This is a genomic window from Pseudomonas sp. DP-17 (assembly GCF_022380625.1).
GTDB lineage: Bacteria > Pseudomonadota > Gammaproteobacteria > Pseudomonadales > Pseudomonadaceae > Pseudomonas > Pseudomonas nitroreducens_A.
Map to the genome: position 1 here is coordinate 281,354 of NZ_JAKSXG010000002.1, position 57,671 is coordinate 339,024.

Sequence of the window (57,671 nt, forward strand, 5' to 3'; positions counted from 1 at the left end):
CTCGCGGCGGCCCTCGAGCAATTCCACGGTGCATTCCAGACCGTGTTCGCGGGCGAATTCGCTGGCGCGGGCGAAGGCTGGCAGGGCCACTTCGACCAGCGCGCTCTGGTAGGCATTGGCAAAACTCTTCTGGGGGTCGTCGCTCATCCGCGGTCTCCTTTGCAGGTTGCACGAGGCCGGCTGACAGCAGCCGGGTTGAGTCATGGACCACGCAATACGCGGCTTGCGCGAAGTATCGGCGGACTTTCCGCCGAGTGGTTGGGCGGCGCGCCGACGAAATGAAGCAAACCAAATGGCCATGACGCCGGTCAGCATTCAGGTAAGGGCTGCGGAGCCGGACATGGACACCCTGGAACGCATCTGGGCGACGTTGATCGCCGAGTTTTCCGACCTCAGCGAAGTGGAGCAGATCACCCGCGCGTCGCTGCGCCTGGCGCTCGCCGTGCTGTTGGGCGGAGTGCTGGGCTATGAGCGCGAGAGCAAGGGCAAGGCTGCCGGCCTGCGCACGCACATGCTGGTGACGATGGGCGCGGCGTTGTTCGTCATGGCGATCCGCGAAGGTACGACGGAGGCCGATGCCGTCAGCCGGGTGATCCAGGGCATTGCCGCCGGCATCGGTTTTCTTTGCGCGGGTACCATCCTCAAGGGCAACCGTGCTTCGGACGTCAAGGGCCTGACCACTGCGGCGGGCCTATGGCTGAGCACCGCCATCGGCATCAGCGTGGGGCTTGGCCACTCCGCCACGGCGGTGCTCGGCACCCTGCTGGCATTGCTGGTGCTGCACTGCCTGCCGCATGGCCTGGAACGCGGCCGCGAGCAGGAATCCATTTCCCCTGGACAGCAGCGGGAGGACCGCGATGTTCCGTGAATTTCCCCAGGCCTGCGCCTGGACCGACGCCATGTGCGAGAACGGCCGCTGCAGCGGGCTGATCGAATACCAGGTGAGCCGCGAAGGGGCGCCGGTGGAGGTGCTCTGGGTCTATGCGCCCCTGAGCACCAATGCGGCGCAAGCCGAGGCCGTGGCGCAACGCATGCTCGAACGCGTGTGCGACATCGATGCAGAGGGCCGCGTGCACTTCGATGATGGCGTGATCCTGCAGGAGGACTGTCCATGGCCCGTGTGATCTGGAAAGGCGCCATCAGCTTCGGCCTGGTGCACATCCCGGTGGCGCTCAACAGCGGCGCGCGCTCCACCGGCACCAACTTCGACTGGCTGGACGAACGCAGCCTGGAGCCGGTGGGCTACAAGCGGGTGAACAAGGTGACGGGCAAGGAGGTGCCCAAGGAACACATCGTCAAGGGTGTGGAGCTGGAGAAGGGCCGCTACGTGGTGCTCAGCGAGGAGGAAATCCGCGCGGCGCGGCCGGAAGCCACCCAGACCATCGACATCCTGAGCTTCATCGAGGTGAGCGAGATTCCGGTGCCGTTCTACGACTCGCCCTATTACCTCACCCCCGAGAAGCGCGGCGAGAAGGTCTACGTGCTGCTGCGCGACACCCTGCGGAAGACCGACAAGGCCGCTGTCTGCCAACTGGTGATGCACAGCCGCCAGCACCTGGCGATGCTGCGCGCCGAGGGTGACGCCATCCTGCTGATGACCCTGCGCTGGCCGGAGGATGTGCGCGAGGTGGACGAGCTGGGACTGAACCTGTCGAAGGTCAAGCTCGACAAGCGCGAGGTGGAGATGGCCGAGCGCCTGGTCAAGGACATGAGCGGGCAATGGACGCCGGAGGACTACCAGGACACCTTCAGCGAGGAGATCCACCGCCTGGTGGAGCAGAAGGCCGCCAAGGGCCAGCTCGCCGAAGTCGCGCAGGTGGAGGAGCGTTCCAGCGAGGGCGCCGACATCATCGACCTCACCGAACTGCTCAAGCGCAGCCTGAAGGGCGACGGCAAGAAGCGCGGTGCCGCCAGCGCGCCGGCCAAGCGCAGCGGCGGGAGCAGCCGCAGCACCAGCAAGGGCGCCGCTGCCCGGACGAGTGCGCCGAGGCGCAAGAGCTCCTGAGCCCGCCGCCGGGAAAATAGCCTGAACTTGCGCCGCCCTCACGGTTCGGAAGCCTTGTACCGAACAGCGCAGCGAGGAGGGCGCCGCGAATGGAACTGGAGAATCCCGCAAGCCGGGCCGAAGCCGCCGCCAACCAGGCGCGCATCGTCATCGAGGACGTGGAGCCGCGCCTGGAGAGCGGGCGTTTCGCCGCGAAAGCCATCTGCAATCGCCGCACCCGGGTGCACGCCCGGCTGTTCTGCGATGGCCACGACAAGCTGGCCGCCGAAGTCGCCTGGCGCGAAGACAAGCACGCGCCCTGGCAGAAAGTGCCGATGCAGCCGCTGGGCAACGATCACTGGGACGCCCACATCACGCCAACGCAGGTCGGCCGCGCCGAATTCATCGTGCTGGCCTGGATCGACAGCTATGCGAGCTTCCGCTACGAGCTGGAGAAGAAGTACGCCGCCGGCCAGGCCGTTGACCTTGAATTGCGCGAGGGCCTCGACCTGCTGCAGGGCGTGCTGCAGACCGCTCCCGAAGATTGCGAGGCTGAACTGGGCGAGATCGTCCGTGAGCTGCAGGATAACGGCGAGCGCGAGGCCCGCTTCGCCCTGTTCATGGCGCCGCGCACCCTGGAAGTGATGCAGCGCGCAGAGCACCGTCCGCACCTGACCCGCAGCCTGACCTTTGAGCTGGACGTGGAGCGGCAGCTGGCCGAATTTGCCAGCTGGTACGAACTGTTCCCGCGCTCGGAAAGCCGCGTGCCCGGCCAGCACGGCACCTTCGCGGACGTCCACCGGCGCCTGCCGGAAATCGCCGCGATGGGCTTCGACGTCCTCTACTTCCCGCCCATCCATCCCATCGGCCGCACCCACCGCAAGGGCCGCAACAACAGCCTCCAGGCCGGCGAGAACGATCCCGGCAGCCCCTACGCCATCGGCAGCGAAGAGGGCGGTCACGAGGCCGTGCACCCGCAGCTGGGCACATTGGAAGATTTCCGCAAACTGGTCGACGCCGCCCGCGAGCACGGCCTGGAAGTCGCCCTGGACTTCGCCATCCAGTGCTCGCCGGACCATCCCTGGCTGCGCGAGCACCCCGGCTGGTTCAGCTGGCGCGCCGACGGTTCCATACGCCACGCCGAGAACCCGCCGAAGAAGTACGAAGACATCGTCAACGTCGACTTCTATGCCCCCGACGCAGTGCCCGACCTTTGGCTCGGGTTGCTGCAGGTGGTGCTGGGCTGGGTGGAGCAGGGCGTCACGCTGTTCCGGGTCGACAACCCGCACACCAAGCCGCTGCCGTTCTGGGAGTGGCTGATCGCCGAGGTGCGCCGCGAGCATCCGCAGGTGATCTTCCTCGCCGAGGCCTTTACCCGCCCGGCAATGATGGCGCGCCTGGGCAAGGTCGGCTTCAGCCAGAGCTACACCTACTTCACCTGGCGCAACACCAAGGCGGAGCTGGAGCAATACCTGACCGAGCTCAACCAGCCGCCGCTGCGCGATTGCTACCGGCCGAACTTCTTCGTCAACACCCCGGACATCAATCCCTACTTCCTGCAGCGTTCCGGGCGCGCCGGCTTTCTCATCCGCGCGGCGCTGGCAACCATGGGCTCGGGCCTGTGGGGTATGTACTCGGGCTTCGAGCTGTGCGAGGCCGACCCGGTGCCGGGCAAGGAGGAGTACTTCGATTCCGAGAAGTACCAGCTGCGCCAGCGCGACTACCACGGCCCCGGCAACATAGTCGGCGAGATCACCCGGCTCAACCGCATCCGCCGCGAAAACCCCGCGCTGCACAGCCACCTCGGGTTCCAGGCCTACAACGCCTACAACGACAACATCCTGCTGTTCGGCAAGCGCACCGAGGATCTCGGCAACTTCATCCTCATCGCCGTCAGCCTCGACCCGCACAACGCCCAGGAAGCGCACTTCGAGCTGCCGCTCTGGGAGTTCGGCCTTCCCGACGACGCCGCCATGGGCGGCGAGGACCTGATGAACGGCCATCGCTGGACCTGGCACGGCAAGCGCCAGTGGATGCGCATCGAGCCCTGGCACCTGCCGTTCGGCATCTGGCGCCTGCGCCCCGAGCAGTGACCCGAATTCGTAGAGGACCGCGACATGGCCAAGCGCAAGACCCGCCCGTTTCTCGATGACCCGCTCTGGTACAAGGACGCGGTCATCTACCAGTTGCACGTGAAGTCCTTCTTCGACGCCAACAACGACGGCATCGGTGACTTCCGCGGGCTGATCGAGAAGCTCGACTACATTGCCGAACTGGGCGTGAACACCCTCTGGCTGCTGCCGTTCTACCCCTCGCCACGGCGCGACGATGGCTATGACATCGCCATGTACAAGGGCGTCCACCCCGACTACGGGACCCTGGCCGACGCGCGCCGCTTCATCGACGCGGCGCACGAGCGCGGGTTGCGGGTGATCACCGAGCTCGTCATCAACCACACCTCCGACCAGCATCCCTGGTTCCAGCGCGCCCGCCGGGCGAAGAAGGGCTCCCAGGCGCGCAACTGGTACGTGTGGTCCGACGGCGACACCCGCTACGACCAGACGCGGATCATCTTCATCGACTCCGAGCAGTCCAACTGGACCTGGGACCCGGTGGCCGGGCAGTACTTCTGGCACCGCTTCTATTCGCACCAGCCGGACCTGAATTTCGACAACCCGCAGGTGCTGCGCGCGGTGCTCGGGGTGATGCGCTACTGGCTGGACCTGGGCGTCGACGGGCTGCGCCTGGATGCCATCCCGTACCTGATCGAGCGCGATGGCACCAACAACGAAAACCTCCCCGAAACCCACGTGGTGCTCAAACGCATCCGCGCCGAACTGGACGCGCACTACCCGGACCGCATGCTGCTGGCCGAGGCCAACCAGTGGCCCGAGGACACCCGCCCGTATTTTGGCGGGACGGAAGGCGGCCCCGGCGACGAATGCCACATGGCCTTCCACTTCCCGCTGATGCCGCGCATGTACATGGCCATCGCCCAGGAAGACCGCTTCCCGATCACCGACATCCTGCGCCAGACCCCGGCGATCCCGGACAACTGCCAGTGGGCGATCTTCCTGCGCAACCACGATGAGCTGACTCTGGAGATGGTCACCGACGACGAGCGCGACTACCTCTGGAACTACTATGCCGCCGACCGCCGCGCGCGCATCAACCTGGGCATTCGCCGCCGCCTCGCGCCGCTGGTGGAGCGCGACCGCCGGCGCATCGAGCTGCTGCACAGCCTGCTGCTGTCCATGCCGGGCACGCCGACCCTGTACTACGGCGACGAGATCGGCATGGGCGACAACATCTACCTGGGTGACCGCGACGGCGTACGTACCCCCATGCAATGGTCGGTGGACCGCAATGGCGGGTTCTCCCGCGCCGACCCGGCCAGCCTGGTGCTGCCGCCGATCCTCGATCCGCTCTATGGCTACCAGAGCGTCAACGTCGAAACCCAGTCGCGCGACCCGCATTCGCTGCTCAACTGGATGCGCCGCATGCTCGGCGTGCGCAAGCAGCAGAAGGCTTTCGGCCGCGGCAGCATCACCATGCTGTCGCCCCCCAACCGCCGCATCCTGGCCTACCTGCGCCAATACAGGCCCGAGGGCGACGGCGCCAGCGAGGACAGCATCCTCTGCGTCGCCAACCTCTCCGGCGCCGCCCAGGCGGTGGAGCTGGACCTGTCGGCCTTCGATGGCCGGGTGCCGGTGGAGATGCTCGGCGGCTCGTCCTTCCCGCCGATCGGCCGGATGACCTACCTGCTGACACTGCCGCCCTACGGCTTCTACTGGTTCTACCTGGCCGACAGCCAGCAGATGCCGGCCTGGCACGTGAAGCCGGTGGAGCGCATGCCCGAGCTGCCGACCCTGGTGCTGGCGCAGCGCCTTGAAGAGCTCACGCGAGGCGCGCCCCGCGATTTGCTGGAGGGCGATTCGCTGCCGCGCTACCTGCCCAAGCGCCGCTGGTTCTCCGCCGGCCGGGTGGATGCCGGCAGCGCCCATCTGCTCTACGCCATGCCGCTGGAAGAGGCCGACGCCGCGCCCATGCTGGCCGAGGTGGAAGTCACCGGTGCTGATGGCGCCGAGCATTACCAGCTGCCGCTGGCCGCGGTACCGGAGAAGGGCAGCGCCGGCAACGACCTGCCGCAGCAACTGGCGCTGGCGCGCCTGCGCCGTGGACGCAGGGTCGGCCTGCTGACCGATGCCTTCAGCCTGCCGCGTTTCAGCCGGCTGATTCTCAACCAGCTGCGCCAGGGCGCGACCCTGCAGGGCGCGGCTGGCGAATTGCAGTTCCTGCCGCAGCCGGGCCTGTCGCAGTACGCCGATATCGGTGAGGACGCCGACATCCGTGTGCTGGGCGTCGAGCAATCCAACAGCTCCGCGCTGATCGGTAACCGCCTGCTGCTCAAGCTGCTGCGCCGCGTGTTCCCCGGCGTGCATCCGGAGGCGGAAATGGGCGGCTACCTGAGCCGCCGCGGCTTCGCCAACATCGCTCCGCTGCTGGGCGAGGTGCGCCGTATCGACGCCAGTGGCCAGCCGCACACGCTGCTCCTGCTGCAGGGCTACCTGAGCAACCAGGGCGATGCCTGGAGCTGGACGCTCAACCAGCTCGAACGCGCCATGCGCGACGGATTGCTGCCGGGCGTGGAAACGGCGGAACCGGAGTTCGACGCGATGGAAGAGCTGCGCCTGTTCGCCGGCAAGTTCGGCCAGCGCCTGGGCGAAATGCACCAGTTGCTCGCCGAGGCCACCGATGAGCCGGACTTCGGCCTGCACCGCAGCGCTGCCGCCGACAGCGCCTTGTGGACCCGCAGCATCGGCGCGCAGATCGAACAGGCGCTGGAGGCGCTGGGGACATCCCGCGAGGCCCTCGATGAGCGCGGCCGGGCGATGGTCGACTGGCTGCTGGAAAAACGCTCCGAACTGCTGCAGGCCGTGGGCAATCTCGCGCGCCTGGCCGAGGGCGGGGTGATGATCCGCGTCCATGGCGACCTCCACCTGGGGCAGGTGCTGGTGGTGCAGGGCGACGCCTACCTGATCGACTTCGAGGGCGAGCCCAACCGGCCGCTGGCCGAGCGCCGCCAGCGCCATAGCCCGCTCAAGGACGTCACCGGCGTGCTGCGCTCCTTCGACTACGCCGCCGCCATGGCCCTGCGCAGCGCACAGGGTACCGAGGAGGCTGCTGCAGTGCAGTCGGCGCGCGCCGCCCTGGCCGTGCGCTACCGCCGCGAGGCCCGCGACGCCTTCCTTGAGGCTTACCGCGCAGCCGCCGTCGATCTGCCCCACGAATGGCATGGCCGCGAAGGCGAGGGCGCCGCGCTGGCCCTGTTCAGCCTGGAGAAAGCAGCCTACGAAGTGCTCTACGAAGCCGGCCACCGCCCCGACTGGCTGGAAGTACCCCTGCAAGGACTCTTTGAATTGGCGCGACACTTACTCGGAGGACGTACATGACCCTGCGCAGCGATCTGGACCATCTTCAGCGGGCCGACCATGCCGACCCCTTCGCCTTCCTCGGCCCGCACCGCGACGCCGAGGGCGGCGTGGTGCGCGTCTGGCTTCCCGGTGCGCTGGCGGTGGAGTTGCTGTCGCCGCAAGACGACTTCCTCGCCGCCATGCAGGCGGTCGACGCCAGCGGGCTGTTCGTCGCCCATCTGCAATCCCCCTTGGCCAGCGGCACGCCCTACCGCCTGCGCATCCACTGGCCCGAGCACGAACAGGTCACCGAGGACCCCTACGCTTTCGGCCCGTCCCTGAGCGAGCTGGACCTCTACCTGTTCGCCGAGGGCAACCACCGCCAGCTCGGCAAATGCCTGGGCGCCCAGGTGACGGAAATGGACGGCGTTCCCGGCGTGCGCTTCGCCGTCTGGGCGCCCAATGCCAGGCGGGTCTCGGTGGTCGGCGACTTCAACGGCTGGGATGGCCGCCGCCATGTGATGCGCCTGCGCTATCCGGCCGGCGTCTGGGAGCTGTTCATCCCGCGCCTGCAGCCCGGTGAGATCTACAAGTACGAGCTGCTGGGCAGCGACGGCGTCCTGCCGCTCAAGGCCGACCCCATGGCGCTGGCGACCGAGATGCCGCCGGCCACGGGCTCGCGGGTGCCCGACCCGACGCCGTTCAGCTGGCAGGACCACGACTGGATGAACCAGCGCGCCGAACGCCAGGGCGTCGACCGGCCGCTGTCCATCTACGAGCTGCACGCCGGCTCCTGGCAGTGGGTGGATAACCGCACACCGACCTGGGACGAACTGGCCGACCGGCTGATCCCCTATGTCGGCGACCTGGGTTTCACCCACATCGAGCTGATGCCGATCATGGAGCACCCCTTCGGCGGCTCCTGGGGCTACCAGCCGCTGTCGCTGTTCGCGCCCACCGCGCGCTACGGCAGCCCGGCGGACTTCGCCCGCTTCGTCGACCGCTGCCACCAGGCCGGCATCGGCGTGATCCTCGACTGGGTACCGGCGCATTTCCCCACCGACGCCCATGGCCTGGCGCATTTCGACGGCACTTCGCTGTACGAATACGCGCATCCCTTCGAAGGCTTCCACCAGGACTGGGATACCTACATCTACAACCTCGGGCGCAACGAGGTGCACGGCTTCATGCTGGCCTCGGCGCTGCACTGGCTGCGTGAGTATCACATCGATGCGTTGCGTGTGGATGCGGTGGCCTCGATGCTCTACCGCGACTATTCGCGCAAGGAAGGCGAGTGGATCCCCAACCGCCACGGCGGGCGGGAGAACCTTGAAGCCATCGAGTTCCTCAGCCATCTCAACAGCGTGGTGCACACCGAGGCGCCCGGCGCGCTGGTGATCGCCGAGGAATCCACCGCCTGGCCGGGGGTCAGCCGGCCCACCGAGCAGGGCGGCCTGGGCTTCGCCTACAAGTGGAACATGGGCTGGATGCACGACAGCCTGTCGTACATCCGCGAGGACCCGATCAACCGCGGCTATCACCACCACAAGCTGACCTTCGGCCTGCTCTACGCCTTCTCCGAGCATTTCATCCTGCCGATCTCCCACGACGAAGTGGTGCACGGCAAGGGTTCGCTGCTGGGCAAGATGCCGGGGGACCGCTGGCAGCAGTTCGCCAACCTGCGGCTGTACCTGTCGATGATGTGGACCCATCCGGGCAAGAAGCTGCTGTTCATGGGCTGCGAGTTCGGCCAGTGGCGCGAGTGGGACCACGACGGGCAACTGGACTGGTACCTGTTGCGCTATGCCGAGCACTTCGGCGTCCAGGCACTGGTGCGCGAGCTCAATCGCCTGTTGCGCGAGGAGCCGGCCATGCACGCCTTCGATGATCGCGCCGAAGGCTTCCACTGGCTGATCGGCGACGACCAGCTCAACAGCGTGTTCGCCTGGCTGCGCCTGGCCGGCGATGGGTCGCCGCTGCTGGTGGTGCACAACTTTACCCCGGTGCCGCGCCCTCATTATCGCGTGGGCGTTCCGTTGCCGGGTCACTGGCAGGTGCTGCTCAACAGCGACGCGGACAGTTTCGGCGGCTCCGGCGCCGGAAGCCGCGGGACGCTGGACAGCGACCCCCACGGGTCCCACGGGCAGGCGCAGTCCCTGGCGCTGGATCTGCCTCCGCTGGGCTGCCTGATCCTGCGCCCTGTAGGAGACGGGGTGGACCTGTAGCCGCGGGGCCGCGGCAAATCAGGAACCGTCAGGGCGGTTAACCCGGAACGGGTTATCCGCCGCTTGCCTCGCGGCGGATAACGCTGGCGCATGATGCGCTTTACGCTCTGCGGATGGCCCCGAGCGCTCGCACAGAAAATCGCGGATAAATCCGCTTCTGCGCGCCCGGTTACTCCGGCGTTGTAGGAGCGAGCCGTACCCGCGATCCGTCGGCAGGGCCGACGCTCAGGAAGCCCGCGCCGCCTCCTGCCGTTCCGCGCGGCGCTTGAGCTTCTTTGCGTGGCGCTCCAGCCACAGGTAGACGGCGCAGGCGAGCAGCAGCGGGATGAGGAAATACAGCACCCGATAGCCGATCAGCGCCGCCAGCAGTTCGCCACGGGAAAAATGATCGCGCAGCACGGTGATGAACACCGTCTCGATCACCCCCAAGCCCGCCGGTACGTGCAGCACCACACCCGCGATGCTGCTGATCAGCAGCGTCGCCAGCACCGTCGGGTAATCCGCCGAATCCGGCAACAGGGTGTAGATCAACAGCGCCATCATCGACCAGTTGCTCGCCCCGGCGAAGCCCTGCAGCGCCGCCAGGCGCCAGGTCGGCAGGTTCAGCCGATAGCGCTTCCACCCCCAGGCGCGGCGGCGGGCGAAGCGGCAGGCGAGCAGGTAGCCGGCGCCCAGCAGCAGAAGCACCACGCCGATGGCGCGCAGGCCGCTCTGGCCCAGTGACCAGGTGTCCGGCAGGTCGGGATAGCCACAGACGAACAACACCCCGGCCAGCAGCAGGTAGCCGTACCAGTTGGTGATCATGCTGAAGGTGAGGATCCGCGTGATATCCCCCGCGCTCATCCCCAGCCGCCCGTAGAGGCGGAAGCGCAGCGCGATGGCGCCGACCCAGGAGCTGAGGTTGAGGTTGAAGGCGTTGCACACGAAGGCCACGGTGAACACCCGCCGCACCGGCAGCGGGTGGCCGATGTAGAAGCGGCTGAGCACGTCGAAGCTGCTGAAGATGGCATAGCTGCCCAGGGCGATCAGCATGCCCAGCGCCAGGGTGCTGAACTTGTATTCGCGCAGCAGGCGGAACACCTCGTCCCAGTCGGTGGCGCGCAGCAACAGGAACAGCAGCACCGGCAGCGCCACCAGCAGGACGATATTGAAGACGCGGTTGGCGCGCTTCCAGAATTTCTTGTTCTTCATGGCTGCACCTGCGATTGGCGGGCGTTTTCCTCGAGGCTCGCGGGATGGAGGACCTGCCGGTGCGCCGGCAACTGGCCGGCAATGGCAGGGAAATGCCGCAGGAAGTGGAAGCTCAGGAACACCAGCGGCGCCCGCCACCAGTAGCCGCGCCGGGCATACTGGCGGGTGACGCGGCGGCAACTGCTGGCCGCCAGGTGTTCCAGATGGTCGTCCAGCTCGCTGGCGAACGCGGATTCCTCGATCAGCAGATTGCCCTCCAGGTTCAGCGACAGGCTCAGCGGGTCGAGGTTGCTCGAGCCGACCGTGGCCCAGTGGCGATCCATCACTGCAACCTTGCCGTGCAACGGACGGTCCCGGTATTCGAAGATCTCCACGCCGTCGCGCAGCAGGGTGTCGTAGAGCAGCTTGCTGCACAGGCGCACCAGCGGCATGTCCGGCAGGCCCTGCAGGATCAGGCGCACCTGCACCCCGCGCCGGGCGGCGTCGCGCAAGGCGCGCAGCAGGCGATAGCCCGGGAAGAAGTAGGCGTTGGCGATCACCAGGCGTTCCCGGGCGCGGCCGATGGCGCGCAGGTAGTGTTGTTCGATCTCGGTGCGGCGGTCGAGGTTGTCGCGGATCGCCAGGCAGGCCCGGCAGGGGCCTGCCGGGCCGCCGGGATGCACGGCATCGGCGGCGGGCATGTCGCCATACTGGGCGAGCAGGTCCAGGCAGGCGCGGCGGATGTCCTGCACGCTCGGCCCGCGCACCTTCACCGCATAGTCCTGCTTGGCCATGACGCCGAAATCGGCCAGGTGGTCGGCGCAGAAGTTGATGCCGCCGACGAAACCGACCTGGCCGTCCACCACCACATGCTTGCGATGCAGCCGGCGGAACAGGTTGGTGCGCATGCCCAGCAGCGGCCGCTGCGGATCGAACAGGTGCAGGCGCACGCCGGCATCCAGCAGGCCGCCCAGGAAGCTGGCATCCAGGTCCGGCGTGCCGTAGCCATCGGCGATCACGTCCACGCGCACGCCGCGCTGCGCCGCGTCGATCAGCACCTGGCGCAGCCCGCGCCCGACCTTGTCGTCACGCAGGATGAAGGTTTCCAGCAGGACTTCCTGCCGGGCCTCTTCGATGGCCTGGAACACGCTGGGGTAGAAGGCTTCGCCGTTGATCAACAGCTCGACCCGGTTGCCGTCGCGCCAGCACTCGTTCATAGCGATACCTCGGCCAGCAGGGGAAGATGGTCGGACAGGTGAGGCCAGGGCTTGCGGTTGAGCACCTCGCTCAGGGTGACCTTGAGGTTGCGCACGTAGATGCGGTCCAACCGCAGCAACGGCCAGCGCGCCGGAAAGCTGCGCGGCTCGCCGCCTTCCCGGGGAAAGGCCGGGCGCAGCCCGCAGCCGGCGAGCAGGCCGGAGGCGCGGCAGCGCCAGTCGTTGAAGTCGCCGGCGACCACCACCGGGTCGTTGGCCGGCAGCTCGCCGACCAGTTCGCAGAGCAGCTGCAGTTGCTGCTGCCGCTGGGTCTCGTGCAGGCCCAGGTGCACGCACACTGCGTGCAGGGATCGCTCGCCCGGCAGGTCGATCTGGGCGTAGAGCAGCCCGCGTTCCTCGGTGCCGGCCACCGAGACGTCGCGGTTGTCCCAGCGGCTGATCGGCAGGCGCGAGAGCAGGGCGTTGCCGTGATGACCCTCGGGGTACACGGCGTTGCGCCCGTAGGCGAATGCCGGCCACATGCTGTCGGCGAGGAACTCGTAATGCGGAGTGGCCGGCCAGTTGGGCTGGCGTTCGGCGTGCAACTGGTGTTCGCCGTGGACTTCCTGGAGAAACACCAGGTCCGCCGAGGTCGCACGAACGGCGTCGCGCAGTTCGTGAAGAATGAAGCGCCGGTTGAAGGCGGTGAAGCCCTTGTGGGTGTTCACCGTGAGCACCCGCAACAGGGTGCCGGCCTGCGCCTGGGCGGGGTGGGCCAGATCGTTCTCGGCGCGGGTCATTGCCAGTCTCCCGCCGGTTGGCCGGGTTCCTGGCGGCCCGCAAGCTGAAGGTCCAGCAGCGCCATCAATTGGCTGGCGTCGTAGGGCGCGCGGACCTTCATGTCATTGTCGAAGTAGCAATACACCTCGCGCTGGCGGCGATCGCCACGGGTGGCGGGATCGAACAGCTCGGCGTCTGCCCGTTGCAGGCCGCGCCGCCAACGGGCGATGCGTTCGCTCCAGCGCTTGAGGGCGGCCTCGCCATAGCCGCTGGCGTACAGTTCCTTTTCGCCGTGCAGGCGCAGGTAGACGAAGTCGGTGGCGGTGAGGTCTTCGCCGTAGGGCCACTTGCGCGGCGCATCGGCGAACACCAGCGCCACGTTGTGGCGGCGCAGCTGCCGGGCGAATTCCGCGCAGGCAAAACTGGCGTGGCGCACCTCCATGGCATGGCGCAGCGGGTGTCGGGCGACGGCGGTCGGCCACTCCGGCGGGCGCCGCGTGGCGGCGTCCCTGGCCAGCTTCAGGGCGGCGTCGGTGGTGCGTGGCAGCAGCGTCAGGAAGGCCTCGACCACGTCCGGGTCGTACTTCAGCGACGGCGGCACCTGCCACAGCATCGGACCGAGCTTGCCGCCCAGCTCCAGCGGGCCGGAGGCATAGAAGTTGGCGACGGCTTCCTCCACGTCCTTCAAACGCCGGGTGTGGGTGATGTAGCGCGGGCCCTTGACGCTGAAGACGAAGCCGTCGGGGGTGTCCTCTGCCCAGCGGCGATAGCGCTCGGGCTTCTGCAAGGCGTAGAACGAGCCGTTCAGCTCGATGCTGTTGAAGGCTCGCGAGGCGTAGCGCAGCTCGTCCTTCTGGCGCAGTCCTTGAGGGTAGAAATCACCGCGCCAGGGGGTGTAGCGCCAGCCGGAAATGCCAATGTGCAGTTCCTTCATAGGCCAATCATCCTGTGTCAGTGGCGGTGCGGCGGGCGCACTCTTTCTTCATCGCCCAGGCGTGCCTCCCGGCGCTGCGGTTGCAGTTCGACCTTGACCCAACCGGTCTCGCGCTGGTTGAAGGCCTCGAAGGCGTCGATCACGTCGTTCATCGGCTTGACCTGGGTGAGGATGGCCGCGGGATCGATGCGCCCGGCCAGCACCAGTTCGATGAGCCGGCGGATGTAGCGGCGGTGGTGGCAGTTGCCCATCTTCAGCGTGAGGTTCTTGTTCATCGCCTCGCCGATGGGGAAGCTGCGCTGATCCGGACCGTACACGCCGATGATGCCCAGGCTGCCGGCCTTGGCGAGGGCCGCCACGGCCCATTCCAGCGCCTGGCTCGGCGCGTTGCCCGGCACCCATGCGGATTTGTGCTCCTGCGCCGGCGCCTCGGTCTCGGCGCCGTGGCTGTGTTCGGCATCCACGCCCACGGCATCGATGGCACGGTCCACGCCTATGCCTTCGGTGAGCCAGAGCAGCGCCTGAACCGGGTCCTCGCGCTCGAAGTCGATCACTTCGGCACCCTGTTGGCGGGCCATATGCAGGCGGTCGGGGTGGCGGTCGATGGCGAACACCCGCGCCGCGCCCATCAGCAGTGCGCTGGCGATGGCGAACTGGCCGACCGGCCCGCAGCCGAACACCGCGACGGTGTCGCCGATGCCGACCTCGGCCAGCTCCGCGCCGAACCAGCCGGTGGGGAAGATATCCGAGAGCAGGATCGCCTGGTCGTCGCTGATCTGCGAGGGCAGGCGGATCAACCCGATGTTGGCGTAGGGGATGCGCGCCTTCTCCGCCTGCAGGCCGTGGAAGGCGCCGGTACTTTCCGGGCCGCCGAAGAAGGCGGTGCCGCCGCGCTTGCCGTTGGGGTTGGCCCTGTCGCACTGCGCGTAGTAGCCGGCGCGGCAGTACGAGCAGTTGCCGCAGGCGATGGTGGAGGGGATCACCACACGGTCGCCCACCTGCAGGTTGCGCACCTCGTCACCCAGCTCCTCGATGATGCCCACGCCTTCGTGGCCGAGGATGGTGCCGGGTTTCATGCCGCCCACCGAACCGCGCACGAAGTGCAGGTCGGTGCCGCAGATGGCCGAGGCCGTGAGGCGAACGATGGCATCGTTGGGGTGCTTGAGTGCGGGTGCGGGCACATCCTCCAGGCGGATGTCGCCGACGTCGTGGAATACGACTGCTTTCATCTTGTCCTCCTCGGCGCGCGCGGTGGTCGGCGATGCCGGCGCGTGCGCGGACTCTCGCGGAAAAAATCGGTGGGCCCCTTTGCGGGGCCCCTACAGATTCCGACTGAGGGCGTGGTGGGCCGTTCAGACCGATTCTCCCCGCTCGTCAGTCCTCGCCGCGGCGCAGGGTGAACAGCACCAGCGAACGCGCACCCAGGGGGTAGGCGGTGCCGAATTCCCAGTTGCGCTCGTGGTCCTGGCCCGGTTCTCGGGTGTCGAGGAGGAATTGCCACTCGCGACCCTGGGCGGTTTCCGGGAGCACGAAGTCGAGGTCTTCGTGGCCGGCGTTGACCAGCAGCAGCAAGGTCGCATCGCCGCCGCTGCGGCGGATGCCGGTGGGCTGCGCGCGGCCATCGAGCAACATGCCGAGGCTGCGGCGTTGCGGATCGTGCCAATGGTCCTCGGTCATCTCCACGCCCTCGGCGGCGAGCCAGGTGACATCGCGCACGCCCAGCTCCTCGTTGTACTCGCCGACCAGGAATCTTCCGCGCCGCAGGATCGGGTAGGCCTGGCGCAGGCGGATCAGGCGGCGGGTGAAGGCCAGCAGCTCGCGACCCTCGTCGTCGAGGTTCCAGTCCACCCAGCCCAGTTCGTTGTCCTGGCAGTAGACGTTGTTGTTGCCCTGCTGGGTGCGGCTGAACTCGTCGCCGGCCAGCAGCATGGGCGTGCCCTGGGAGAGCAGCAGCGTGGCCATCAGGTTGCGCATCTGCTGCAGGCGCAGGCGGCGGATTTCCGGGTCGTCCGTGGGGCCTTCGACGCCGTGGTTCCAGGAACGGTTGTCGTCGCTGCCGTCGCGGTTGTCCTCGCCGTTGGCCTCGTTGTGCTTGTGGTCGTAGCTGACCACGTCGCGCAGGGTGAAGCCGTCGTGGGCGGTGATGAAGTTCACCGAGGCGTAGGGCCGCCGGCCGCGCTGGTCGTAGAGATCGCCCGAGGCGGTGAGGCGTCGTGCCAGGTCCGGCAACTGGCCCTCGTCGCCGCGCCAGAAGCTGCGCACGGTGTCGCGGAAGCGGTCGTTCCACTCGACCCAGCCGGGTGGGAAACCGCCCACCTGGTAGCCGCCGGGACCGCAGTCCCACGGCTCGGCGATGAGCTTGCGGTGGCTGAGCACGGGGTCCTGGCGGCAGGCCACGAGGAAGCTGTGGCGTTCGTCGAAGCCGTCGGCGTAGCGGCCGAGGATGGAGGCGAGGTCGAAGCGGAAGCCGTCCACGCGCATCTCGGTGGCCCAGTAGCGCAGCGAATCGGTGACCATCTGCAGCACGCAGGGGTGGCTCAGGTCCAGCGTATTGCCGGTGCCCGAGTCGTTGACGTAGTAGCGCCGGTTGTCGGCCTGCAGGCGGTAGTAGGAGACGTTGTCGATGCCGCGCATGGAAAGCGTGGGGCCCAGCTCGTTGCCTTCGGCGGTGTGGTTGTAGACCACGTCGAGGATCAGTTCGATACCGGCGGCATGCAGGTGCGCGACCATCTCCTTGAACTCGTTGATATGGCCGCTGGCGAGGTAACGCGCCTGCGGCGCGAAGAAGGCGATGGTGTTGTAGCCCCAGTAGTTGGCCATGCCTTTTTCGAGCAGGTGCTTGTCGTCGAGGAAGCCATGCACCGGCAACAGTTCCAGGCTGGTGATGCCCAGCTGCCGCAGGTGTTGCAGCAACTCGCTGTTCATCAGCCCGGCGCAGGTGCCACGCAGGCGCTCGGGCACGTCCGGGTGGCGCATGCTCAGGCCGCGCAGGTGGGCCTCGTAGATCACCGTTTCGTTCCAGGGCACGCGCACCGGCTGCTGTTCGCTCCAGGTGAAGGCCGGGTCGATGACCTTGCACTTGGGCACGAAGGGTGAGCTGTCGCGCTCGTCGAAGCTCAGGTCGGCGTCGGGGGAGCCGATGGTGTAGCCGAACAGCGATTCGGACCATTTGAGCTCGCCGACCAACTGCCGGGCGTAAGGGTCGATCAGCAGCTTGTTAGGGTTGAAACGGTGCCCCGCGTCGGGTTCGTAGGGGCCGTACACCCGGTAGCCGTAGATCTGGCCGGGATGGGCGTCGGGCAGGTAGCCGTGCCAGATTTCGTCGCTGTATTCGGGAAGTTCGATGCGTTCGATCTCGCGCTTGCCCTGGGCGTCGAACAGGCACAGCTCGACCTTGGTGGCGTGGGCGGAGAACAGTGCGAAGTTGACGCCCAGCCCGTCCCAGGTCGCCCCCAGCGGAAAGGGGCGGCCTTCGGTTACGCGGGAATGTGCACGTCGGGTCATGTCCGGCTCCTGGGTCAGACGGGCTTGGATTCTTTGGGTTTACCCAGCCGGGCGGTGGGCGTGGGCGGCGGCGCGCTCTTGGTACGCTTGGGCTTGGCCGGCTGGGCGGGCACCGGCTCGTCGGTGGCCTTGGGTTTGCGCGCGGCGCGCTTGGGCGTGGGGGCCACGGTTTCGCCCACGGCTTGCGCGGGGATTTCGGGATCGGCCTTGGGCAGGCGCCCCTTGCGGCGCGGCGGCTCCTGCAGCAGGGCGGGCTTCTCCGGCTCCTGCTCGCCTTCGAAGCGCGGCTGCACCGGCTCCTCGGCCTCGCCGTTCTGGTTCGCCGCTTCGGCCTCGGCGAGGCTGCGCGCCATGCGCCAGTGGCGATCCTGCTGGCCTTCCGGGCGCCCCTCGGACTCCCAGATCTGGTAGGCCAGTTCGCTGACTCTGCGCTCGTTGACCTTCATCGTTCACCTCCTGATATGAGCATGTTCACCGGTACCGCGCGCAGCAGGTCGGCCAGGCGCGGTTCGCCGTCGTGCGGATCGACAGGGCCGGCCAGCCCGCTCCAGCGGACGGCGGCCAGGGAAGAAGGCAGGTGCAGGCGGGTATCGCCCCAGTCCTCGGGGCGCACCAGCGGTAGCGTTGCGTCGCCCAGCAGGCCGGCGACGCAGCGCGGCACCACCACCAGCAGGTGCTGGCCGGCGTGGCTGCGCACGAAGGCAAGGACTTGGTTGGCCTGCTCGCCGCGCACTTCCAGGGCGAGGTAGTCCCCTTGCAGGAAGAGCGCGGGCCAGCGCTTGCGCAGGCCGAGGGCATCGGCCAGCAGGGCCTGCTTGATTCGCCCGCTGCGCCAGTCGCGCAGCAGTTCGGGCCAGTCCGGCGCGTGCTCCAGTGCGGCCTCGTGGGCGGCGTAGTCCGGCACGCGGCGGTTGTCCGGGTCCACCAGGGTGAAGTCCCAGAACTCGTTGCCCTGGTACAGGTCGGGTACACCGGGCGTGGTATTGCGCAGCACGCATTGCGCCAGCGAATTGAGTGCGCCAGCGGGCATCAGGTACGCAGCCGCCTCGGCGATGGCCCGGCGCAGTGGCGCGCCGGCCCCTTCGAGCAGGATGCCGGCAAGGAATTCGGCGCAGGCTCTTTCATAGGCTTCGTTGGGGGCGCCCCAATCGCTGTCCAGCTTGGCCTCGCGGATGGCCTTGCGTTGCCATTGCTCGATGCGCTGGTGGTAGTCGCGCATGCCTTCGCCGTCGTCCGGGGAAAGCCCCAGGGGCCAACTGCCCAGCAGGCACTGGTAGAGGATCAGCTCGTCGCCGCCACTGGGCGCCGGGCCGCGTTCGATGTGCTGGCGCAGCGGAGCGGCGAGCTTCCACCAGGACCATACCCGTTCGGCGAACCATTCGGCACGCTCGCTGAGCACGGCCAGGCGTGCGCGGCAGTCTTCGCCGCGCTTGTGGTCATGGGTGGCGGTGGCCAGCATCGCCAGGGGAAAGTCGCGGGCGCGCTGTTCGCAGGCACGGTGGAAGGCGTCCACGTCGCTGCCGAGAAGCTCGGGGTCGAAGCCGACGTCGTTGCGCCCCAGCGCCGCGGCCGAGCGATAGCAGGCGGTGTCTTCCAGGGATTTGGCGGCAATCGGCGGGGTCAGCTGCTGGAAGCGGTCCAGCGCGAGCTTGCGCAACTGCCGCAGCGGGCCGGGCGGCAGGGCGCGCAACGGCTCACCGCCGAGGATGCGGTCGAGCCAGCCCAGGGTGCGCTGGTCGCTGGCGTCCAGATGCTGCTGCGCCTCTTCCACGGCCTGACTGAAGAAGCGCTGGTCCTGCTCCGAACGGCCCAGCGCCCCGGCATAGGTGCGGTACACCGGGAAGGCCGTGAGCAACTGGAACAGCGCGCGGCGGATCGAGCCCAGCGGGATGTCGCGGCTGGCCAGCTCGAAGCGGGCGATCTGCCAGAGTTGCTGCGCCAGGCCTTCGACATCGCCGGCGAAGAGTGAGGCGAGCACATGCTTGCGGGCCTGGCGTACTTCCGCGGCGAAGCCGTCCTGGCGGCCGCTGACTTCCAGCCAGAGGTGCCGCAGCTGCGGTTCGCCGCGTACGTCGTGCTGCAGCAGCGATACCTGGTTCATGAAGTCGTAGCCGGTGGTGCCGCGAACTTTCCAGTCCGCCGGCAGCGACTCACCGGGGCCGAGGATCTTTTCCACGTAGACCGGTGCGCCACCCGTGGCGCGGGCCAAGCGCCGGCAGTAGCCGCGCGGGTCGGCAAGGCCGTCGACGTGGTCGATGCGCAGGCCGTCGATCAGGCCTTCGTCCATCAGTTGCAGCAGGTAGCGATGGCTGGCGTGGAAAACGTCGGGATGCTCGGCGCGCAGGCCGACCAGTTCGTTGATATCGAAAAAGCGTCGCCAGTTGATGTCGTCTGCCGCCACCCGCCAGTTGGCCAGCCGGTAGTGCTGCTGGTCGATGAGCCGATGCAGGCTGTGCCAATCCTCGCGGTAGGACGCCAGCAGCGGCTCCAGGGCGTCCGGCGCCAGGTGGGCGGCGACCTGCCGGCACAGCCCTTCGGCCAGGTGCCGGGCCAGCGGGTGGTGGTGCAACTCGACGAAGCGTGGCGCCAGTTCGAGCAGCTCGGGAATTTCGCTGTGGCAGAGGATCATGCCGTAGCTGGAAGGGCACACCGGGAAGCGCTGCTCGCCGTAGCGCAGCAGGAAGCGACCCGAGTCCGGCAGGTAGTCGAGGCGGATGCGCCCGGCAGTCACTTCGTCGATGTAGTCCTCACCCAGGCAGGGCAGCAACACCTGCTGGTCCAGCAGTGGATCGTCGCTGTGCCAGCGGATATCGAAGAAGTGTGCGTAGGGACTGTCCAGCCCCCATTCGAGGACGTCCTGCCACCATGGGTTGGCGTCGCCGATGCGCATGTGGTTGGCCACGGTATCGACGATCAGCCCCATGCCGTTCTGCCGCAGCCCAGCTACCAGGCGGCGCAACGCCGGTTCGCCGCCCAGTTCGTCGCTGATGCGGGTCGGGTCCACCGAGTCGTAGCCGTGCGTCGAACCCGGCTGCGCGGCCAGCAGCGGGGATGCATAGAGATGGCTGATTCCCAGGCGGGCGAAATAGTCCAGCCAGGGCAGCGCATCGTCCAGGGTGAACTCGCGGTTGAACTGCAGGCGCAGGGTGGCGCGTATCTCAGTCATGCTCGCGGCCTCCGTTGCGGGCGCGGCGCAGGCGTTCGAGGCGAGCGCGCACCCGGGGCTCGTCGAGCAGTTCGCCGGCGTTGCGTTCGAAGCGTCGCCGCCAGTTGGGATGGGTATCGCCCGGTCCGGGCAGGTTGGGTTGTTCCACGCAGGCCAATGCGTCCTCCAGGGGCAGCAGTACCAGCGGCGCGGGGGTGGCACCGATGAATTCGATGGCGCCGTCGAGCAGCGGCTCGTTGTCGATGCCGCTGTCGCTCAGCGCCCGGCGCAAGGCGAAGGTCTCCTGCTGGCGGCTGTTGCGGTCCTGCGCGGACACCTCGCGCGAGCTGTGGCCGAGACGCTCGCGCCAGTCGACGTCGCGCGCCTGCTGCCAACCTTCGAGCGTCGGCAGGTCGTGGGTGGTGGTGGTGGCCAGGGCGTTGTCCGGCCACTGCGATGGTGCGGTGAAATGGCCGTGCTGCTGCTCGAACAGCAGCACGCGCATGCCGAGGATGCCGCGCTCCGCCAGCTTCTCGCGCAGGCCCGGAGGGACGGTGCCGAGGTCTTCGCCGATGATGATCGCATTGGCGCGCTCGGCTTCCAGGCAGATCAGCCGCAGCAGGTCGTCGAGCGGATAGTCGAGATAGGCGCCGGCTTCCGGCGGTGCGCCGGCGGGGATGACCCAGAGGCGACGCAGGCCGAGCACATGGTCGATGCGCAGTCCGCCGACATAGCGCAGATTGGCCCGCAGCATCTCGATGAAGGCGCGGAAGCCGTTGCGTCGCAGCCCTTCGGGCGAGAAGGCGCAGATGCCCCAGTTCTGCCCGGCGCGGTTGAGGATGTCGGGCGGCGCGCCCACGCTGACGCCATTGAGCAGTTCGTCCTGGCGCATCCACGCCTGGCTGCCGGAGGGCTCGGCGCCCACGGCAAGGTCGGCGATCAGCCCGATGCCCATGCCAGCCTCGCGCGCCTCGCGCTGCACCTGTTGCAGGCCGCGGGCGACCAGCCACTGACCGAAGGCCTGCTGGCTGATCGCCTGTTCCTCGTCGACCATGAAGTGGCCCAGCTCGGCGCTGGCAGCATCGCGGTACGGCTCTGGCCAGAAGCGCCAGTCCAGCCCGTCGCCGGAGGCGGCGCGGCGCAGTTGCAGGACCTGGAAGCAGCAGTGCTGCAGCAGTTCGGCGCCGCCCAGCTGGCGGAAGGCGAGGAAGTCTTCGTGCAGTTCGCCGTCCTGCTGCTGGAACTGCTGGTACAGCTGCGCCAACAGTCGGTCGCGCAGGTCGGCCACGCCCAGCCAGTCCACCAGCGGCAGCTGTTCCAGGCGTGCAAGTTCCGCCTCCAACCCGGCTGCCGTCACTGCCTGGCGTACCAGCTCGTCACCCAGCACCAGACCGGGCGCGGCATACAGCTCGTTGAACAGCAGACGGCTGGAAGGCGAATAGGGGCTGAAGATGTCCCGTGCGGCGGGGAACATTGCATGCAGCGGGCTGATTGCCACGGCGTCCGCGCCCCGGCTGGCGGCGGCACGCACCAGTTGGGCGAGGGCGGCCAGGTCGCCGGCCCCGCCGTCCTGCTCGCGCCGCAGTGAATACAGCTGCGCGGCGACACCCCATGCCCGTTCCCGGCCGCCGCAGTACTGCGCCACCGACGGGCAGCGCGGTGGTGCGACGGCGACGATGATCTCGTGCTCGCCCAGGTGCAGCGTGTGATAGCCGCTGTGCGCGACGGCGGGAATCTGCCGGTGCTCGTCGACATGGCCTTCGCTGTGGCCGCTGTCGTCCTCGTTGAACAGTTTGTAGCGGCTACCGGTCGCGGCCGGTACGTCGATGGGGCGGTCGCGGTCGGCGGTGATCAGCGCCGGCATCTGCGCGCGACGCTGCTCCAGCAGTTCCAGGCTCTGGCTGATCTGCTCGGGGCTCTGGGCGGCAAACCCGAGGGCCTCGAGTACGTTGCGCTGGACTTCGCCGGTCAGCCGCTGCGGCCGGTTGTCGGCATCGATCCAGTCGATGGCCAGCCCGGCGGCGCTGGCCAGACGTTCCAGTTGCGGGTCGCTCATCGGGAAGCCTCCGGGCTCAGCTGCAGGCTGGGCTCCAGGGACAGCACCAGTGCGGCGCCGGCGAGCCAGCCGTGGCGATAGTGCGCGGCGGTCTGGCCCAGGCAGAACAGCAACTGCGCGCTTTCTCCCGGCGGTTCGATGGCGACTTCTTCCGTGCCCAGGTTCAGGTCGATGCGCCACAGGCTGCCGTCGCCCAGGCGCCAGCGCGCGCTGAGCGCCCGTTCGCCCAGGGGCTGAGCGTCGAGCGCGCGGCTGCCGGGCAACTGCGGGACGAGCCAGCGGTGACGCAGTTCGAGCAGTTGCCGGTAGTGCTCGCGCCAGTCCGGGTCGCCCTGGTCCGGGCGCGGGCGCGAGGCAACGAAGGTCTGGTAGTCGTTGGGATCGGGAATCCAGGCGGCAGCGCCAGGCTCGGAGAAGCGCGCGAAGCGCTTGAACTCCTCGCGCCTGCCAACCGTGACGGCCCGCGCCAGGTCGCCCTGGTAGTCGGTGAAGAACAGGAACGGCTGCTGCTCGCCCCATTCCTCGCCCATGAACAGCATCGGCACCATGGGCGAGAGCATCACCAGGGCGCTCGCCGCGCGCAGGCGGTCGGTCTGCGTGAGCATGCTCAGGCGCTCGCCCAGCGCGCGGTTGCCGACCTGGTCGTGGTTCTGCAGGAAGGCCACGAAGGCCTGCGGGCTGAGCGCGCCGCTGGGTTCGCCGCGCTCGACACCGCGGTAATCGGCCTGGCCCTGGAACACCAGGCCCTCGCGCAGGCAGCGGCAGAGCTTTTCGATGGTCTGCTGGGCGTAATCGACGTAGTACGCCTCGTCCTCGCCGGTGAGCAGCACGTGCAGGCAGTGGTGCAGGTCGTCGTTCCACTGGGCGTCGAACCCCTGCTCGGCAGGGCCCTGCAGCAGGTGCGCCTGGTTGTTCTCGTTTTCCAGCACCAGGTGCAATTCGCGACCCTCGGCGGCCCGCCGGGCGCGGCTGGCCAGTTCGAGGAGGAAGTCCTCGTCGCCGATGGCGTGCACGGCGTCGATCCGCAGGCCATCGACGCGGTATTCGAGCACCCACATCTCGGCATTGCCGATGAAGAATTCGCGCACCGCCGGTTGGCTGAAATCGATGGCCGGCCCCCAGGGCGTCTGCTGCTCCCGGTGGAAGAAGGCGCTGGCGTAGCGATTCAGATAATTGCCCTGCGGACCGAAGTGGTTGTAGACCACGTCGACCAACACCATCAGGCCCAGGCCATGGGCAGTGTCGATCAACTGCCGCAGGCTGTCCGGCACGCCGTAGGCGCCTGCCGGCGCGTAGGGCAGTACGCCGTCGTAGCCCCAGTTGCGCCGGCCGGGAAAGGCGTTGAGCGGCATCAGCTCGATGGCGGTGACGCCCAGCGCTGCCAGTTCGGCGAGGCGGCCCTGCAGGGCGGAGAAACCATCGAAGAGGCCGACGTGGACTTCATAGATCACCGCTTCGTGCCACGGCCGGCCACGCCATTGCGGATGCTGCCAGCGGTACAGCGCGGGGTCGACCACCAGGCTTTCGCCTTCGACGCCGCCGGCCTGGGAACGGGAGGCCGGGTCGGCGACGCTCAGTTCATGGTCGATGCGGTAGCGGTACGTCTGCCCGACTATGGCCGGCACCTCGGCGCTGAACCAGCCGTCGGCGCTGGCCTCCAGGTCGTGGCGCTGGCCGCCGCTCAGTTCCACTTCGACACGCTGCGCATCCGGCGCCCACAGCGAAAACCTCACCCTGCCGCCGGGCAGGACCTGCGCACCGTGCCGCGCGGTCATCGCACGGCCTGCGCGGGCACGCGTTGCAGCAGGCGTTGGTAAAGCGACGTGTAGGGCCGCACGGCGTCCTCCCACAGCAGCGGCGATTCCATGGCCTTGCAGCGCATGGCGTTGAGCAGCTCGGGGTAGCGGTAGATGTTCAGTGCGCGGCGCACGGCATCGAAGTAGCTGGCCGGGGTCTCGTCGCGGAACAGCAGACCGGTGACGCCATCGATGATGGTGTCGGCCAGCCCGCCGGTATGCCGGGCAATGGGCAGCGAGCCGAAGCGCTGGGCGTACATCTGACTGAGGCCGCAGGGCTCGTAGCGCGAGGGCATCAGCAGGAAGTCGCTGGCGGCATAGATGCGCCGGGCGGTGGTCTCGTCGAAACCGACCTGCACCCCGACCCGGCCCGGGTAGCGCTCGGCCAGGTCGCGCATGGCCTGTTCCAGCTCCGGCTCGCCGCAGCCGATGGAGACCAGGCGTCCACCGGCGGCCACCATCTCGTCGGCGATCGCCAGGGTCAGGTCGATACCTTTCTGGTGCACCAGGCGCGAGACCACGGCGAACAGCGGGCCGCGGCCCGGCAGCAGGCCGAACTGCTTCTCGATGTACTCGGCGTTGCGGCGCTTGCCGGCCAGACGGGTGGCGTCGAAGCCTTCGATCAGGTGCGGATCGTTCAGCGGGTCCCAGGTGGCGTCGATGCCATGGGTGATGCCGCTGAGCTGGCCGCGGTCGCGGCGCTGGGCGAGCACGCCATGCATGCCGCAGCCGAACTCCTCGCCGGTGATTTCGCGTGCATAGGTTTCGCTCACCGTGGTGATGTGGCTGGCGTGGCTGATGCCGGCCTTGAGGAACGACAGCTTGCCGTAGAACTCCATGCTGCCCGGCAGGCCGGCCGCCTCGGGCAAGCCCAGCTCGGCGCAGCAGCCCAGCGGGCAGGAGCCCTGGTAGCCGAGGTTGTGGATGGTCAGCACGCTGGGGGTGATCTGCCCGCGCCAGGCCATGTACGCCGGGGCGAGGGCGGTGGGCCAGTCGTTGACGTGGAGCAGGTCCGGGCACCAGCCCAGTTCGCTCATGCCGGCGGAAATGTCGGCCGCGGCCAGGCTCAGGCGGGCGAAGCGGATGTGGTTGTCCGCCCACTCCTGGCCATGCTGGTCGACGTAGGGCGTGCCCGGACGATCATAGAGCTCGGGGCAGATCACCGCGTAGACGATCAGGCCGTCGGCCAGCTTCAGCTCGCCGATATCGCAGGCGGGCAGCGCGGCAAGGCCCGGCAGGCGGCCGACCACCCGGCACGCCACGGCGCCCTTGAGCACCTGCGGATAACCGGGAATCAGCACGCGGATGTCGTGGTCGGCCAGCAGTGCGCGCGGCAGGGCGGCGGACACGTCGCCCAGGCCGCCGGCCTTGACGAAGTCACTGAATTCGGAGGTCGCGAAGAGGATTCGCTTGCGTCGCTGGGGCGGCGCGCCATCGGCCGGGGTGGGGATTGCGGTGAGATTGACGGTGGCTTCTTCCAGGCGCACATCGGCCAGCTGGTTGCGCATTGTTCATTCCTCTCTTGTCAGCGGGGCGTCTTTTCAGCGGGGCCGGCGTTTCCTGCCGGGCCCGTGGGTCTCTCCATGGTGGTGACGATGTCCTTCGGCTGACTGGGCGGCGAAGGACGAAGTTTCGAATTTCCGCCGATGGGTTCAGGGCGGCGGCGCACGCTCCGGCTTTCGCCCAAACGGGAGCGGAGCGACGGCGCTTGGGTCGAACGGCGTCCGTGGATTCAGCATGGTGGCTGCCCTCGTAGTGGGTGGTTGTGGCAAGAACGGAAGGTGACGCCCGACTGAATGCGCAGGCGTCAGGTAATGAAGCAAGCAGGGTCCGTACCAGACTTTGGATGGTTTATAAGTATTTGAAATATAAGGAAATAAGGCGGATAAAATGGCGATGTGCAACCAGCAAAGTGCACGATGTGCCGCTTCGCCGGTTGCAATATGCCTTGCCGCTACGCTTCGCGGCGGGGGTTGTCCTTGCCCTTGTAATCCAGGCCCTGGGCGCGCTCCACGGGCAGGGGCTGGTCGAGGCTCTGCTCGGCGAGCTTCCAGTGGCGCTCGGCCTGGCCGCTGGGTTTGCCTTCGGCGACCCACAGGTCGTGGGCCTTCTGGCGGATCTGTGCTTCGCGGTCCTGGTCCATGTGTCCTCCGGCGGGTCGTTCGGGATATGCAAGGTTTCGCACCGGCAGTTCGTCATGTGCGTAGAACCGATGACTGTTCCATCAGTCGAGTGTTCATACAGCCTGACCGAGGGAAACCGATGAACGATGCCGACCGCTCACGCCTGGTCGTGACCTGCGCGCTGGCCCCCGATGCGCAACCCGCCGACCGGCAGACGCACCAAGCGCTGGCCGCCTGGCTGGCGCAGATCCAGGGCCTGGATTTCAGTCCGCAATCGCCCGAAGAGCGCTCGGCGGGCCGCCCCCTCTACTGGGTTCCGGACGCCACGGTGGTGGGGCGCCAGCAGGCTGCCGAACTGGGTATCCACGGCCCGCTGGAACTGTTCGGCGGCTTCGTCGAGCGCGCCTTCCAGGCCGGCAAGGCCATTGTCCATCCGCTGTTCGAGCGTCCCACCCTGACCCCGCGCGGCTGGAGCGAAGCCTTCGCCGCCCGGGTCAAGCCGCTGGTACTCGATGGCCACAGTGTGTTCTGCCACAACGATGCGGTGCGCTGCGCCAGTGCGCGCCTGCAGCGCGGGCCGCAACGCCTGAAGCCGGCGTCCAGCCGTGGCGGGCAGGGCCAGCAGGTGGTCGAGGACATCGACCAGTTGGCCGACGCGCTGGCCTGCTACGAGGAGAGCGACTACCTCGAAGGGCTGGTGATCGAGGACGACCTGCGCGATGTCCGGACCCACAGCGTGGGACAGGTGATGATCAACGGCGTGCTGCTCAGCTACCACGGCGTGCAGCAGCACAATCGCAACCCGCGCGGCGAGCTGGTGTATGGGGGCAGCGACCTGCTGGTAGTACGCGGCGATTTCGACTGCCTGCTGGCGCTGGACCTGGTCGCTTCGGTGCAGCAGGCGATCCGCCAGGCCGTGCAGTTCGACCGCGCGGCGCACCAGTTGCTGCCGGGGTTCTATGCCTCGCGCCGCAACTACGACGTGGCCCAGGGCGTGGACGCCCAGGGCCAGGATTGCTCCGGCGTGCTCGAACAGTCCTGGCGCATCGGCGGGGCCAGCGGCGCGGAACTGGCTGCGCTGGAAGCCTTCGTCGCCGATCCCACGCTCTGTGTGGTGCGCGCGTCGACATTCGAAATCTTCGAGGACAAGCCTTTGCCGGACAATACGCGCGTGCTCTATCGCGGCCCGGACGCCAACGGCGACTTCCTCATGAAATACGCGATGGTGGAGCCCTATGTTTTCCAATGACGAGCGCTACTCAGCCATCTCCACCGACGAGCAGGTGGACATCGATGTGGGCAGCCTGCGCTTGCAGGGCAATTTCCTGAGCCCGCGCACCCATGTGCCGGGCGTGCTCTTCGTGCATGGCTGGGGTGGCAGCCAGGAACGCGACCTCAAGCGCGCCCGTGGTATCGCCGGGCTGGGTTGCGTGTGCCTGACCTTCGACCTCGCCGGCCATGGCGCGGGCGAGGCGTTGCAGGCATCGATTACCCGCGAGGACAACCTGCGCGACCTGCTGGCGGCCTACGACCGCCTGGTAGCGCACCCGCGCATCGACCCCGAGGCGGTTGCCGTGGTGGGCACCAGCTACGGTGGTTACCTGGCGGCGATCCTCACCGAGTTGCGCGCGGTGCGCTGGCTGGGCCTGCGGGTGCCGGCGATCTACCGCGACGAGGACTGGAACGTGCCCAAGCGCGACCTGCCGCGCGACGACCTGATGGAGTACCGCTCCAGCCACATTCCGGCCGCCAGCAACCGCGCGCTGAAGGCTTGCAGCGGATTCAAGGGCGACGTGCTGCTGGTGGAGTCCGAGCACGACGACTTCATTCCCCGTCCGACCATCATGAGCTACCGTGCCGCTTTCCAGCGCACCCATTCGCTGACCCACCGGATCATCGACCAGGCCGACCACGCGCTCTCCAGCGAACGCTCGCAGGAGGCCTACACCGACATCCTGGTGCGCTGGATCACCGAGATGGTGGTGGGCGAACGCTCGAGTCGGTTGGTGGTGGGCTGAGCACGCGGCCAAGGCGCGATATGTCGGGCGGGGGCAACTGTCTTTCCCGGGTACGGCAGGTCCTGCCAGGATTTCACGGATAGGATCCGCTCCTGGGAAGCGCCTTGCCGTTCCGGTGTTCGGGTAGCACCGGAACCGGCCACGCGCTCGCAGGAGCGGGCTGCGTCCGCGATGAGGGCACGCTTTCGCGAACGCGGGCGAAGTCGGCGGTGGCCGATCAGTGGTGCTCGGCCGGACGCCACTACTCCATTATTTCGATGGATGCGCCTTCACCAGTTCCCTGGCCATCTCCAGGTGTTGCTGCAGCACCGGCAGGGTCTTCTGGGCGAAGGCCTTGATCTGGGTGTCGGCGGAATTGTTCGCCGCATCGGTGAACAGCTTCACTGCATCCTCGTGGGCGCTCACCTGGTTGTTGGCGTAGGCCGCGTCGAAGGATTCATCACGCACGTCCAGCACCTTGGCCTTGGCCTGGTTCATCACGCTGGGCGAGTCGGAGAGCTCGAGCTTCTGGTTCTGGGCGATGGCCTTGAGCTCGGTGTTGGCCTTGGTGTGATCGTCGATGATGTGCTGGGCGAAGGTCTTCACGTCAGTGGACTGGCTCTTCTTCAGCGCGAGCTTGGCGGCATCGATTTCCGCCATGCCGGCGGCGGAGGCCTCGGTGGCGAAGTTCTGCGCCTGGGCATGCGGATCATCGGCCAGCAGCGGGCCGGCGAACAGCAGGGCCGCGCAAACCATGGCGCCTCGGAAAATGGCGGTTCCTTTCATGACGGATCCATTCATGACGATTCTCCCGATCGGGTGATGGGGCCTCGATGGTCGAGGCATTGGGTGTGACTACTGTGTTGACGGGAGCGCGCCACCGGGGTTCAGAGTTTTCCACCGACTGGCTGCGGGCCAGGGGCTACGCCGTCGGGCGGCATCTTCGGTAGGATTGGCGAGCCTATGCTTTGCTGCAATGAGCCGAGGGAGCGCAGACTTCATGCCCGATACCATCGCCAGCACCGCCCAGCTCGTCGAAGACGCCCGCTATCGCCTGTTGGTCGAAGCGGTCACCGACTACGCCATCTACATGCTCGACCCCGACGGCCGGGTCAGCAGCTGGAGTTCCGGCGCGCAGCGTCTGAAGGGCTACGCCGCCGACGAAATCCTCGGCCAGCACTTTTCCCGCTTCTACACCCCCGCCGACCGCGAAGCCGGCCTGCCCGAGCTGGCACTGGGCGAAGCGGCCCGCGTCGGCCGCTACGAAAGCGAAGGTTGGCGCCTGCACCGGGACGGCAGCTCGTTCTGGGCCCACGTGGTGATCGACGCCATTCGCGATGGCTCGGGCGAGCTGCTCGGCTTTGCCAAGATCACCCGCGACCGCACCGAGCAGCACGAGACCGAACAGGCGCTGCGGCGCAGCGAGCAACACTTCCGCCTGCTGGTCAACGGCGTCACCGACTACGCGCTGTACATGCTCGACCCCAGCGGCAACGTCACCAGCTGGAACCCGGGAGCGGCGCGGATCAAGGGCTATCACCCGGAAGAGATCATCGGCCGCCGCTTCGATTGCTTCTATTGCGACGAGGACCGCCAGGGTGGCATTCCCGAGGCGAGCCTGAGCACCGCGCTGGCCGAAGGGCGCTACGAGGAAGAGCGCCTGCAGATGCGCAAGGACGGCTCGCGCTTCTGGGCCAACATCGTCATCGACCCGGTGTACGACGATGCCGGGGAACTCATGGGATTCGCCAAGATCACCCGTGACATCACCGACAAGCGCCGCGCCCAGGAGGAACTGGAGCACGCCCGCGACGAGCTGATCCAGTCGCAGAAGATGGAGTCCCTCGGCCAGCTCACCGGCGGCGTTGCCCACGATTTCAACAACCTGCTGACGGTGATTCTCGGTGGCTTGCAGGTGCTCCAGCGGCACCTGCCCAAGGACAACGACAAGGTCCAGACCATCTGGAAGAACGCCCTGGAGGCGACCCGCCGGGGCGCCCAGCTGACCCAGCGAATGCTGGCTTTTGCCCGCAAGCAGCGGCTGTTCCCGCAACCGTTGCACCTGCCGGCGCTGCTGCAGGAGATGAGCGAGCTGCTGGTCAGCTCGCTGGGCCCGACCATCAGCCTGGAGACGCGTTTCCCGCTGCAGCTGGACTGCGTAATGAGCGACCAGAACCAGCTGGAACTGGCGATCATCAACCTCGCCACCAATGCCCGCGATGCCATGCCTGATGGCGGCAGCATCACCTTTTCGGCGCGTAACGCGGTAGTCGGCCCGCGCCAGAGCGGCAAGCTCGCCCCGGGGGAGTACGTGTGCCTGGCCGTGACCGATTCGGGACAGGGCATGAGCGAGGATACCCTGCGCCGCGCGGCGGAGCCGTTCTTCACCACCAAGCCCACTGGCAAGGGTACGGGGCTGGGGTTGTCCATCGTCCACGGGCTGGCCCAGCAGCAAGGCGGCGCGCTGTTGCTGCGCAGTACGCCGGGCATGGGCACCACGGCGGAAATCTGGCTGCCGGCGGTGAAAGTGAAGGCGGAGCCGGAAGCCGCGGACACGGCGCCTGCCGACGAGCGCTATGCCGAGATCAATGAGCCGCTGGGGCTGCATGTGCTGGTGGTCGATGACGACGCGCTGGTCCTCGCGGGCACCAGTGCGCTGCTCTCGGACCTCGGCTGCGCGGTGACCCGCGCCGACTCCGCGCGGGCGGCGCTGCAACTGCTGGAGCAGGCGAGCTTCGACCTGGTCATCACCGATTTCGCCATGCCGGACATGGACGGCATGCTACTGATCCAGAAGGTGCGCCAGTCCCATCCGGAGCTGACCTGTGTACTCACCACCGGTTATGCGGGGCGGCTGGATACCTTGGCCGACTCAGTGCTGCGCCTGCCCAAGCCCTTCGACCGCGACCAGTTGCAGGCACTGTTGCTGCAGGTGAAGCAAGTCGGCTAGAAAAACCGAACCTCCGCCGATGTGGCGCGCCCAATGATGACGCCCACACTTGCGGAGGATCCCCATGAATATCCAAGCCCAGCGCCCCGAGCCCCAGGAAGCGCCACCCAGTCGCGAAAGCCGGATTCCCGAGGAGTTTCCCGAAGAGGTGCCGATGCAACAGCCACCGGAGGAACCGGTGCCGCGACCGGAGCAATGACCAGGCGCGATGCAGGCGCTCGTACCGGTTCAGACCGTAGGGCGGATAAGCGCTGTAGCCTCATGCGCCCTACGATCCGCGAGAGTCGGCGCGCGGCGGAGGCGATCGCGGATGAATCCGCTGTACCTTCACGATGCCGATGGCGCTCCCCGGTGGCACGCGGGAGCGGCTATTGCTGCAGATATTCGCCCGATCCGCTCATCGCCTGGCCCCACAACTCGAGGAAGCCGAAGGCGGTGGTGAGCAGCACGAGGAAGCCGAACGCCAGGATGCAGCCGGCATAGAACGCCGCGCTGCGCTGGGTCATGCGCATGTAGATGGGTAGCCCGACGAACAGCAGCCAGCACGAATAGGCCGTGGCGATGCCGGCCGCGATGAGCAGCAGCCAGCGCGACGGCAGCAGGGCGGCCACGCCCGCGAGCATCAGTGGCAGGGCCACCGCCGTAGAGAAGCTCATGCTGTAGTTCACGCCGGGCCGGTGCTCGGTGCGGAACAGCACCCAGCGCACCAGATAGGCGATCATCACGATGCCGGCCACCAGCCCGACATAGCACCAGAAGGCCAATAGCGCGGCGCTGCCGGGAGTGAGGAACTGGGTTTCCTCGTTGCCCGGCAGGCGCCAGCCGACCTGGGTGGTGCCAATGAACAGGCACACCGCGGGAATCAGCGGCAGCAGCAACCAGAACGGCAGGTAGGCGGCGGGGTGCTGGTCGACATTTTCGCGCAGCTCGTGCCAGGCCTTCTCCGGCCGGGTGAAAAAGTGGGTCAGGGGAAAGGTCATCTTCGCCTCCTCATGTTGACGGGTACGGCGCACCGGACTCAGCGCCGGGTACGAAAGCCTTCGGCGGTTTCGATCTCGATCAGCGAGCCGGGGTCCTCGTTGCCGGGGTCGTTGATGCCATCTCCCGGAAGGGCAGGTTCGCCGATCGCCGGGTCCAGGCTGCCCTGGGGCATCAATCCTTCGCCGCGGTCGCGGCGGTCGAGCAGCGGCAGGAGCTCATCGTGGAATTGCTGTTGCTGCTCCTCGGAAAGCGCGGCGAAGCCATGGTTGAGGATGTAGCGGGCGAGGATTTCCTGGCGGCTGTCGGTTTCCAGCGCGCCCTCGTCGAGCAGGCGGCGAAGCCCTTCGGACAGTTCGACATCCTGATGATCGTTCCAGCCCATCGTTCGTCACCTCCGGATCGGTTCAGCGGGTTTGGCTCGGCATGAGCCCTGGCGGTCGGCGGCAGCTTTCGCAGCGCCTATGCGGATGACCGATGCGAGGCCGCGCCTGTTCGGCGGGCGGGACGAACGGTCCCAGCGGGGGCTTGGTGTTCGCCGCCGGAACCTCGAGGGGTGCGAGCGTCCACCCAAGTCCGGATATGCCGGCGGGCTCGGGTGCCCCGAGCCCTGCTCAAGGGGCGTGGGCAGGGGTGCGTCGCAGGCATTGCTGCCTCGTCGAACGGAATGAACCTTGGGCGATATTCGCGGCCAGCCACAGCACAAGGGGAAAATTTCCCCGCGACCCAAAGGAGACCGCCATGTCCACGTTCGCGCTCGCTTCCTGGTTCTGGATCGTCATCGCGATCATCATCGTGCTGCTGGACCTGTGGGCCATCGTCAGCATCTTCCGCAGTGACAAGGGGGTGAACGCCAAGGCCTTGTGGTCGCTGCTGATCGTCATCTTCCCGGTGGTGGGGCTGGTCATCTGGGGCATCGCCGGCCCGCGCGGCGTGGCCCAGGAACCGCCGCTGGACTGATCCTCCGGCCCATCCGGAAGGACCCATCGCATTCCGGCATGGCCGGCATCGACCTAAGGTATTGGCCGGTGGCCGCGCCCCCCTCTTAGCATCTCGTTCGTCTATCAGCAGCCTGACAACGAGAACAACAAGTGGACCTGGGAAAAATCCTGCGCCGCAGCGCACTCTACTGGCCTGACCACGAAGCCGTGGTCGACTCCCGCCAACGCATCACCTTCGCGCAGCTTGAACGCCGTACCAACCGCCTGGCCTCCGGGCTTTTCGCGCTGGGGCTGGAGCAGGGCGCACACGTGGCGATCCTGGCGCTCAACCGCGTCGAGCTGGTGGAGGCGGAAGTCGCTCTCTACAAGGCGGCCATGGTCAAGGTGCCGATCAACGCGCGCCTGGCGCCCGATGAAGTCCTCAGCGTACTGAAGGATTCGCGCAGCCAGGCGGTGATCGCCGATGCCGCCTTTGCCCAGTTGATCGACCGGCGTCGTGCCGAACTGCCGGACCTGAAGCTGGTCGTCCCGCTGGCCGATGAGGGGGCCGATGTGCCCTACGAACAGGTTCTGGATGGCGGGTCGGACGCACACATCAGTTGCGACCCGGCGGATGACGCCCTGGCCGTGCTGCATTACACCTCCGGCAGCTCCGGCGTGCTCAAGGCGGCCATGCTCAGTGTGGGCAACCGCAAGGCCCTGGTGCGCAAGAGCATCGCCAGCCCCACCGGCCGCTCCGGCCCGGGAGATGTGATGGCCCACGTCGGCCCGATCACCCATGCCAGCGGTATGCAGATCATGCCGCTGCTGGCGGCGGGTGCCTGCAATCTGCTGGTGGAGCGCTACGACGATCGTCAGCTCCTGGAAACCATCCAGCGTGAACGCGTCACCCGGTTGTTCCTGGTGCCGGCGATGATCAATCGACTGGTGAATTTTCCCGGTGTGGAGACCTACGATCTCAGCAGCCTGCGCCTGGTGATGTACGGCGCCGCACCCATGGCGCCTGCGCTGGTGCGCCGCGCCATGCAGGTGTTCGGGCCGATCCTGGCGCAAGGCTACGGTGCCGGGGAGACCTGCTCGCTGGTCACCGTGCTCACCGAGCAGGATCACATCGCCGCGCTGGACGATCCCAAACGCCTGGCCTCCTGTGGCCGCTGCTACTTCGACACCGACCTGCGGGTGGTCAATGAAGATTTCGACGACGTGAAGGCCGGCGAGATCGGCGAGATCGTGGTGCGAGGCCCGGACATCATGCAGGGGTACTGGCAAGCGCCGGAGCTGACCGCCGAGGTCATGCGCGACGGCTATTACCTTACCGGCGATCTCGCCACGGTGGATGAGCATGGCTACGTGTTCATCGTCGACCGCAAGAAGGAAATGATCATTTCCGGCGGCTTCAACATCTACCCGACCGAGGTGGAGCAGGTGCTCTACAGCCTGCCGGAAGTCTTCGAGGCGGCGGTGGTGGGCGTGCCCGACGAGCAGTGGGGTGAGGCGGTCAAGGCCGTGGTGGTGCTCAAGCCCGGCATGCAACTGGACGAAGCGCGGATCATCGAGCTGTGCGCCGCGCAACTGGCCGGCTTCAAGAAGCCGCGCAGCGTGGACTTTGTACGCGAGCTGCCGAAGAACCCCAATGGCAAGGTGGTGCGCCGCCTGGTGCGCGAACCCTACTGGCAGAACCAGGAACGGCGGATCTGAGGACAATGATCATGGAAGCGAACTCTATTCAAGCGAGCTATCCCGGAATCCAGCCCAGCGCCAAGGCGCAGGCCATCATCGACGACCTGCGCGGCTTCCTGCGCGAAGAACTGCTACCGCTAGAGCAACGCGAGGGGATCCGGTTCGGCGAGAAGCACTCCCGCGAGCTGTTGCGCAACCTGTGGAAGCGCTCCTGCGAGCGCGGCTTCTACAACGTCATGCTGCCCGAGGAACTGGGCGGGGCGGGCCTGGGTATCGCCGACCTGTGCGCGGTGAAGGAAGCTGCGGCCAGCAGCGGCGCGGTGCTGGCCGCCCACGTGCTGGGCGAGTTGAGCGGCCCGCCGCGGGTGGGGCACCTGTTTCGCGTGGCCAGCCAGGAGCAGATCGAGCACTTCCTGCGTCCGGTGTGCCGTGCGGAGAAGGCCGTGTGCTTCGCCCTGACCGAGGCCGAAGCCGGCTCCGACGCCACCGCGATCAGGACCAGTGCGCGGCTGGAAGGCGATCACTACGTGCTCGACGGCGCCAAGCGCTACATTTCCGGCGCGCCCTATGCCGACTTCGCCGTACTGCTGGCGGTCACCTCGCCCGGCAAGGGCGCCGAGGGCATCTCGGCGTTCTTCGTCGACCTCGCAGCCTCCGGGGCACAGGTGGTCTCCGACTACCAGGCGATGTCCGGTCCGGGCACTCACGGCGACATTCTCCTGGACGGCGTGAAGGTCCCGGTGGCGCACCGGATCGGCGAGGAGGGCAGGGGCTTCAAGCTGGCCATGGGCCGCATCACCCTGAACCGCCTGCTGCATTGCGCCACCATGCTGGGCATGGCCGCCCTGGCGCTGGACCTGTCGGTGGACTACGCCCGCTCGCGGGTGCAGTTCGGCCGGCCGATCGGCATGTTCCAGGCGGTCAGCCACATGATCGCGGACATGGCCACCGAGCTGTATGCCGCGCGCAGCATGATGTATGCCACGGCGGCCGGCTACGACGCGGGCGGGGATATCCGCACCCAATCGTCGATGTGCAAGGTGTTCAGCTCGGAAACGGCATTCCGCATCGCCGACCGCGCGGTGCAGGTACACGGTGGCGCCGGGCTGATCAACGGACATCCGGTGGAGTGGTTGTTCCGCGCGACCCGTATGATGCGCATCCTCACGGGCACCAGCGAAATCCAGCGCAACACCATCGCCAAGGGCATCCTGATGCCCGATTGATTGGCGGGACCTCGATGCGCGAGCACAGCACCCGACAAGAACAAGAGAGATAAGCGACATGCACGATTTCAATGCCCACCAGCATGCCCCAACGAATGCCTATCAGCCCCGGCGGGCCTGGACGGTCGCCTTCCTGCTGGCGGCGATGATGCTGGTGAACTTCCTCGACAAGGTCGTCACCGGCCTGGTCGCGGTGCCGATGATGAAGGAATTGAACCTGACCCCGGCCGAGTTCGGCCTTGTCGGTGGCAGCCTGCACTGGCTGTTCTCCATATCGGCGGTGGTCGGTGGCTTCCTCGCCAACCGCCGTTCGACCCGCTGGCTGTTACTGGGCATGGGCGCCTTCTGGGCGCTGGTGCAGTTGCCGATGCTCTATGCCACGTCGCTTTGGACGCTGGTGGCCTGCCGCGTGCTGCTGGGCGTAGGGGAGGGGCCGGCATCGCCGGTGGCCACCCATGCGCTGTACAAGTGGTTCCCCGACGAGCGCCGCAGCCTGCCGGTCGCGTTGCTGCACTCGGGCAGCGCCATGGGCCTGCTGATCGCCGGGCTGATGATCCCGTGGATCAGCACCCATTACGGCTGGCGCAGCAACTTCGCGGTGCTGGCGGTGATGGGGGCAGTCTGGTGCGTGGCCTGGTTCTTCCTCGGCCGCGAAGGCGAACTGGTGGAGACATCCCGCGGCCGCACCGGCAGCGAAAGGCTGCCGTACCGTCGCCTGTTGGGCGACAGTACCGTGCTGGCGAACTACTTCTGCCACTTCGCCGCCAACTGGTCCTTGGCGCTGACACTGACCTGGGTGCCGGCGTACCTGGAAAGCGGTCTGGGCCTGAGCTCGATTAACGCCGGCCGGTTGTTTGGCCTGTTCGTGCTGGTGACCATGCCACTGAGCCTGTTCATGGCGTGGCTGTCCCAGCGCATGCTGCGTGCCGGTCTCTCGTCGCGGGTAGCGCGGGGGGTCTTCGTCTCGGCCTGTCTGATGGCCAGCGGGGTGCTGTCCATCAGTCTGCTGGCGGATCTGCCGGTGGTATTGCGCATGACCTACATGACCCTGAGCGGCGGTCTCGCGCTGGTGATGTATTCGGTAGGCCCGGCGATGCTGGCGGAGGTCACGCCCACTGCCCAGCGCGGCAGCATCCTTGCCATCGGTAATGCGTTTTCGTCGCTGGCGGGATTGAGCGCGCCCATCGTCACCGGTTTCCTGGTGCAGCGTTCCGGCGGACTGGACGGTCTCGGCTACGCCCATGGGTTTGCCGTCAGCGGCGTACTGCTGGTGGTGGCAGGCCTGGTTGGCCTGGCCTGGCTGCACCCGCAGCGCTCGCGAGCCCAGCTGTCCGGTGAGCTGGCGACCGCCGGCTGATCGCTGCGCCGAGGCCAATGGCGGTCAATCGACCCGATGGACCGCCGCCAGGGGCGAGCGCTGGATCAGCTCGCCTTTCCACGTTCCGTTCCGCAACGCCTCCACCAGCAACTCTCGCACCAGGTCGTGCACGCAGGATGCCGCGAAACTCAGTGGCTTGTGTGCCGAGTGGGCGATGGACACGGTGCGCTCGATCTGCGGCTCGACGATGCGCCGGGCCAGTGACTGGGAGCCCACCTCGATCGGCGGCCAGTTGCTGATGGACGCTGCCAAGCCGCTGGTCACCAGGCCGGTGATGCCGTAGGCGGACTGCTGTTCGTACTTCACGTTCAGCTCAAGCCCCGCCGCCATGGCCGCCTGCTCGATCCTCCGGCGCAGGTGCATGCCCCGGGGCGGCATCACCAGCGGATAGCTCAGCGCCTCGGCCAGGGTGATGGTGTCGCCTTGGTTGTCCAACGGCATTCGTCCCACCCAATAGAGCTGCTCCACGAAGATTGGCTCGGCGACCACACCTTCCAGTTCCTCGGCATTGGGCACGATGCCGAAATCGACCTTGCCCAGCTCGATGGCCTCGCCGCCTTCCTTGCTCAGGCCGTCGCGCACCACCAGGTCGATGCCGGCGAATTTTTCCTGCACGCGGCGAACGATCGCCGGCAACAGCAGGGCGGAGGTGGTCACCGGGATCGCCACCGACACGCGTCCGCGAGGGTCGCCGCGGCTGGATACCAGTTCGTCCTTCACCGAATCGATCTTCTGCACCACCGAGCGCGCCACTTCATAAAGGCGCCGACCGGCGTCGGTGAGATCCACGCCATCGTGCTGACGCAGCAGCAGTTGTACCTCCAGTTCGCTTTCCAGCATGCCGATCTGCCGGCTGAGCGCCGGCTGGGCAATGTAGGCGTTGCGGGCCGCAGCCGAGAAGCTGCCGGCTTCGGCGATGGCGATCAGGTAACGCAACTGCTTGAGGGTCATCGTCGTGCCTTTTCCGGCCATGCCGGTTTGTTATGGGGCCCATCTGAAGACGATATTTGTTCGCCGTCCAGACGCTATTTAGTATCGGTCCATCGACGCAAATCAAGGGCCGGTAACCATAAGCCAACAATCCGAAGAATATTTCGAAAGTTAAATCGAAGATTCATTCCAAATAAAAAATATCCAGTCAATTCAATCGTCTGCGCTTTAAAGCTCATGTGACCTCATGTGCTTTCGAGGTTGGATTTTTATTGCCTGAAGATCGCTCGAACAAGAATAAAGAGGATAAGAGTGATGACGCCGAAAGTTCGCATCATGGTGCGAGGCTCATGGCTGCTGGTTGCAACTTGCACCTGCCATTCCGCCTGGGGTTACAACTTCGAAGTCGGTGAAATCCAGGGACAGCTCGACTCTGCGCTGTCGCTGGGCGCCAGCATGTCCACCCACAACCCGGAGCAGCGCCTGATGCGCAGTGCGTCAGGTGATGACGGGCGACGCAACTACCGCGCCGGGGATGTCTTCTCGAAGATTTTCAAGGGGCGCCATGACCTGGAACTGAAGTACAACGACAGCGGCGTGTTCCTGCGCGGCAGCTACTGGTACGACTACGCCCTGCGTGACGAGAGCCAGCGCTTCAAGGACGTCGAGGACAACGGACGCAAGAACGCCAACAAGTCCGCCGGCTTCGAGCTGCTCGATGCCTTCGTCTACCACAACTTCCAGATCGCCGATGAGCCGGGCTCCGTGCGCCTGGGCAAGCAGGTGGTGAACTGGGGCGAGAGCACCTTCATCCAGGGTGGCCTGAACGTGGTCAACCCGACCAACCTGTCGGCCATCCGCCGGCCGGGCTCGGAAGTGAAGGATGCCCTGGTGCCGGTGAACCTGTTCTACGTCACCCAGAACCTCACCGAAAACCTCTCCGCGGACTTCTTCTACCAGCTGGACTGGGAACAGACCAACCTGGACAACTGCGGCACCTTCTTCTCCAGCAACGATTACATTCCCGATGGCTGCTACGGCCTGGACGTGGGGCGCAACCTCACCGGCAATGCCGCTGCCGTTCGCGCCCTGACACCGTTCGGCGTGGACCTCAACGGCGAGGGCATCCGCCTGCACCGAGCCGCTGACCAGGATGCACGCAACAGCGGGCAGTGGGGCCTGTCGCTGCACTGGTTCGCGCCTACCCTGGACATCGAATTCGGTGCCTACGCGGCGAACTACCACAGCCGGTTGCCCTATACCGGTTCGATCAGCAGCCCGTACCTGACGAACACCCACTTCGTCCCGCAGCTGTGCGGCAACCTCGGCCTGTCCGGGGCGGCCTGTAGTGGCCTGATGAACAGCAATGCCGGCAAGACCCTGACCGATGCGCTGCGCATGGGGACTTCCAGCTACTTCGTGGAATATCCCGAAGACATCCGCCTGTATGGCCTGACATTCGCCACCACGCTTTCCAGCGGCACCGCACTGCAGGGTGAAATCAGCTATCGGCCCAACCTGCCGCTGCAGTTCAACGGACCGGACCTGATCCAGTCGGCCCTGGGCGACCCCTCGCGCACTCCGCTGATCGATGCCGGCGCGCTGACCCAGAGCGACAGCGCCGCCTCCGACGGCTACCGGCGCAAGGAAGTGACGCAGGCGCAGATGACCGCCACGCAGACGATCAGTCAGGTCATGGGCGCCGACCAGCTTGTGCTGGTGGGCGAGGTGGGCGCTACCTTCGTCGGTGGTCTGGAAGGTACCGGCGGCCCGCGCTACGGCCGCAACAGCACCTTCGGTTCGGGCGAGCTGGCCAACAACGCGGTGTGCATTGCCAACTCGGCAACACCGGAGAACTGCAACAACGACGGGTTCGTCACGTCCTTCTCGTGGGGCTACCGCGCCCGGGCGATCTGGAGCTACGCCAACGCCATCGCCGGTATCGATCTGAAACCGGGGATTTCCTGGTCCCACGACGTGAAGGGCTACGCCCCCGCGGAGGTTTCAGGATTCAACGAAGGCTCCAAGGCGGTTGGCGTCTCGCTGGATGCGGACTTCAACAGCACCTATACCGCCGGCATTTCCTACACCAACTACTTCGATGGCGACTACGGCAACCGCGGCGACCGCGATTTCGTCTCGCTGTCGGTCGGCATCAACTTCTAAGTGGAGCCTGCCTCTTGAAACGCATCTACTGCCTCTTTTCCGCCATCCTCCTGGCCCACGCTGCCCAGGCCGCCGTACCGGCCGAGGAGGCCGCCAGGCTTCAGAACACGCTGACTCCGATGGGGGCTGAACGGGCCGCCAGCGCCGACGGCAAGATTCCCGCATGGCAGGGCGGCCTGTCCGGCGATGGCCTGAAAATCCAGGGCAACGGCACGCCAGCCGACCCGTATTCAGCCGATCGGCCGTTGTTTACCATCGACTCGAGCAATTACCAGCAGTACCAGGCCAACCTCACGGCGGGACAGGTCGCGCTGCTCAAGCGCTACCCCGGCCAGTACAAACTGCCGGTCTACGCCAGCCACCGCAGCGTTGGCATTTCCGAACAGGTGAAGGGCTGGGTAGCGCATAACGCCACTGGCGCCAGGCTGGTCAACGAAGGCAACGGCATCGAGGGCTTCCAGGGCGCGGTCGCGTTCCCGATTCCGCACAATGGCCTCGAAGCGATCTGGAACCACATCACCCGCTACCGCGGCGGCAGCCTGCTGTCGGTCAATGACAGTGCGGCGCCCCAGGCCGGCGGCGATTATGTGATCACCACCACCGAGCAGCGCTTCACCATGGCCGACCAGGTGAGCAATTACGAGCCGGGCAAGGTGGACAACATGCTGTTCTATTACAGCCACCGCATCACCGCGCCGTCGCGCCAGGTAGGCGAGGTGGTGCTGGTCCATGAGACGCTGGACCAGGTAAGGCAACCGCGCCTGTCCTGGGTCTACAGCTCCGGCCAGCGCCGCGTGCGCCGCGCCCCGGACAACGCCTACGACGCCGCCGGGCCGACCACCGCGGGCCTGCGCACCGCCGACAGCCGCGACATGTACAACGGCGCGCCGGACCGTTACGACTGGAAGCTGATCGGCAAGAAGGAGCTGTACATCCCCTATAACAGCTACCGCCTGGCTTCGCCGAGCCTGAAGTACGCGGACTTCCTCAAGCCCGGTGTTATTGACGCCGCGCCGACCCGTTACGAGCTGCACCGGGTCTGGGAAGTGGAGGCGACCCTCAAGCCCGGCGCGCGGCACATCTATTCCAAACGTCGCTTCTACCTCGACGAGGACAGCTGGACCGTGGTCGAGAACGACCAGTACGACAGCCGTGGCGAGCTCTGGCGGATCGGTGAGAACCACACGTTCTACCGCCCGGATGCCCATGTGCTGCTGTCTGCCGTCCAGGTGTTCTACGACCTGCAGGCCGGCCGCTACATCGCCTCGAACATGAGCAATCAGCAGCCGCGCGGCTATGACTTCGGCTTCCGCGCCACCACCTCGGACTACTCGCCCGGCGCCCTGCGCGGGCTGGGCATCCGCTGATGGGTTCGTGCTCATGAGCAGCGGCCGCAGCCGCCTGGCCGACCGTCTGCTGGGAGGCGGCCAGGAGCCGGACCCACGCTTCACCCTGGCCAACGAACGTACCTTCCTGGCCTGGATTCGCACCTCCATGGCACTGCTGGCCGGCGCCATCGCCGTGGACGCCTTCGCGTCCCCCGCGCTGACCGGCGCCACACGGCTGTTTCTCGCCCTGGCGCTGGCCGGTCTGGGTCTGCTCACCGCGGGGGCGGCCGGGCTGCGCTGGCTGAGTGTCGAGCGCGCGCTGCGCCACGGCAGACCCTTGCCGGTGCCGCTGCTGGTCCCGATCCTGGTGCTGGCCTGTGTGCTGCTGGCCGCCGGGCTCATCGGCTATCAGCAATGAGCCGGGCAACATGAGCGACGGCGGATTGCAGGCGGAGCGCACCACGTTGGCCTGGACGCGAACCTTGCTGGTGTTGCTGGTGCTGGCGGCCCTGCTGTTACGGCGTATCGGTGAACTGTCCGCGCTGGCCCTGGTTCCGGCGGCGCTGCTGGCCGGCTGCGCGCTGGCCTGTCTGCTTGGGCAGGCCCGCCACTACCGGCGCAGCTGCCGCGCGCTTGCCGGTGATCGCCATGGCGGTACCGGCCGCGCCGTTGCAGGCCTTTGTCTGGCGCTGATGCTGACAGCAGGTTTGCTGCTCGGCCTGATCCTGCTGCACGACGATTACTGACGATGCACGATCTGTACGACCTCGATCTGAACCTTCTCTCCGTGTTCGATGCCATCTACCAGCAGCGCAGCATTACCCGCGCCGCGCGCTTGATGGGACTCAGTCAGCCCGCGGTGAGCAATGCCCTGAGCCGATTGCGCAAGCACTGTGGCGACCCGTTGTTCATCAAGAGTCATCTGGGCGTGACGCCCACCGTGGCCGGACACCGCCTGGCCGATCACGTACGCCTGGCGTTCGAGAGCCTGCGCGAGGGATGGCGACAGGTTCCGGGCCGCGAGCCGACCCGGCCGGAGCTGCGGGTCAGCTGTATCGACTGCCTGCAGCCGCTGTTCCTCGATACCGCGTTGGCGCGGCTGGGCGAAGAGTGGCGCGTCACCTTCTACCAGCCGCAGCGCCGCGTGGCCTTCGATGAACTGCGCGGTGGCCAACTGGATATCCTGCTGGATATCGAGCAGGTGGTGCCGTTCGGCTACGGTATCGAGCGCATCGCCGTGCCCGCGGATCGCTACGTCTTTGCCTACGGCGCGGCGCTGGAGCAGCCACCGATAACCCTGGCCGACTATCTGCGCCTGCCGCAGATCCAGGTGTCTACGCGCCGTGGCGGCCTGTGCCCGGTGGATCTGCAACTGGGGCTGCGCGGGCTGCGCCGGAACATCGCCTGCCGCGTGCAGAGTGCGCTTGCTGCGCGGCTGATGCTGGACCGCCATCCGCTGGGGGTGACATTGCCCGCGCGTATGGCTCGCCTGCTGGGATTAAGCAGCCGGCCCTTGCCGCTGGACGAGGCGGTGTCGTTCCCCGTGGCCATCTATATCGCGCCCGGCCTGGGGGATGGCGGGCGTGTCGGCGGGATGGCGCGGGCGCTGGCGTCGCGCCTTGGGGACGCCGGATGCAGCGGGCTAGGGGATGTCTGAGCTGACCACGCGATTCCGACCGGCCTGCTTGGCGCTGTAGAGGCGCTTGTCAGCCAGCTTGAGCACGGCCTCCGGTGTCTGTGCCTGCGGGCCGAGCGCGGCAACGCCGACCGACAGCGTGACCAGGCCGACCTGGGGAATCTGCGTGACCGCGACGCTTTCGCGGATGCGTTCGGCAATCCCTGCTGCGGTTTCCAGGGACGTCTGCGGTAGCAGCAGGACAAATTCCTCGCCGCCGGCACGGCAGGCCAGGTCGCCAGCACGGGACGAGTCGCGCAGCACCGCTGCGACCCGGCGCAGCGCTTCGTCGCCGGCATCGTGGCCCCAGGTATCGTTGACCCGCTTGAAGTGGTCGATATCCACCGCCAGCACCGAATAGTCCAGCCCGGATTGCTGCAGCGCATCCAGCGCCACGCCGAGCGCCCGGCGATTGGCCAGGCCGGTCAGGGCGTCGCTCTGGGCCTCCTGGCTCAACTGGCCGAGCTTCTGCTGCATCAGCCCGACCCCGGTGAGCAGCGCCATGCGGATCGCCGCCGCCTCGCGGTACCAGGTCCTGATGCCCTGCAACTCGCGCGGTGTCTCCGGGTTCGACAAGCGCTCGGCGCTCAGCGCCAATTGGTGTAGCGGGCGGGTGATCAGCAGGGTGCCGGCCCAGATGGCCAGGATGCCGATCAGGCTGGCGGGAATCAGCCCGAGGAGCATGTCCTTCATCAGCAGGTGCAGCGGCGACAGGCTGAGGTCGCGTGGCTGCTGGGCGACCACCGCCCAGTTGGCGTCGGGCACCTGGGCGAAGCCGGCGAGCATGGGCACGCCCTTGTAGTTGAGCACCTCCATCGAGCCGCTCTCGCCGCGCAAGGCGGCTTCCACCGTGGTGCTCTTCCTTAGCAGCTCGCCGACGCGCTTGCGGTCGGGGTGATGCAGCAGGCGGCGATTGGCGTCGGCGACGAAAGCAAAGGTGCCTTCCTGCTGGAAGTGGCTGCCGATGATGCTGTGCAGCACGCTGGGCTTGAGGATGTACACCGAGCCGGCGACCAGTCCCAGGTATTCGCCGCTCGGGCTGGTGATGGGCTGGGAGATGAGCACCACCAGGTTGCCGGCGATGGACTCGTAGGCCTGGCTGATCTTCGGCTGCTTCAGCCGCAGCGCTTCCTGCACGGCTTCCGAGCGCAACGTGGTGCCGACGATCTGCAGCGAGTCGGGGTAGGCCTGCAGCACCTTGCCGCCGGCGTCGACGACGATGATGGAGTTGAAGTAGTTGTCCTGGGCCTTCAGGCGCATCGCCTCGGCGTGCAGCACCGGCGCCTCGTTGAAGTGATTGGCGAGTACTCCCGAGCTGTACGCCAGGTTGCGCCGGGCCGAGCCGAGGAACTCACTGATGCTCGACGCCACCTTGGCGGCATAGGCGCGGTTGGCTTCCAGGGTCGAGTGGATCAATGCGCTGCGCTGCACGTTGTACGCCACCACCAGGCTGTTGCCCAGGGTCGCCAGCGCGGCGAGCAGCACGAAGACGAGGATCAGTATCCGCAGCGTCAGCGGTTTGCGGCTCCAGCGCTTCATGGGCTGGCCTGTCGGATGGGAAGTGGTCGCGTTGTCGGGGTCTGATCCATGTAAGCGCCGGCGCTGGTGAGGGGCGTGCAGCCTACCCGCCAAACCTCGACGGGGCGAGATTGAGGATAGGCAGGCTTGCGGCCCGCGTCACATCGGAGGCGATGGAACAGGCATCTGCCCTGCGCTCCACGCCATCCTGCGTTGGCGTCCCCGCGCAGACTCATCGGCCAGAAAAAAGCCCCGCACTGGGCGGGGCTTGTCGTCTGTCGCTCGGGCGATCAGTTGCCGGCGGCGGCCATTTCCGACGCGCTCTCGCCACGGTGGGCGCTGAACTGCGGGGCCAGGGAGCCGACGATCATGCCGATGGCGCTGCAGATCAGGCCCACCAGTTGCGGCGGCCAGAAATCGCCTTCCTGGTAGCCCAGTTCCAGGGATACCCAGCTGGCCAGACCGCAGGCGATGGCGATCAGGGCGCCCTGGGTGGTGGCGCGCTTCCAGAACAGGCCGAAGAACAGCGGCACCACGGCGGCGACCAGGGTCACCTTGTAGGCGTTGCCGACCATCTCGTAGATGCTGGCGTTGGACAGCAGGGCGAACAGGCAGGTGGCGATGGCGCAGCCGACCACGGTCAGACGCATGGCCAGCAGGAACTGCTTGTCGCTCATGTCCGGCAGGAAGCGCTTGAGAATGTTCTCGGTGAAGGTCACCGACGGCGCCAGCAGGGTACCGGAAGCGGTCGACATGATCGCCGACAGCAGCGCGCCAAAGAACATGACCTGGGCGAACAGCGGGGTGCGTTCCAGGATCAGGTGCGGAAGGATCATCTGCGAGTCTTCGGCAAGCCAGTGCTTGACCATTTCCGGATCGATCATCGATGCGGCATAGGTCAGGAAGATCGGCAGCATGCAGAAGCTCAGGTAGAAGCAGGCGCCGGCCATGGACGCACGGGCGGCGATGTTCTCGGTCTTGGCCGACATCACCCGGGCATAGACGTCCTGCTGCGGAATCGAGCCGAACATCATGGTCACCGCGGCGCCAATGAAGGCGACGATATCCTTGGGCTCGAAGCTGTGCATGAAGCTGAACTTGCCTTCGCTGGCGGCGTGGCTGATCACTTTGGCGGGGCCGCCGGCCATGTCGCCGATCAGCCAGGTCAGGTAGACCAGGCCGGCGACGATGATGAGCATCTGCATGAAGTCAGTCAGCGCGACCGACCACATGCCGCCAAACAGGGTATAGAGCAGCACGATGACGGTGCCGATCAACATTCCCTGGGTGGTGGTGATGGCGCCATCGGACAGCACGTTGAAGACCACGCCCAACGCGGTGAGCTGCGCGGCGATCCAGCCCAGGTAGGAGGCGATGATCACCAGGCTGGTGATCAATTCGACGTTCGGACCGAAGCGCTGCTTGAAGAAGTCGCCGATGGTCAGGAGGTTCATGCGGTACAGCGGACGGGCAAAGACCAGGCCTACCAGCATCAGGCAACCGAAGGAGCCGAACGGATCTTCGATGATCCCGGCAAAGCCCTCTTCGATGAAAGTCGCTGGAATGCCCAGCACGGCTTCGGAGCCGAACCAGGTAGCGAACACCATCGCTGCGACCAAGGGGAAGGACATGCTGCGGCCGCCAGCCGCGAAGTCCTTGGAGTTTTTCACGCGAGTGGACGCGTAGAAACCGACACCTACCGTGATCAGCAGGTAACCCGCTACAAACCAGATCAGCATTCTTTCGTTCCGTTGGCTCGCCGGGAACCTACTGCCGAGCTGGAGCTCGGGCTGGGGTGCCGCGACTGACAAGTTGTTTTTGTTGTGTTGCGCGGCAGCGGTTATCCGGTGCACCAGGCAGGGAGAGCCGGAGAAACGTAACCAGTTGCGTCAACGGGCCGCAGTCTGCCAAATCCGTCAAATATGTCAAACACTTGAATCGCCAATGAGCGAAAAAAATTACATGGCAAGACGAATGGTGTAGACAAATGATTGATTTGATTGGTTGCTAACGATCATGACTGTTCGTTGAGTCGTTTATTTTTTACATGGGATGTTCGATAAGCAGAACATCCGCCAAGCCGCTAGGCTCTTGGCACGGCACTTTTCGAAGGCGCTTCATGTTCGAGCATCTTGACCTCGCCCAACTGCTTTCCAGCTACGGCTATCCGGTGCTGTTCCTCGGTTGTCTGCTGGAAGGCGAATCGATGCTGCTGCTGGCAGGCATCGCCGCACACCAGGGGCTGCTCGGCTTCGCCCCCGTGGTGGCCTGGGCGACGCTGGCCGGGACCCTGGGCGACCAGATGCTCTTCTGGACCGGCCGCCGTGCCGGGGACCGTGCCGTGCCCTGGCTGAAAAAACGCGGGCTGGCCATCGAACGGGTTACCGGGCTGATCGAGCGTTATCCGCACCTGGCGATCTTCGCGGTGCGCTTCCTCTACGGCATGCGCCTGGCCGGCCCGCTGTTGATCGGCGCGAGCCGGGTGGGGCCGTGGCGTTTCCTGCTGATCAACCTGCTCGGCGCCTTCTGCTGGGCGCTGCTGTTCGCCACCGCCGGCTACTGGGCTGGCCAGTTGCTGGAGCAGTGGCTGGGCAACCTGCGGCCGTACCGTTTGCCGGTGTTCGTCGCGGTGGTGCTGGTGTTCGGGGGCCTGGCGCTGTGGCGTTACGGGCGGCATCGGCACAGGCGCAAGCTCGACAGATTGCCGGACAGATCGCCAACTCATTGATACAGAGCGGTTTGGAATCGTGCGCGGGGCGATTAGAATCGCCGCTCTTTCGTTCAAGGACGCTGTCATGAGCCTTCATCAGCCCGGCATTCTCGCCACCCCGGTTCCCGCCCACGCCCGCCATCTGTTCTTCGATCTGAAGTCGCTGCAGGACCTGCCCGCCGCGCTGGATCGCCTGATGCAGTTCGCCGATGGAGAGCGCGCGGTGGTTGGCTTCGGCGAGTCGCTGGTGCGCGCGCTGGGCCGCCGCATCGAGGGGCTGCGCGAGTTTCCGGCGATCTCCGGGGTGGGCGTCGACAACCCGTCCACCCCGCATGCGCTGTGGGTCTGGCTGCGGGGTGAGGAGCGCGGCGACCTGCTGCTGCGCACCCAGGAAGTCCAGTCCCTGCTGGCGCCGGCGCTGGAGCTGAGCAGCCTGACCGAGGCTTTCCGTCATGGCAGCGGCCACGACCTGACCGGCTACGAGGACGGCACCGAGAACCCGCAGGACGACGACGCTATCGCTGCCGCCATCGTCGAGGGTGCCGCAGGCCTGGCTGGCGGTAGCTTCGCCGCGATCCAGCAGTGGCGCCACCAGTTGCAGGACTTCGCCGCGCTGCCGCAGCATGAACGCGACGACATCATGGGCCGCCGCCTGAGCGATAACGAGGAGCTGGACGACGCGCCGGAGTCCGCCCACGTCAAGCGCACCGCCCAGGAGAGCTTCGAGCCGGAAGCGTTCATCGTGCGCCGCTCCATGCCCTGGACCCAGGGCCAGGATGCCGGGCTGATGTTCCTCGCTTTCGGCTGCACCCTGGATGCCTTCGAAGTGCAGCTGCGTCGCATGAGCGGGCTGGAAGACGGCATCACCGACGCGCTGTACCGCTTCAGCCGGCCGCTGACCGGCGGCTACTACTGGTGCCCGCCGCGCAGGGACGGGCTGCTGGACCTGAGTGCGCTGCTGGGCTGAGCCGCGGTTCTGCCGAAAGCCCCGCCGAAGAGCGGGGCTTTTTTGTGGCCGCGGCGCACATCTACTGTTCTGGCCGTTGCGCGCCGAGGTCGCAGGCATGGCGCGCCACTGCCGGGGGGCTCCGGCGCTAGAAGCCGCTCTCGCGCAATGCCACCGCCAGCAACCGGGTGAAACCCTCGCCCAGCCAGCTGCGCCGGGCGCCTTCGATCTGCAGGTGGCCGCGGGTCTCGTGGAGCCCTGGCGGCGCGGTGTCCAGCTTGACCAGCACATGGAACAGCGCCGGGTTGGGCACCAGCGCTTCGCCCTGCGGGTTGACGTTCAGCGGGCCGCCGTAGCGCGAGGCGAGCATCGGCTGTTCCAGCTGACTGATGCGCGTGGTGCCGATCAGCACCACCTGGCCCTCGATGGGGCGCGGCACGCCTTCGGGGTAGAAGCGCACCTGACCGCCATCGGTGAGGCGTTGCACTTCGTCCTGCTTGACGTAGGCATCCACCAGCCAGTGCTGTGGGTCTACCAGCACGCCGATGGGTTCGCGGGTGTTGATCCACTGGCCGGGCTTCCAGTCCGGGTTGACGTCCATCCAGCGCCCGGCGAACGGCGCCTGCAGGTTCAGGCGAGCCATCTCGTTGCGGGCGGCGCGCGCCTGCTGGTACTCCACACCCAGCCGCTGGCGAGTGACGGCCTCCTCGGAGAGGCCCGAAGGATCGGCCAGCATGCCGGCCAGGCGCCCTTGATAACCACGAATGCTCGCCTCGCTGCCGGCCACCTTGGCTGCGATGTCGGGCTCCTCCATGACCGCCAGCGTCTCGCCCTGGCTGACTTCGCCACCAGGTCGCAGGTCGCGCAGCAGCGCCGGGAAGGGCGCGTAGACATGCAGCTGCTGCGCCGCGCGGGCCACGCCCATGGCGTGCACCTGGGTGCGCCAGGGGATGGCGAGCAGCAGAACGATGGCGCCGAGCAGCGCGAGGAACACCAGCTTGCGTCGCGGCTTCACTTCCCCGCGGCGCTGCCACCAGACCTTGAGTTCGCGCCACACGGGCTGAACGATGAACCAGCTGATTTCCACGGCGAACAGGAAGATCCCCAGCAGTTTGAAGAAGAAGTAGTAGACCGCCACGGCGATGCCGAGGAACAGCAGCAGGCGGTAGACCCAGGTACCGAAGGCGAAGGCCACCAGCGCTCGGCGCTGGCCGGTGGGGAAGTGTTCCGGCCAGGGCTCGTCCAGCCCCAGCAGGTTGCGCCGCAGCGTGGCGCGAGCGAGGGCGCCGGCGCGCTCGTGCAGGTTGGGGAAGTCCAGCAGGTCGGAGACGATGAAGTAGCCGTCGAAGCGCATGAAGGGGCTGGCGTTCAGCGCCAGCGACAGCGCCCAGCTGGTGGTCGCCAGGTACAGCAGGGCGTTGCGCAGCGGGCCGGGATCGGCCAGCGCCCAGCCCAGCGTCGACAGCCCGGCCAGGCCCAGTTCGGTGATGATCCCGGCGCTGGCAATGGCCAGGCGCTGGCGGTTGCTGCGCAGCTTCCAGCTCTCGCCGGTGTCGGTGTAGAGCATCGGCCACATCACCACGAAGGCGATACCCATGTGCGCAACCTTCAGCCCCAGCCGCGTCGCCACCAGCGCATGCCCCAACTCGTGCAGCGTCTTCGCCACCACCAGGGCGGCGGCGAAGCTCAGTAGGCCTTCGAAGGAGAAGGACTCCACCACGTCGTGGGTGAAGGTGTCCCACTGGTGCGTCACCATGACGATGCCGGCGAGGCTGAGCAGCAGAACGAGCATCGCCACGTAGCGGTTGAACAGCCAGTCGAGGCTGCCGGCGATGGCGCGCAGGAAGCGCTGCGGGCGGATCAGCGGGATGCGGAAGAACAGGTAGTGGTGTAGCCACCAGTTCCAGGTCGTCCACTGTTTCCCCTCGCTGCGCGCGGCCAGCCGCGCCAGGGCCTCGGGGCCGGGGCGCAGCAGCTGGTGCTGCTCGAGGAACTGGCGAAAGCCCAGCACCTGCTCGGCGTCGGGCTTGAGCGCGGTCTGCTCGGCGATCTGCTCGCTGATCTGCCGGGGCGTCTGCTCCCAGCGCAGCAGGCATTCGAACTCCAGCCAGCCGATGCGGTAGAAGCGGTTGAGCACGCTGTCCTGGATCACCCACACCGGCTCGCCGCCAGGGCCGGGCGCGGCTTCGTCCAGGCGCAGGTCGTCGCGCAGCGGCGGGGTGGGCAGGTCTTCGGCGGCGACATCCATCGTCGTTACCAGCCGGTCCAGGCGCGCAGGGAAGCCAGCGGGCGGCGCAGCAGGTAGTAGCCGAGCACCACGCGCTCGCCATACAGCTTGGCGGTGCCGTGCAGGCCCAGGCGGGCATGGGGCGGTGCGTCCTGGACGCTGGCGAGCAGACGGTAGGAAGCCACGCCTTCATCGCTGGGCTTGGCCTGGTAGCTGGTGTCGAGGATTTCCCCATGCAGCGGATCGAGCGGGTAGGCGGTGAGGAACAGCGCCACCTGCGCCCCCGGCTCCAGCGCGATAGCATCGGCCACCGGCAGCTGGATGCGCATGCCCGGCGCCTTCGGGTCGGCGATCTGCAGGATGCGTTCGCCGGTCACCACCGGCTTGCCCAGCCAATCGTTGGGGTCGCTGTACACCGCTACGCCCGCACGCGGGGCGAGCACGCGGGTACGCGCCAGTTGCGCCTGTACGGCGGCCAGTTCGGCGCGGCGCTGGCGCGAGCGGCCGTCGAGCACCGACAGCTCGCTCTTGCTCTGCGGGCTGTCGAAGGCGCGCTGGCTGGCCGCCATGAGCTCGGCGTCGGCCACGGCGACTTCCTTGGCCAGCACGTCGGCGCGGCTGCGCAGGGTGGTCTCGTCCAGTTCGAAGAGCGGCGTGCCCACATCCACGCTCTGGTTGGGGCGCACCAGCATCTTGACGATCACCCCGTCGATCGGCGAACTGATCACCTGGGCGTTGCGCGAGACGATTTCCGCCGGCGCCAGGGCAGTCTGCCGCACCGGGATCAGCAACAGCGCGGCCAGGACGATCACGCCGAGCAGCAGCTGGCGCCTGCTCGGCCGCCAGTAGCGCAGGCGGGGACGCGGCCCGAATGATGCCCAGGCGTGCGCCCAGGTCTGCCAGATGCCCTGCAGCAGCGGTTGCAGGTTGCGCGCCGGCGGCTCGTCGAGCAGGAACAGCACCAGCCCCAGGCGCTTGCCCGCGCGGTCGTGCAGCGGCACGCACCAGAGCCCGGCGGGCCACCATTCGCTCCAGCCTTCGGCGATGTCGGCGGGCGGTTCGATGGCATCGCGGCCCAGCCAGGTGGGCGTTGCGTCGGGTAGCTGCCCGGCTACCCAGCGACTGGCGCGCTCCAGCCAGACCAGGTAGGGCGAGTCCTCCGTCGGCTTGGCCAGCCCCGACACCGCCAGCAGCTCGTTGCGCGATTCATGGCAGGCGAACACCAGCGCCTGGTGGAAGCGCAGGAGCGGGAACAGGTCGTTGGCGATGCTGAAGGCGAGGGCGCCGAGGGAGTCGGCCGTCAGCGCCTTGTCCCGCACATTGGCCAGGCTCAGCAGCAGCTGGGGTGGCGGCAGCAGCTCACTCATGGCTTTCGGGGAAGCGTGCGACCCCGCTCATGCCGGCGATCAGTTCGGGGTAGCTGGCGTCCAGCTTCGCTTCCAGCTCCACGGTCTGCGCTACGGCGTCGACCCGCGCGTTGATCACGCTGACCTTGGCCGGGTAGTGCTTGCCGGTTTCATGGATGTCCACTTCCAGGGGCATGTCCGGGCGCAGGCTGGGGAGCATGGAAGAGGGCACGTTGAGGCGCACCTTGAGGGCGCCGTCGCCGACCAGGTCGAACAGCGGCGTGCCGGCTGTCACCGTCTGGTACGGCTTGACGTAGACCTTGGCGATGCGCCCGGAGAAGGGCGCGTCGACCAGGCAGTAGCCGGCCTGGGCGCGGGCCAGGGTGAGGGCGCCGTCAGCCTTCTGTACCTCGGTGTTGGCCATGGCGACTTCGAGGTCACCCACCGCATCGAGCTTGCGCAGGTTCTGCTTGGCGGCGAGGTTGGACCGCGCCATGTTCAGCTCGGCGGCGGCGACCTTGGCACGGGCATTGACTTCCACGCAGTTGAGCTGGGCCAGCTCGGCATCCTTGGCGACCTTGTCGCCGAGGCTCGCCTTGAGCGCGCCGAGGGTGCCGTTCATCTGCGCGGAGAGGGTGGTTTCCAGGTTGGACACCAGCAGCACGCGAATGGCACCGGGGTCCTGGCTGTCGGGCAGTGGCGGCAGGCCGCTGGGGGCGTCGTCGGCCAGCACCGGCTGCAGGAACATCAGGCACAGCGGGAAGAGCAGGTACGACTTACTGCGCGGCATTGGCGGTTCCTTCTTGCCGGTTGGACAGTTGCCCTGCGGAAGCTTGCCCGGCGGCAGGTTGCACGGTCGTGGAGCCGCTGTTGGCGAGCAGGTTGGCGCTGGTCTGCTGCTCCAGCGTGCGCTGGATCTCCCGCGCCAGGGTCTTCACGTCGTGGTTCTCGATTTCCTTGGGCATCACCTCGAAGCCCACCGAGTTGTACAGCCGGCCCCAGGCGGCCTGAGCGTCGGAGTAGGCAGCTTCGCGCTGGTAACGCGAGAGCAGGTAGCGGCCTTCGGCACGGATCAGCTCCAGTTCGCTGCCCAGGGCGGCGCCACGGGCGGATTGGGCGTAGCTGAGCAGGCTCTGGTCGACGCGCAGGCTCTCGTCGGCGAACTCCACTTCCTGCCTGGCCAACTGGTAGCGCAGCAGGCCGACGCGGACCTGGGTGAGGATGGCCATGGACAGCGCGGTGCGGCGCATGTCGTCGGTCTTTTCCTGGCTGGCTTCGGCGGCCTTGATGTCAGGGTACTGGGCCAGGCGCAGCAGGTTCATCGAGACGTTGATGCCGGTCTGGTTCCAGTCGTTGTTGTACAGGTACTTGTTGGAGTCGTACTCGTAGCCGTAGTTGAAGCTGACGTTCGGCCACAGCTGGGCCTTGGCGATCTTCAGGTCGTTCATGTCGACCCGCTTGCGGTACCACTCTTCCATGATTTCCGGGCGGCGTTCCAGCGACAGGCGCTCGAGCTGTTCGACGTTGTTGGTCACCAGCGGCAGCGGCTGTTCGCCGATGTCGGCCAGGACCATCTTGGTGTTCGGCGGCAACGACATCAGTGCGGCCAGTTCGGCGCGGGCGAACTCCAGGTCCTGGCGGCGCACGGTGAGCATGTACACCGAGTCGAGCAGGGCACGCTGGTAGGCGAGGATATCCTGGCGCGGCAGCAGGCCCTTGCCCTCGGCCTCACGGGCAGAGGTCAGGGCGCGGTGGGTACGCAGCAGCAGGCCATCCACTTCCGGCAGCAGGCGCTGGGCGCCCAGCGCGCGCCAGTAGGCGTTGCGCACGTCCTGCAGGACATTCTGCGCGACCTTCTCGCGGCGCTCCTCGGCCATCAGCATCTGGTCGTTCTTCTGCTGGGTGCGGTAATAGGCGACGCCGAAGTCCAGCAGGCTCCAGGACAGCCCGAGGCTGTAGAGCTGGCGGTAGCGCTCTTCCGAGGTGGAGGGGCGCAGGCTGACCTGGCGGTCCTCGATGCCGATGGAGGTGCCGCCCGAGTCGTTGTTGCGCCCGGCGTAGCCGGCGGAGGCCACCACACGGGGCAGCATCTCGTGGCTGGTGACGTCGCGCAGGTCCGAAGCCAGCGCGCTCTCCAGCAGCTTCAGGCGGTAGTCGAGGTTGTACTTCAGCGCGCGCGCCGAGGCTTCGTAGAAGGTGATCGGCCCGCTGACCGGCTCCTGTTCCTTGTACATCCGCGCCTGGTCGTCGATCACCCGCTGGCGCATCTCCTCCTCGGTGTAGGGCTTGGGCTCGAACGCCGAGCAGGCGCTGAGGAATATGCTCACGGTGATGGTGGCGCTCAGGCATTTCAGTGCGTAGGCGGGCATGTTCTGTCCTTGATCATTTGCAGAAAGACGCAAGTTCCTCATTGGCCGCTCCGGCGCTGGGCGGCGTCGCGCAGTTGGGCACGGAAGCCCGGTGCGGTCTGTGCTTTGTCGGGTTTGCCGACCATGTCGGCGGGGAAGGGCGCCCACAGTGACGGGTCGGGCAGCAACCCGTCGGCGCTGAGGCTGATGACGCCATGGCGGCCGTCCACCCAGTTCTTGTCCAGCGCCGACGCGCGCCGGCTCTCGGCCACAGCGCGGGCTACGAACTGGCCCTTCACCTGGCCCAGCTGTGCGCCCAGCGACGGGCTTTCGATTTCCGGCGTGGCGAAGATGTCGATGTTGCTGCCGTCGGCGCCCCAGGCGGAGAGCGACAGGCGCTCGTCGATACGCTCCACTACCGGCTGCACGAAGATCGCCGGGTCCACGTCGGGAAGTCGATCACGTGGGTAACCGTCATCGCCGAGGCGGTCGAGGTGCGGGCCCGGCGGGATGTAGGGGGTGGCGATGTCCAGGGTGATGGTCAGCACCGCGTCGTCGGTGGCGCCGGCCAGGTCGCTGATGGTGTAGGTGAAGTTGTCTTTGAGTACTTGCCCCAGGCCTGCGGCCGCCAGCACTTCGCGGTTGCTCAGGTCGATGCTGTAGGTGTAGCTGCCGTCGGCGTTGAGGACGAGCGTGCCGTAGCGCCCGGCAATCGGCTGCCCGATCACCCCCGCAGTGCCGCTGCCGGTTTCCTGGCCGGTGCGGATACCGGTGACGGTGAGCGAATCGCCGCCATCCACGTCGCTGTCGTTGGGCAGCACGTTGCCGCTGGCCTGCGGGGCAGGCGTCTGGTCGGTGGCGCCGTTGCTGTCGTCGCGTGCCACCGGGTTGTCGTTGGCGCCCTGGATGACCACCGTCAGGCGTGCGTCCGAGATGGCGCCGGCGGTGTCGCGCATGCGGTAGATGAAGACTTCCTGCAGCTTTTCGTTGGCGCTGCGCATCGCCTGCACGGTGGGGTTGTCATTGTCGACGCGATACTCGTAGCTGCCGTCGGCATTGATAGTCAGCTTGCCGTAGAGGCCCTGCAGTACGCTGCCAGCGCTGGCCGTGGTGCCGTTCTGGTGGGTGAAGTCCACTACCGTCCTGGTTTCGCCGTACTGCACGCCGTCGACGTCGGTATCGTTGTCCAGCACGTTGCCGCGCGGATCGACTCCTGGCGTGCCGTTGTTCACACCGCCTGCCTCGATGGCGACGGCGCTGTCGTCGCTGGCGATGGGCACATCGTTGCGCCCGTCGATGGTGATGGTCAGCAGGCCGGGGGTGGCGCCGCCCCAGATGTCCGCGCCAATGTAGGTGAACCTGTCCTGCAGGGTCTGGCCGCTGGCGCGCAGGGCTTCGACCTCCGGCAGGGTGTTGTCCAGCACGTAGCTCCAGCTGCCGTCCTGGTTCAGCGTCAACGTGCCGTACTGGCCGCGCAGGGTCTGGCCGGGCGCGCTGATGCTGGTCGAGGTCGGGCTGTCGCCGGCCCAGAACGAGACCACGTGCATCACGTCCTGCGGGATGGTGGTGATGGTGTCCGGGTCGGTGTCGTTGGCCAGTACATTGCCCGAAGGGTTGCTGCCCGGCACGTTGTTGTGCAGGCCGCCATCTTCCACGGCGGTGCCGAAGTCGGGCTCGGTGATGGGCGGGTCATTGCGTCCGCGAATCAGGATGATCAGGGTGGCCTGGTCATGCAGGCCGCCGTCGTCGGTCACCTGATAGGTGAAGGATTCGAGGGCGAAGGCCAGCGGGCCGAGGGAGATGATGTCCGGGTTGGTGCTGTCGACGAAGTACTGGTAGCTGCCGTCGGCGTTGATCACCAGGGTGCCGAACGCCCCCTGGATGGTCTGTGGGCTGCCCGGCACCACGGATACGGTATTGACCTGGGAACCCTCGGGCCCCTTGGCGATGGCGGTGACGACCATGTGGTCGCCGGCATCGACGTCGGTGTCGGCGCCGATGCCGGCGAAGATACCGGTCAGGCCGGTGATCACGTTGCCGGTAGGGTTGCGTCCGCCGCTGCCGTCGAGGTTGGCCACGGCGTAGTTGATGTCGTCGTTGGCCACCGGGGCGTCGTAACGGCCTTCGATGGTGATGGTCAGCTGGGCGATGGAGCTGGCACCGGCGGCGTCGTGCATGCGGTAGGTGAAGGTCTCCACCAGGCTGTCACCCAGTTTGAGCGCCTGCACCGCGGCCAGGCTGTCGTTCACCGTGTAGCTGTAGGTGCCATTGGCGTTGAGCACCAGGGTGCCGTAGCTGCCGGCAATCACGCCGCCGCTGGCGGTGAGGTCGATGAGCGTACCGCCGGCGGCTTCCGCACCCGTGCGTGCGGCGTCCACCACCTTGGTTTCACCGTAGGCGGCGCCGTCGACGTCCAGGTCGTTGGGCAGCACATTGCCGGTGGCGGGGGCGCCAGGGGTGGTGTTCAGCGTGCCGCCAGCTTCGATGGCAGTGCCGGTATCGTCGGCGGCGATGGGGACGTCGTTCTGTCCGTGGATGATCGCCGTGAAGGTGCGGGTGATGAATTTTCCGTGGCCATCGCTGACCGTGTAGGTGAACACATCGCTGAGCGTGTCGTTGTAGGTGCGCAGCGACTGGACCGCCGGATCGAGGTTGTTCACCACGAAGCGGTAGCTGCCGTCGGCGTTGAGCAACAGCTTGCCGTAGTTGCCGGCCAGATCCGCTCCGACGGTTCCATTGGCACCGGTGGGACTGACCACGGCGGTGATGGTGAGCACGTCGCCGTCGGGATCGGTGTACGAACCGCGGATGCTGCCGGTGGGGTCCAGGCCGGGGATGTTGTTGTTCAGGCCGCCCGCTTCGGTGGCGTGGATTTCCACCGGTTGCACGATGGGCGGGTCGTTCACGCCCGTGACAGTGATCACCAGTTGCGCCAGGTCGGTCAGATTGCCGCTGTCGTGGATACGGTAGGTGAAGATGACGTCCAGGCTCTGGCTGGCG

45 protein-coding genes (2 of these 45 running past the window's edge) are annotated in these 57,671 nt (G+C 67.1%); 21 read left to right on the plus strand and 24 right to left on the minus strand.

All coding sequences use genetic code 11. From position 1 onward, the window contains the following. Positions 1–147: the 5' portion of a hypothetical protein gene (locus MJ122_RS06955; protein WP_017517867.1), read on the minus strand. Its footprint begins 261 nt before the window's first position; only the first 147 of its 408 coding nucleotides appear in the window; its start codon is at positions 145–147; its stop codon lies off the left edge, out of view. Positions 148–340: 193 nt separating this feature from the next. Here MJ122_RS06955 and MJ122_RS06960 point away from each other — a divergent pair, with 193 nt between their 5' ends. The 6 genes from MJ122_RS06960 to glgB all read left to right on the plus strand — a co-directional run bounded on the left by MJ122_RS06960 (position 341) and on the right by glgB (position 9,623). Continuing rightward, positions 341–868 (plus strand): MgtC/SapB family protein, encoded by a 528-nt coding sequence (locus MJ122_RS06960; protein ID WP_088418542.1) that lies wholly within the window; start codon positions 341–343, stop codon positions 866–868. Next, positions 858–1,124, plus strand: coding sequence for a hypothetical protein (locus MJ122_RS06965; protein ID WP_017517869.1), 267 nt, complete (start codon positions 858–860; stop codon positions 1,122–1,124). The genes MJ122_RS06960 and MJ122_RS06965 overlap by 11 nt, the downstream gene beginning before the upstream one ends. Next, positions 1,112–2,005, plus strand: a complete 894-nt coding sequence (locus MJ122_RS06970; protein WP_088418544.1) for a Ku protein — start codon at positions 1,112–1,114, stop codon at positions 2,003–2,005. The genes MJ122_RS06965 and MJ122_RS06970 overlap by 13 nt, the downstream gene beginning before the upstream one ends. Before the next feature lie 89 nt (positions 2,006–2,094). Beyond that, on the plus strand, positions 2,095–4,077 hold the full coding sequence (locus MJ122_RS06975; protein ID WP_239743212.1) for an alpha-1,4-glucan--maltose-1-phosphate maltosyltransferase: 1,983 nt from the start codon (positions 2,095–2,097) through the stop codon (positions 4,075–4,077). Between the two features lie 24 nt (positions 4,078–4,101). Beyond that, a complete protein-coding gene (gene treS, locus MJ122_RS06980) occupies positions 4,102–7,437 on the plus strand; it encodes a maltose alpha-D-glucosyltransferase (RefSeq protein ID WP_239743214.1) in 3,336 nt (1,111 codons plus the stop codon). Further along, on the plus strand, positions 7,434–9,623 hold the full coding sequence (gene glgB, locus MJ122_RS06985; RefSeq protein WP_239743216.1) for a 1,4-alpha-glucan branching protein GlgB: 2,190 nt from the start codon (positions 7,434–7,436) through the stop codon (positions 9,621–9,623). The genes treS and glgB overlap by 4 nt, the downstream gene beginning before the upstream one ends. 225 nt (positions 9,624–9,848) lie before the next feature. Here the strand turns inward: glgB and MJ122_RS06990 are convergent, their stop codons facing one another. The 12 genes from MJ122_RS06990 to MJ122_RS07045 all read right to left on the minus strand — a co-directional run bounded on the left by MJ122_RS06990 (position 9,849) and on the right by MJ122_RS07045 (position 26,347). Then, positions 9,849–10,814, minus strand: a complete 966-nt coding sequence (locus tag MJ122_RS06990) for a lysylphosphatidylglycerol synthase domain-containing protein (protein ID WP_239743218.1) — start codon at positions 10,812–10,814, stop codon at positions 9,849–9,851. Beyond that, positions 10,811–12,010 carry a cardiolipin synthase ClsB gene (gene clsB, locus MJ122_RS06995; protein ID WP_088418554.1) on the minus strand — a complete coding sequence of 400 codons (1,200 nt, stop codon included), beginning with the start codon at positions 12,008–12,010 and terminating at the stop codon, positions 10,811–10,813. The genes MJ122_RS06990 and clsB overlap by 4 nt, the downstream gene beginning before the upstream one ends. Continuing rightward, a complete protein-coding gene (locus MJ122_RS07000) occupies positions 12,007–12,789 on the minus strand; it encodes an endonuclease/exonuclease/phosphatase family protein (RefSeq protein ID WP_239743220.1) in 783 nt (260 codons plus the stop codon). The genes clsB and MJ122_RS07000 overlap by 4 nt, the downstream gene beginning before the upstream one ends. Then, the gene (locus MJ122_RS07005) at positions 12,786–13,703 is read right to left on the minus strand and encodes a DUF72 domain-containing protein (protein WP_239743222.1); all 918 of its coding nucleotides are present in this window, start codon (positions 13,701–13,703) and stop codon (positions 12,786–12,788) included. The genes MJ122_RS07000 and MJ122_RS07005 overlap by 4 nt, the downstream gene beginning before the upstream one ends. Before the next feature lie 17 nt (positions 13,704–13,720). Continuing rightward, positions 13,721–14,932 carry a zinc-dependent alcohol dehydrogenase gene (locus tag MJ122_RS07010; RefSeq protein ID WP_239743224.1) on the minus strand — a complete coding sequence of 404 codons (1,212 nt, stop codon included), beginning with the start codon at positions 14,930–14,932 and terminating at the stop codon, positions 13,721–13,723. Positions 14,933–15,077: 145 nt separating this feature from the next. Further along, positions 15,078–17,207, minus strand: a complete 2,130-nt coding sequence (gene glgX / locus MJ122_RS07015) for a glycogen debranching protein GlgX (protein WP_239743226.1) — start codon at positions 17,205–17,207, stop codon at positions 15,078–15,080. 14 nt (positions 17,208–17,221) lie between these two features. Continuing rightward, a complete protein-coding gene (locus MJ122_RS07020; RefSeq protein WP_088418564.1) occupies positions 17,222–17,653 on the minus strand; it encodes a DUF2934 domain-containing protein in 432 nt (143 codons plus the stop codon). Next, entirely contained in the window at positions 17,650–20,373 is a 2,724-nt protein-coding gene (gene treY, locus MJ122_RS07025; RefSeq protein ID WP_239743228.1) for a malto-oligosyltrehalose synthase, read from the minus strand. The genes MJ122_RS07020 and treY overlap by 4 nt, the downstream gene beginning before the upstream one ends. Continuing rightward, the gene (gene malQ / locus MJ122_RS07030) at positions 20,366–22,408 is read right to left on the minus strand and encodes a 4-alpha-glucanotransferase (RefSeq protein WP_239743230.1); all 2,043 of its coding nucleotides are present in this window, start codon (positions 22,406–22,408) and stop codon (positions 20,366–20,368) included. Before malQ ends, treY begins: the two co-directional genes overlap by 8 nt. Then, a complete protein-coding gene (gene treZ, locus MJ122_RS07035; protein ID WP_239743232.1) occupies positions 22,405–24,183 on the minus strand; it encodes a malto-oligosyltrehalose trehalohydrolase in 1,779 nt (592 codons plus the stop codon). Before treZ ends, malQ begins: the two co-directional genes overlap by 4 nt. Next, positions 24,180–25,712, minus strand: coding sequence for a glycogen synthase GlgA (gene glgA, locus MJ122_RS07040; protein WP_017517884.1), 1,533 nt, complete (start codon positions 25,710–25,712; stop codon positions 24,180–24,182). The genes treZ and glgA overlap by 4 nt, the downstream gene beginning before the upstream one ends. A 446-nt stretch (positions 25,713–26,158) precedes the next feature. Next, a complete protein-coding gene (locus tag MJ122_RS07045) occupies positions 26,159–26,347 on the minus strand; it encodes a DUF2934 domain-containing protein (RefSeq protein WP_239743234.1) in 189 nt (62 codons plus the stop codon). Between the two features lie 119 nt (positions 26,348–26,466). Between MJ122_RS07045 and MJ122_RS07050 the strand changes: the two genes are divergently transcribed. Further along, positions 26,467–27,576: a DUF3182 family protein gene (locus MJ122_RS07050; RefSeq protein ID WP_239743235.1), complete on the plus strand. Its 1,110-nt coding sequence runs from the start codon at positions 26,467–26,469 to the stop codon at positions 27,574–27,576. Next, complete coding sequence (locus tag MJ122_RS07055) at positions 27,563–28,345, plus strand: alpha/beta fold hydrolase (protein WP_088418576.1); 783 nt, start codon at positions 27,563–27,565, stop codon at positions 28,343–28,345. The genes MJ122_RS07050 and MJ122_RS07055 overlap by 14 nt, the downstream gene beginning before the upstream one ends. Before the next feature lie 249 nt (positions 28,346–28,594). Here the strand turns inward: MJ122_RS07055 and MJ122_RS07060 are convergent, their stop codons facing one another. Next, positions 28,595–29,110 (minus strand): DUF4142 domain-containing protein, encoded by a 516-nt coding sequence (locus tag MJ122_RS07060; RefSeq protein ID WP_239743237.1) that lies wholly within the window; start codon positions 29,108–29,110, stop codon positions 28,595–28,597. A gap of 214 nt (positions 29,111–29,324) precedes the next feature. Here MJ122_RS07060 and MJ122_RS07065 point away from each other — a divergent pair, with 214 nt between their 5' ends. Then, entirely contained in the window at positions 29,325–31,274 is a 1,950-nt protein-coding gene (locus MJ122_RS07065) for a PAS domain-containing sensor histidine kinase (protein ID WP_239743239.1), read from the plus strand. A 64-nt stretch (positions 31,275–31,338) separates the two neighbouring features. Further along, positions 31,339–31,473: a hypothetical protein gene (locus MJ122_RS30035; protein ID WP_275590615.1), complete on the plus strand. Its 135-nt coding sequence runs from the start codon at positions 31,339–31,341 to the stop codon at positions 31,471–31,473. Between the two features lie 169 nt (positions 31,474–31,642). Here the strand turns inward: MJ122_RS30035 and MJ122_RS07070 are convergent, their stop codons facing one another. Both MJ122_RS07070 and MJ122_RS07075 read right to left on the minus strand, forming a co-directional pair. Then, positions 31,643–32,254 (minus strand): Yip1 family protein, encoded by a 612-nt coding sequence (locus MJ122_RS07070; protein ID WP_239743241.1) that lies wholly within the window; start codon positions 32,252–32,254, stop codon positions 31,643–31,645. Between the two features lie 38 nt (positions 32,255–32,292). After that, entirely contained in the window at positions 32,293–32,637 is a 345-nt protein-coding gene (locus tag MJ122_RS07075) for a hypothetical protein (RefSeq protein WP_239743243.1), read from the minus strand. A 356-nt stretch (positions 32,638–32,993) separates the two neighbouring features. Between MJ122_RS07075 and MJ122_RS07080 the strand changes: the two genes are divergently transcribed. The 4 genes from MJ122_RS07080 (at position 32,994) to MJ122_RS07095 (ending at position 37,456) form a co-directional block, all read left to right on the plus strand. Next, on the plus strand, positions 32,994–33,212 hold the full coding sequence (locus tag MJ122_RS07080) for a PLD nuclease N-terminal domain-containing protein (RefSeq protein ID WP_088418586.1): 219 nt from the start codon (positions 32,994–32,996) through the stop codon (positions 33,210–33,212). Between the two features lie 131 nt (positions 33,213–33,343). Next, on the plus strand, positions 33,344–34,891 hold the full coding sequence (locus tag MJ122_RS07085; RefSeq protein WP_239743245.1) for an AMP-binding protein: 1,548 nt from the start codon (positions 33,344–33,346) through the stop codon (positions 34,889–34,891). Between the two features lie 5 nt (positions 34,892–34,896). Further along, a complete protein-coding gene (locus tag MJ122_RS07090) occupies positions 34,897–36,099 on the plus strand; it encodes an acyl-CoA dehydrogenase family protein (RefSeq protein ID WP_239743247.1) in 1,203 nt (400 codons plus the stop codon). A gap of 145 nt (positions 36,100–36,244) precedes the next feature. Continuing rightward, a complete protein-coding gene (locus MJ122_RS07095) occupies positions 36,245–37,456 on the plus strand; it encodes an MFS transporter (protein ID WP_239743318.1) in 1,212 nt (403 codons plus the stop codon). Between the two features lie 24 nt (positions 37,457–37,480). Here the strand turns inward: MJ122_RS07095 and MJ122_RS07100 are convergent, their stop codons facing one another. Next, a complete protein-coding gene (locus MJ122_RS07100; RefSeq protein ID WP_239743248.1) occupies positions 37,481–38,428 on the minus strand; it encodes a LysR substrate-binding domain-containing protein in 948 nt (315 codons plus the stop codon). 294 nt (positions 38,429–38,722) lie between these two features. Here MJ122_RS07100 and MJ122_RS07105 point away from each other — a divergent pair, with 294 nt between their 5' ends. From MJ122_RS07105 to MJ122_RS07125, 5 genes are read left to right on the plus strand one after another with little or no spacing between them, the layout of a single operon-like run. Beyond that, on the plus strand, positions 38,723–40,573 hold the full coding sequence (locus MJ122_RS07105; RefSeq protein WP_088418596.1) for a DUF1302 domain-containing protein: 1,851 nt from the start codon (positions 38,723–38,725) through the stop codon (positions 40,571–40,573). Between the two features lie 14 nt (positions 40,574–40,587). After that, a complete protein-coding gene (locus MJ122_RS07110) occupies positions 40,588–41,940 on the plus strand; it encodes a DUF1329 domain-containing protein (protein WP_239743250.1) in 1,353 nt (450 codons plus the stop codon). Between the two features lie 13 nt (positions 41,941–41,953). Then, positions 41,954–42,319, plus strand: coding sequence for a DUF202 domain-containing protein (locus tag MJ122_RS07115; RefSeq protein ID WP_239743252.1), 366 nt, complete (start codon positions 41,954–41,956; stop codon positions 42,317–42,319). 10 nt (positions 42,320–42,329) lie between these two features. Then, entirely contained in the window at positions 42,330–42,647 is a 318-nt protein-coding gene (locus MJ122_RS07120) for a DUF202 domain-containing protein (protein WP_239743255.1), read from the plus strand. Positions 42,648–42,649: 2 nt separating this feature from the next. After that, complete coding sequence (locus MJ122_RS07125; RefSeq protein WP_239743257.1) at positions 42,650–43,558, plus strand: LysR family transcriptional regulator; 909 nt, start codon at positions 42,650–42,652, stop codon at positions 43,556–43,558. On the opposite strand, the gene MJ122_RS07130 is transcribed toward MJ122_RS07125, so the two are convergent. Together MJ122_RS07130 and MJ122_RS07135 are read right to left on the minus strand one after the other, a co-directional pair. Then, positions 43,544–45,115, minus strand: coding sequence for a sensor domain-containing diguanylate cyclase (locus MJ122_RS07130; protein WP_239743259.1), 1,572 nt, complete (start codon positions 45,113–45,115; stop codon positions 43,544–43,546). The two genes, MJ122_RS07125 and MJ122_RS07130, sit on opposite strands and share 15 nt — an antisense overlap. Positions 45,116–45,384: 269 nt before the next feature. Next, complete coding sequence (locus MJ122_RS07135; RefSeq protein WP_088418608.1) at positions 45,385–46,833, minus strand: sodium:solute symporter family protein; 1,449 nt, start codon at positions 46,831–46,833, stop codon at positions 45,385–45,387. 380 nt (positions 46,834–47,213) lie between these two features. Here MJ122_RS07135 and MJ122_RS07140 point away from each other — a divergent pair, with 380 nt between their 5' ends. Together MJ122_RS07140 and MJ122_RS07145 are read left to right on the plus strand one after the other, a co-directional pair. Next, positions 47,214–47,822, plus strand: a complete 609-nt coding sequence (locus MJ122_RS07140; protein ID WP_239743261.1) for a DedA family protein — start codon at positions 47,214–47,216, stop codon at positions 47,820–47,822. A 67-nt stretch (positions 47,823–47,889) separates the two neighbouring features. Continuing rightward, positions 47,890–48,771 carry a Dyp-type peroxidase gene (locus tag MJ122_RS07145; RefSeq protein ID WP_088418612.1) on the plus strand — a complete coding sequence of 294 codons (882 nt, stop codon included), beginning with the start codon at positions 47,890–47,892 and terminating at the stop codon, positions 48,769–48,771. A gap of 127 nt (positions 48,772–48,898) precedes the next feature. Here the strand turns inward: MJ122_RS07145 and MJ122_RS07150 are convergent, their stop codons facing one another. The 5 genes in view from MJ122_RS07150 to MJ122_RS07170 are tightly spaced (at most 38 nt apart) and all read right to left on the minus strand, a layout consistent with a single transcriptional unit that may run on beyond the window. After that, positions 48,899–50,998 (minus strand): HlyD family efflux transporter periplasmic adaptor subunit, encoded by a 2,100-nt coding sequence (locus MJ122_RS07150; RefSeq protein ID WP_088418614.1) that lies wholly within the window; start codon positions 50,996–50,998, stop codon positions 48,899–48,901. A gap of 5 nt (positions 50,999–51,003) precedes the next feature. Further along, positions 51,004–52,344: an HlyD family efflux transporter periplasmic adaptor subunit gene (locus MJ122_RS07155; protein ID WP_239743263.1), complete on the minus strand. Its 1,341-nt coding sequence runs from the start codon at positions 52,342–52,344 to the stop codon at positions 51,004–51,006. Continuing rightward, complete coding sequence (locus MJ122_RS07160) at positions 52,337–53,113, minus strand: efflux RND transporter periplasmic adaptor subunit (protein ID WP_239743264.1); 777 nt, start codon at positions 53,111–53,113, stop codon at positions 52,337–52,339. Before MJ122_RS07160 ends, MJ122_RS07155 begins: the two co-directional genes overlap by 8 nt. Then, the gene (locus MJ122_RS07165) at positions 53,100–54,692 is read right to left on the minus strand and encodes a TolC family protein (RefSeq protein ID WP_239743266.1); all 1,593 of its coding nucleotides are present in this window, start codon (positions 54,690–54,692) and stop codon (positions 53,100–53,102) included. The genes MJ122_RS07160 and MJ122_RS07165 overlap by 14 nt, the downstream gene beginning before the upstream one ends. Before the next feature lie 38 nt (positions 54,693–54,730). Further along, a protein-coding gene (locus MJ122_RS07170; protein WP_239743267.1) for a VCBS domain-containing protein crosses the window boundary here: on the minus strand, positions 54,731–57,671 show its 3' end. The gene runs 7,613 nt beyond the window's last position; 2,941 of the gene's 10,554 nt are visible here — the last part of the coding sequence; the start codon falls outside the window, past its right edge — the gene reads right to left on this strand; its stop codon occupies positions 54,731–54,733.

Bases quoted from the DNA above. Each gene is read 5' to 3' on its own strand.
- MJ122_RS06960 (WP_088418542.1), top strand. From the start codon at position 341: ATGGACACCCTGGAACGCATCTGGGCGACGTTGATCGCCGAGTTTTCC.
- MJ122_RS06965 (WP_017517869.1), top strand. From the start codon at position 858: ATGTTCCGTGAATTTCCCCAGGCCTGCGCCTGGACCGACGCCATGTGC.
- MJ122_RS06970 (WP_088418544.1), top strand. From the start codon at position 1,112: ATGGCCCGTGTGATCTGGAAAGGCGCCATCAGCTTCGGCCTGGTGCAC.
- MJ122_RS06975 (WP_239743212.1), top strand. From the start codon at position 2,095: ATGGAACTGGAGAATCCCGCAAGCCGGGCCGAAGCCGCCGCCAACCAG.
- treS (WP_239743214.1), top strand. From the start codon at position 4,102: ATGGCCAAGCGCAAGACCCGCCCGTTTCTCGATGACCCGCTCTGGTAC.
- glgB (WP_239743216.1), top strand. From the start codon at position 7,434: ATGACCCTGCGCAGCGATCTGGACCATCTTCAGCGGGCCGACCATGCC.
- MJ122_RS06990 (WP_239743218.1), bottom strand. From the start codon at position 10,814: ATGAAGAACAAGAAATTCTGGAAGCGCGCCAACCGCGTCTTCAATATC.
- clsB (WP_088418554.1), bottom strand. From the start codon at position 12,010: ATGAACGAGTGCTGGCGCGACGGCAACCGGGTCGAGCTGTTGATCAAC.
- MJ122_RS07000 (WP_239743220.1), bottom strand. From the start codon at position 12,789: ATGACCCGCGCCGAGAACGATCTGGCCCACCCCGCCCAGGCGCAGGCC.
- MJ122_RS07005 (WP_239743222.1), bottom strand. From the start codon at position 13,703: ATGAAGGAACTGCACATTGGCATTTCCGGCTGGCGCTACACCCCCTGG.
- MJ122_RS07010 (WP_239743224.1), bottom strand. From the start codon at position 14,932: ATGAAAGCAGTCGTATTCCACGACGTCGGCGACATCCGCCTGGAGGAT.
- glgX (WP_239743226.1), bottom strand. From the start codon at position 17,207: ATGACCCGACGTGCACATTCCCGCGTAACCGAAGGCCGCCCCTTTCCG.
- MJ122_RS07020 (WP_088418564.1), bottom strand. From the start codon at position 17,653: ATGAAGGTCAACGAGCGCAGAGTCAGCGAACTGGCCTACCAGATCTGG.
- treY (WP_239743228.1), bottom strand. From the start codon at position 20,373: ATGACTGAGATACGCGCCACCCTGCGCCTGCAGTTCAACCGCGAGTTC.
- malQ (WP_239743230.1), bottom strand. From the start codon at position 22,408: ATGAGCGACCCGCAACTGGAACGTCTGGCCAGCGCCGCCGGGCTGGCC.
- treZ (WP_239743232.1), bottom strand. From the start codon at position 24,183: ATGACCGCGCGGCACGGTGCGCAGGTCCTGCCCGGCGGCAGGGTGAGG.
- glgA (WP_017517884.1), bottom strand. From the start codon at position 25,712: ATGCGCAACCAGCTGGCCGATGTGCGCCTGGAAGAAGCCACCGTCAAT.
- MJ122_RS07045 (WP_239743234.1), bottom strand. From the start codon at position 26,347: ATGGACCAGGACCGCGAAGCACAGATCCGCCAGAAGGCCCACGACCTG.
- MJ122_RS07050 (WP_239743235.1), top strand. From the start codon at position 26,467: ATGAACGATGCCGACCGCTCACGCCTGGTCGTGACCTGCGCGCTGGCC.
- MJ122_RS07055 (WP_088418576.1), top strand. From the start codon at position 27,563: ATGTTTTCCAATGACGAGCGCTACTCAGCCATCTCCACCGACGAGCAG.
- MJ122_RS07060 (WP_239743237.1), bottom strand. From the start codon at position 29,110: ATGAAAGGAACCGCCATTTTCCGAGGCGCCATGGTTTGCGCGGCCCTG.
- MJ122_RS07065 (WP_239743239.1), top strand. From the start codon at position 29,325: ATGCCCGATACCATCGCCAGCACCGCCCAGCTCGTCGAAGACGCCCGC.
- MJ122_RS30035 (WP_275590615.1), top strand. From the start codon at position 31,339: ATGAATATCCAAGCCCAGCGCCCCGAGCCCCAGGAAGCGCCACCCAGT.
- MJ122_RS07070 (WP_239743241.1), bottom strand. From the start codon at position 32,254: ATGACCTTTCCCCTGACCCACTTTTTCACCCGGCCGGAGAAGGCCTGG.
- MJ122_RS07075 (WP_239743243.1), bottom strand. From the start codon at position 32,637: ATGGGCTGGAACGATCATCAGGATGTCGAACTGTCCGAAGGGCTTCGC.
- MJ122_RS07080 (WP_088418586.1), top strand. From the start codon at position 32,994: ATGTCCACGTTCGCGCTCGCTTCCTGGTTCTGGATCGTCATCGCGATC.
- MJ122_RS07090 (WP_239743247.1), top strand. From the start codon at position 34,897: ATGATCATGGAAGCGAACTCTATTCAAGCGAGCTATCCCGGAATCCAG.
- MJ122_RS07095 (WP_239743318.1), top strand. From the start codon at position 36,245: ATGATGCTGGTGAACTTCCTCGACAAGGTCGTCACCGGCCTGGTCGCG.
- MJ122_RS07100 (WP_239743248.1), bottom strand. From the start codon at position 38,428: ATGACCCTCAAGCAGTTGCGTTACCTGATCGCCATCGCCGAAGCCGGC.
- MJ122_RS07105 (WP_088418596.1), top strand. From the start codon at position 38,723: ATGACGCCGAAAGTTCGCATCATGGTGCGAGGCTCATGGCTGCTGGTT.
- MJ122_RS07115 (WP_239743252.1), top strand. From the start codon at position 41,954: ATGAGCAGCGGCCGCAGCCGCCTGGCCGACCGTCTGCTGGGAGGCGGC.
- MJ122_RS07120 (WP_239743255.1), top strand. From the start codon at position 42,330: ATGAGCGACGGCGGATTGCAGGCGGAGCGCACCACGTTGGCCTGGACG.
- MJ122_RS07125 (WP_239743257.1), top strand. From the start codon at position 42,650: ATGCACGATCTGTACGACCTCGATCTGAACCTTCTCTCCGTGTTCGAT.
- MJ122_RS07130 (WP_239743259.1), bottom strand. From the start codon at position 45,115: ATGAAGCGCTGGAGCCGCAAACCGCTGACGCTGCGGATACTGATCCTC.
- MJ122_RS07135 (WP_088418608.1), bottom strand. From the start codon at position 46,833: ATGCTGATCTGGTTTGTAGCGGGTTACCTGCTGATCACGGTAGGTGTC.
- MJ122_RS07140 (WP_239743261.1), top strand. From the start codon at position 47,214: ATGTTCGAGCATCTTGACCTCGCCCAACTGCTTTCCAGCTACGGCTAT.
- MJ122_RS07145 (WP_088418612.1), top strand. From the start codon at position 47,890: ATGAGCCTTCATCAGCCCGGCATTCTCGCCACCCCGGTTCCCGCCCAC.
- MJ122_RS07150 (WP_088418614.1), bottom strand. From the start codon at position 50,998: ATGGATGTCGCCGCCGAAGACCTGCCCACCCCGCCGCTGCGCGACGAC.
- MJ122_RS07155 (WP_239743263.1), bottom strand. From the start codon at position 52,344: ATGAGTGAGCTGCTGCCGCCACCCCAGCTGCTGCTGAGCCTGGCCAAT.
- MJ122_RS07160 (WP_239743264.1), bottom strand. From the start codon at position 53,113: ATGCCGCGCAGTAAGTCGTACCTGCTCTTCCCGCTGTGCCTGATGTTC.
- MJ122_RS07165 (WP_239743266.1), bottom strand. From the start codon at position 54,692: ATGCCCGCCTACGCACTGAAATGCCTGAGCGCCACCATCACCGTGAGC.